This is a genomic window from Martinezella rhizogenes (assembly GCF_027460065.1).
Classification (GTDB): domain Bacteria; phylum Pseudomonadota; class Alphaproteobacteria; order Rhizobiales; family Rhizobiaceae; genus Agrobacterium; species Agrobacterium rhizogenes_C.
The window spans coordinates 816,116-873,786 of record NZ_JAPYZZ010000001.1 but is presented as its reverse complement, the minus strand read 5'-3'; the positions used below and the strand labels follow the sequence as shown (position 1 = coordinate 873,786).

The following is a 57,671-nucleotide window of genomic DNA, read 5'->3' as shown; positions in this document are numbered from 1 at the left end:
ACCAGGCGATAGGCGTCAGCGAGCGACGAAGATTGTCGACCATCTTCCAGCGGCCGATGGCGGTAACACCACGGGCACGGTCAAGGATGAAGGGAAGCAGCTGCCAGTCGCCACGCGCCCAGCGGTGCTGGCGCGAGACTTCCACCTCGTAGCGGGTCGGGAAATCCTCGACCAGTTCCACATCGGTCACCAGCGCGCAGCGCGCGAAGGAGCCTTCGAGCAGATCGTGGCTGAGGATGGAGTTTTCTTCGATCCGACCCTTCAGCGCCGCTTCGAAGGCGTCCACGTCATAAAGCCCCTTGCCGGTGAAGGTGCCTTCGGAGGTCAGGTCTTGATAGACATCGGAGACGGTGAAGACATAAGGATCGATGCCGCGATTGATCGAGAAGACGCGCTGGAAGACGGAGGCGTCCTTACCGGTCGTCAGCGAAGGCGTAACACGCGGCTGCAACAGGCCGTAACCTTCCACGACACGACCGGAAACCGGATCGATCTTGGGGCGGTTGATCGGGTGGTGCATCTTGCCGACAAGCTTGGTCACCGCGTCGCGCATCAGGCGTGTATCGGCATCGAGCGTCATGACATATTTGACATCGGCCGGCACGATATTCGCGCCGCCGAGGAAAGTCGTGTCCTTGTCGCCGCGCAGCAGCATGTTCAACTCATGCAGCTTGCCGCGCTTACGCTCCCAGCCCATCCAGCAGCCTTCGGCCGAATTATAGATGCGGCGGCGATGCAGCAGGTAGAAACGTGTCTTGCCGTCAAACGCATAACGGCTGTTCAGCGCCGCAAGCTCGCGCTTGGCATAGTCGAGAATCTCGATGTCGTCATCGGATTGCTCATATTGCGCATCACGCCAGTCGCTCACCAGCGAGAAATAAATCTCGCCATGCGGGTTAGCGAGATAATGCACCTCGATATTGCGCATCATCTCATCGACGCTGTCGCGGCTGGTCAGCATGCAGGGCACGGCGACCAGGGTGCGGGCATCCTCAGGAATGCCGTTCTTGAATTCGTATCCGACGAGCCGGAACGGCTTCACGAAGAAGGTTACGAGCGTGTTGAAAAGCCCGGTCGCGCCCTCGGAGGCCGGCAATGCAAACATCAGCAGGAACGCGGTCACGACATACCAGGGCATGCCCGCTTTTGCCAGGAACCAGCCGACCGCGAGCATGGCGACCGCCGTAATAAGGAGCACCGGCGCCGCGATTGCGAGCCAGTTGAACTTGCGCATCGAGCGGACGATATGCTGCGATACGAGCGGCCGATAGCCAAGCATCTTTTCAAGCTCGAAGCGGCGCTGACCGACGAGCACCGAGCCGACATTGACGCGATGGTTTTCGTCAGCGCCCGCAGGCAGATCGGACCGCGCCATTTCGACGGCGGCACGCGCCACCTCCACTTCGGTCTTGGGCGAGCGGCGCGCCAGAAGCTCGATCGTATTGCGATAGGTGTTGCGCGAACCGAAATCGAGAATCTCGTAGTCGGTCTCCTCGCGCAGGACCTTGTCGATATGGCTGACTTCCTCGAACCACACCGACCATTCGGTATCGTCAATTTCACGCAGGCTCTTGACGATGTTGCCCATCGTCACATTGCCGGATGCCAGGCGGTTATGTTCCGCCATCATGACGTTTTCGGCGTCGGTGCCCGCGGCATGCAGACGCTCTTCGAGCCAGGCAACGGCAAAACCCGATGTCTGCGAGCCATTGCGCAGACGATAGAGGAACTGCGTCGCAAAGGTCGGATCATCGACTAGCGAATCGACCTGTTTCAGAAGTGCCGCCGACGCTTCGGCATCGTTCAACCGGATGATCTCGTCAACGACCTCGTTCGCCTTCTGGCGCATGCGGCGCGAACGCTCGACGCGAATGGAGATGCGGCGGAGATTTTCGATGAGGACAAAACGGATGATCGACGGCAGCGCCCACAATTCGCCGATCTGCAGTGTCTTCGAGGTCTGGTAGCCATCCACCAGCGCCGTCATGTTTTCGCGCGAAACCGTGCTGTGGGTATGGGCGACATAAAGCCAGCCGAGCGCCATGACGCGCGGAATGGTCACCCCGCCCACCGTCATCGTTGGCAGCTGGCGATAGAATTTGCGCGGAAAATCGCGCCGCACTTCCTGGATCGCCTCTTCGATGACGTAGTGGTTGTCGAGCAGCCATTCCGCCGCCGGCGTGATCGTTGCACCGTTTTCGGCGTCGACGGCCGTCGTGCGGTAAACCCGCAGGATTTCCTTTTCGTTCTCGCGGTGACGCTCGAAGAAATCGAATTCCATGAAGCCGGGAAGACTGTCGGCACCGTCGCGGGAAAGCGCGGCACCGGCATCATGCAGTTCCTCGATCGTCATATAGGACGCACGGATCGAATCGTTGTGATCGATCTGCTTCGTCTCGGAATCACGGGCGGCGGCGGTCGGGGTGATATGAAATGACATCGGGCTCGTATTCTGAACTGTATGGAAACTTGTTCGACTTGACCGGCATTTCGTTCACGGCGGGAACGCGCACGAAATCGGGCCACGCTATATTTATGACTTATCCTGAACCTTCGGTGAACCGGCAGAGCCGCCGCAGGAAGCGGATCGTCAAACGGTGAATATCCTCCGGCATGGCATTTGGCGGCGCAGTCCGTCGCATATCCCTGCAAAGCCGGGGATTGGTGCGAACAACGGGGTTTCGACGACAGGAAAATTTTGTCCTTCGGCCCGGCAAAGCCGTTCCCACCGGATTTCTCACCTTCCCCCACGGCGAAAATTGTTGGCGCAACGTCCGATAGTCCCCCTTTGACACCTGAAGGGCAACGCGAGGCCGATAGAGCCTGCGCTACATCCGAAAGGAGCTAATGCCCCAGGACATCAATAGTTCCATGCCACCTGTGGCGATGCGATGCAAGCGCTGAATTTCAAGGGCTTCCGGCTCCGGCAACACCTCTTACATGCACGCCCTTATGCTGCTATGCCATTTGCAAAAGACGCTGGAAAAAAGCGGCGTAACCAGGGACTTCGAAAATGACCAGACAGACCGCAAACATTGCCTCCTTTGCCAACCATATGCCTGACGTGGTGGCGATCCGCCGCCATCTGCACCGTCACCCCGAGATCGGTCTTTCGGAATTCAAGACGTCGGATTTCATTGCCGAACAGCTCGTGAAAATGGGCTACGAGGTGACGCGCGGGCTCGCCGGAACCGGCATCGTCGCAACGCTCCGAAATGGTGACAGCACACGCACGCTCGGCATTCGAGCCGACATCGACGCACTGCCGATCCACGAGGAAACCGGGGCTGACTATGCCAGCACCCATCAGGGCGTCATGCACGCGTGTGGTCATGATGGCCACACGGCCATGTTGTTGGGAGCGGCGACGATCATCGCAGAGCGCAGGAATTTCGACGGCACCCTGCATCTGATCTTCCAGCCGGCCGAGGAAAATTTCGGCGGCGCCCGCATCATGATCGAGGACGGCCTGTTCGAGCGTTTTCCCTGCGATGCGGTCTTTGCCCTGCATAATGATCCCGGCCTGCCTTTCGGACAATTCGTGCTGCGCGACGGGCCGATCCTTGCCGCCGTCGACGAATGCAGGATCACCGTCAAGGGTTATGGCGGCCACGGCGCCGAACCGCAGGATGCGGCCGATCCCATCGTTGCCGGCGCGAGCATCATAATGGCGTTGCAGACGGTGGTATCCCGCAACATCCATCCGCAACTGTCAGCCGTCGTCACCGTGGGTGCATTCCATGCCGGCGTAGCCAGCAACGTCATTCCAGAAACGGCCGAGATGCTGCTGACCATCCGCTCCTTCGATCCGGGCGTGCGCGACGAGCTGGAAAAGCGTATCCGGGCCATCGCCGAAGGCCAGGCCGCAAGCTACGGCATGAGCGTCACCATCGATTATGAGCGCGGTTATAACGCAACCGTCAATCACAAGGCGGAAACGGATTATGTCACCGATCTCGCCCGCCGTTTTGCCGGGCCGGAAAAGGTGGCCGAGATGCAGCGCCCGTCGATGGGCGCGGAAGACTTCGCCTATATGCTGGAGAAGCGGCCGGGTTGCTATTTCTTCCTCGGTACTGCGCGCACCGATAACGATCCGCCGCTGCACCATCCGAAATTCGATTTCAACGACGAGATTCTGCCGATCGGAACCACCTTCTGGGTGGATCTGGCAGAGGATTATCTGAAGGCGCGATAAATATGAAAAGGCCGGTCGGAGGAGCGACCGGCCTTTATTCTCAAGTTACCTGAAAATTCGGGAGGATCAGGGAACGAGACCGAATATGACGGCGGCGACAAAAGCCACGCACACGCCGACAAGAGCCGCATGAAGCGAATCTCTCCAGTTGCGCGGCGACTGGGGCTGCGAAACAAAGTCTTTTACTTTTCCTGCCTTGGAATAAGACATTGTACACTCCCTTCCTGCTCGGCCCTTCAAACGGGCATTGCTCATCTAGGCTAGAGAATAGCTTTATTCCCCACTGTTTCAGTAGAGATAAAATTCCATAAGAAGTGCCAATTGGGAAAAATAGGGGTCGCCACTTGCCTCCCAACAAGCATCAATCTACCCATCGCGGACGATTAACGCGGCGGGAGGGAGTTGGTTCAAACGGCTCTTCCGTGGACAGGAAGATATGACTGACATCGACGCCATCATCATCGGAGCGGGCGTGATCGGGCTTGCGACAGCCCGCGAATTGTCGATGCGCGGCTTCTCCGTCATCATTCTGGAAAGTGAGAAGGAATTCGGTTCGGCCACCTCGTCCCGCAATAGCGAGGTCATCCATGCGGGCCTCTATTACCCAGCCGGCAGCCTCAAGGCGAGGCTCTGTGTCGAGGGTAAGGAGCGGCTCTATGCCTTTTGCGAGAGCCACGGCGTTGCGCACCGCCGTTGCGGCAAACTCATCGTCGCCACCAGCGAGGATGAAACGCCCCTGCTCGCTGCCCTCAGCGCAAAGGGCGAAGCCAATGGCTGCGACGATCTGGAGCTGATCGACCAACGATACGCGCTTTCACTCGAGCCTGCCCTTGCCTGCAGCTCAGCCCTGCTCTCACCCTCGACGGGCATTATCGACAGCCACGGATACATGCTGTCGCTGCTTGGCGAAGCGCAAGACCATGGCGCGGCACTTGCCCTCAACGCGCCGTTCGAACGGGCGGAAGCGATCGGCGACGGTTTCCGGGTTCATGTCGGCGGAAAAGAACCTGTCAGCCTTACATGCCGGCTGCTCGTCAATTCCGCCGGGCTCGTCGCGCCGATGGTGGCGGCCATGATAGAGGGACTGCCGTCAGAGGCGATCCCGCAGGCGCGTTTCGCCAAAGGCAGCTATTTCTCGCTGACAGGTAAATCGCCTTTTTCGCGGTTGATCTATCCTGCACCGCACACCCACGGCCTCGGTGTGCACCTGACGCTGGATCTCGCCGGTCAGGCCCGGTTCGGGCCGGATGTGGAATGGGTTGATACCATCGACTATGCCGTTGATCCCCGCCGCATGGAGGGTTTCGGCGACGCCATAAGGCGTTATTGGCCGGGCCTGCCGGAACACGCGCTGACCCCGGCCTATTCCGGTATCCGCCCGAAGATTTCCGGACCGGACGAACCGGCCATGGATTTTCGCATCGATGGACCGGAAACCCATGGTCTTCCCGGCCTCGTCAATCTGTTCGGCATCGAAAGCCCCGGTTTGACCGCCTCGCTGGCGATTGCCGGCGACATCGCCGCACAGTTAGAGGCCTGATGTCAGCCGAAGCGTGACAGAGCGTCGGCCATGATCCCGGGATCGACATTGCCGCCGGAGGCAACCGCAATCACGGTTTCGCTTTCCAGTTCCTTGCCATGAAACAGCGCTGCGGCAAGCGCAACAGCACCACCCGGCTCGATAACGACCTTCAGCCTGTTGAAGGCGAGAACCATCGCCCGCAGCGCTTCCTCGTCGCTGACGGCGATACCTTTCCCACAAAGCCCTGCCATGATGGGAAAGGTGATATTGCCAGGCTGCGGCGTGACGATTGCATCACAGATCGAACCCGATGTCGTCGCATTCCGCTCGATCTTGCCCGCCGCAAGGGAGCGCGCCACATCATCGAAACGCTCCGGTTCTGACGTCCTGACCCTATAATTTTGCGCCTTCGCATCGAGTGCAAGAGAGATGCCGGAGGTAAGCCCGCCACCGCCGCAAGGCACCAGAACCTCGGCAGTACCGATACCGAGTTCGGCGCCCTGCTCAGCGATTTCCAGCCCGACAGTCCCCTGCCCCGCAATCACCAGCGGTTCATCGTAAGGCCTGATCAGGGTCAGACCGCGGTCGCTCGACAACCGGTTGCCAATGGCGTCACGGTCTTCATTCGCCCGGTCATAAAGCACCACCTCGGCGCCATAGGAGCGGGTATTGTCGATTTTGATCTTCGGCGCATCCGAAGGCATGATGATGACGGCGGGAATACCGTGCAGGCGGGCGGCGAGCGCCACGCCCTGTGCATGGTTGCCGGAGGAAAAGGCGATCACACCCTTGGCACGCACATCCGCCGGCAGGCCGGATACCGCCGACCAGCCGCCACGAAACTTGAAGGATCCCGTCCTTTGCAGGCATTCCGCCTTCACGAACAGCTTTCGCCCGGCAATCTCGTCCAGAAAAGGCGATGCGAGCAGCGGTGTTCGCACCGCATGGTTGCCGATGCGCACACGCGCCGCCTCGATCATCGAAATATCTGTCATGCCCTGCCCCCCGGTAAGCGGATATAATGCGGAATCTTGCGTTACATTAGGAGGTCGTGATCAAATGCGAAACTGCCTCCAAAAGAAAAATCCCCGGCCTTGGCCGGGGATTTTGTCCTCTTCGGTCAATGATTGTGCCGGGGCATTTTTTCGGCAATCCGGCGGAAATCTGCAGCCCCTTCCAACACGGCGCCATCGGAAAGCTGGGTCACCGATTGACGATAGATGCGTTGCCAGGGCGTTGCATCCGCGGGCACGGCGGGAATGCCGTCGGCCTTGCGGGCATCAAGCTCCGCTTGCGGCACCAGCGCGTTGCACTCACCATTGTTGAAGTCGATGCGGATCACATCGCCGGTGCGCAGCCATGCCAGCCCGCCACCCGCCGCACTTTCCGGGGAAGCATTGAGGATCGACGGGCTATCCGCCGTTCCCGACTGCCGACCGTCGCCGATCGTCGGCAGGCTGGTAATGCCTTTTTTCAGAAGCGCATCCGGCGGCTGCATGTTGACGACCTCTGCCGAACCCGGCCAGCCAAGCGGCCCTGCGCCACGAATGACGAGGATGGTGCGCTCGTCAATATCAAGTAAGGGATCGTTGATACGGGCGTGATAATCCTCCGAACCATCGAATACGACGCACTTGCCCTCAAATATCCCCTCGCGACCCGACTCGCTCAGATAACGCTGGCGAAACTCCGCAGAGATCACGCTTGTCTTCATGATGGCGAAATCGAAAAGATTACCCTTGAGAACAAGGAAACCTGCCCGCTCCTTGAGCGGACTGTCATAGGGCAGGATCACGTCGCGGTCGGTCGATTCACGCCCGTCCAGATTTTCCGCCATGGTCTTGCCGGTCACGGTCGGACAGCTTCCGTCGAGTTTCCCGGCCTTCAGAAGTTCCCACATGATGGCAGGCGTGCCGCCGGCGCGGTGATATTTTTCGCCCAGCCATTTTCCCGCCGGCTGCACATTGGCCAGCAGCGGAATGTCATAGCCGTGGACCTGCCAATCCTCTTCGCGAAGCTCGACACCGGCATGTTTCGCCATCGCCGCCAGATGCGGCTGCGCGTTGGTGGAACCGCCAATCGCCGAGTTGACGCGGATCGCGTTCAAAAACGCCTCGCGTGTCATGATGTCGGAAGGCTTGATATTCTCGACAACCAGTTCGACGGCACGACGGCCGGTGCGATAGGCCATCTGGCCGCGCTCGCGATAGGCGGCGGGGATCGCTCCGCAACCGGTCAGCGACATGCCGAGCGCTTCCGCCATGGCATTCATGGTAGAGGCCGTACCCATGGTGTTGCAATGGCCGACCGACGGAGCCGATTCCAGCGCCGCCTGCAAAAACTCCTCGCGGGTGATTTCGCCTGCACCATATTTGCGGCGCATGCGCCAGATGACGGTGCCGGAACCGACCAGATCACCGTCATGATACCCGTCGAGCATTGGCCCGCCGGAAAGCACGATAGCGGGAATATCGACCGTACTCGCCGCCATCAGCGCCGAAGGCGTGGTCTTGTCGCAGCCGGTTGTCAGAACGACACCATCGAGCGGATAGCCGTAAAGCACTTCCACGAGGCTGAGATAAGCGAGATTACGGTCCAGCGCCGCAGTCGGGCGCTTGCAGTTTTCGAACATAGGATGGGTCGGAAACTCGATCGGTATGCCGCCCGCATCGCGGATGCCGTCCCGCACCCGCTTGACCAGTTCCACATGGACCCGGTTGCAGGGCGTGAGATCGCTGCCGCTCTGCGCAATGCCGATCACCGGCTTGCCGGAACGCAGCTCTTCCGGCGTCACGCCGTAATTCATGAAGCGCTCCAGATAGAGCGCCGTCATGTCGAGATGATCGGGGTTATCGAACCAGTCCTGCGATCGCAGGCGGCGCATGGGTGTCTTGTCGTCGCTCATCGGCCCGCCTCAGCCCTGTTCACGATTGTTGAGTTTTTCGAGGTAAAGCAGGATGCCGCTATGATCGATATCGGCCCCGCCATCACCGACGAAATCATCAAATTCCCGCGTGACCTGCTGGGTGAGCGGCAGGGTGAGAGCAAGATCCCTGGCCGTCGCCAATACACCATTCAAATCCTTGAGCTGGAACTTGGACGGACCGCCCGGCACGAAATTGCGCTTCACCATGCGCTCGCCATGCAGTTCCAGGATCCGGCTTTCGGCAAAACCGCCGCGTATGGCATTGCGGAACCCTTCACGGGAGGCGCCGCCCGCTTCCACCAGCATCATTGCCTCGGCAACCGCACCGATGGTGATGGCGACGATCTGCTGGTTGGCGAGCTTGCAGAGCTGGCCCGCGCCCGAAGGGCCAACGTAGGTCAGCCTGCCCATCGGCGCGAAGACATCTGCGAGACCCGCAATCAGTGCCTCGTCCCCACCCGCCATGATGGCGAGCGTGCCGGCCGTTGCGCCGGGCACACCGCCGGAAACCGGCGCATCAACATGATGAATGCCGAGCGCTTCAAGCCGCGAGGAATGGTCGCGCGCAATCGGCGGTGCAATCGAGCTGCTGTCGATCACGACAGCACCCTTTGCCAGCGCTTCGGCCACGCCCGCCTCAAACAGCACTTCGCCCACGGCATTGCCGTCGCTCAGCATGGTGATGACGATATCGGCACCCTTGGCGGCTTCCACCGGAGAGGTCGCCAGAACAGCACCATCGGCAACCAGCGCCTGCGCCTTATCGACGCTGCGGTTCCAGACCTTTACCGAAAAGCCGGCACCCAGCAGACGCCGGGCCATCGGCCCACCCATCAGGCCCGTGCCGATAAAGGCGACAGACCGCTTCTTCTCCTCCCCGCCAACACTCATTTCAGTGAACCTCCCAGCTCGTCCTCGATATGAACCTGAATGATTTCTTCAAACGAACTCTCGGCCGTAAAGCCCAGTTCCCGGGCGCGCTTGGCTTCGAAACCGGGCGCCCAGCCTTCGCACATGCGCATGATCATCTCGTTCGGCTCGCAGCGGATGAGGGCAACGGCCTTTTCACCGGCCACCTTGCGCAGCGCCTCGATCTGTTCGCCAACGGTGGCGCTGAGGCCGGGCATCGACAGGTTGCGGCGCGGGCCGACCTTTTCCACGTCGATCGTTGCACCATGGAGAAGAAAACCGACGGCGGAACGCGGCGAGGCGTGCCAGTGGCGAATGCTTTCCGGCACCGGCAGAACCGCTTCCTGGCCAACCAGCGGCTCACGCAGGATATTGGAGAAGAAGCCGGAAGCAGCCGCGTTCGGCTTGCCGGGACGAATGCAGATGGTGGGAAGGCGGATGCCGATACCGTCGAAGAACCCGCGGCGGCTGTAATCGGAGAGCAGCAACTCGCAGATCGCCTTCTGCGTGCCGTAGCTGGTCAGCGGCGTGGTGTGGAATTCATCCGGGATCGGATAGGGAAGCGGCGCACCGAAAACGGCGATCGACGAGGTGAACACCACGCGCGGCTTGTAGCCATCCTTGCCATTGGCAAGGCGGATGGCGTCGAAGAGATAACGCGTGCCATCAAGATTGATGCGGTAACCCTTGTCGAAATCCAGCTCAGCTTCGCCGGAAACGATGGCGGCAAGGTGGAAGATGACATCGGGACGGGCTTCGACCAGCTTTTCGGCTTCGCCGGGCGCCGAGAGATCGGCCGCGCGCGCATCGACCGCGCCGGAAAAACCGGCGGGAGCTTCAGGCTGGAACACGTCGATGAGCGTGAACTTCTCGACCGGCTTGCCGCCGAGCGATCCATCCTTGACGAGACGCTGCGTCAGCTTGCGGCCAACCATGCCTGCGGCGCCGATGATTGCGATATGCATGTCTTCCTCCTCTATGTCCCGGCCATTCTCCCGGGACCGAAAATCACCATCGGCCTGGCGACCGATAAATTAACTTGTAAGGTTGTCTGATAACCTTATATGATCCGATTGAAAATAGTATTTTTCACAAACCGGTAAAAGCAAGGGCGAAAGACTCTTGCCCGGATATTTTAGGGCGGATTGGACGGAGAGGGTGGAATTGAGCGAACACAATATCGAGGAATTGCGTTTCTCGCTGAAGAACAGGCTGGGGGAGGCCCTGCTGCTGACGTCTCAGGAAGACATGCTGCGTTATTGCCGTGACTGGCACGGCGACGTCACCAGTTCGGCCGTGGCCGTCATCCGCCCTCGCTCGACCAAGGAAGTGTCCGATACCGTGCTCGCCTGCGCCGAACTCGGCCTCGCCATCATCCCCCAGGGCGGCAATACCGGACTGGTGCTCGGCGGCATTCCCGATGCACCCAAACATCAGGTGGTGATGAGCCTAGAGCGCATGAACGCCATTCGCACCATAGACAGCGACGATTTTTCGGCCGTGGTCGAAGCCGGCTGCATCCTCTCGGAATTCAAGGATGCGGTGCAGGACAAGAGCATGTTCTTCCCGCTGTCGCTCGGCGCGCAGGGCAGCTGCCGCATCGGCGGCAACGTCTCCACCAATGCCGGCGGCATCAATGTCCTGCGTTATGGCATGACCCGCGAACTGGTTTTGGGTCTTGAAGTGGTATTGCCGGATGGCACCATCTGGAACGGCCTGTCGACCCTGCGCAAGGACAATCGCGGCATCGACCTGAAGCAGCTTTTCATCGGCGCGGAAGGAACACTCGGCATCATCACCGCCGTTGCCGTCAAACTTTACCCCAACCCCGAACATGTCGAGACGGCGCTGCTCGGCCTCAATTCACTTGACGACGCCATCAAGCTTTACCGCCGCGCTCGCCGCGAATGCTGTGATCTGATGTCCGCATTCGAATTCATGCCGCCCGTCGCCTTCACGCTCGCGATCGAGGCTATCCCCGATCTGAAGATGCCGATCGCCGGCGACTACCCGGCCTATGTGCTGATGGAGATTTCCGGATCGGGCCTGGTGGATACAGCCGATCTGATGGGGCGTTTCCTCGAGGGCGTGATGGAAGATGGCCTGGTGCTGGACGGCGTCATCGCCTCCTCCCGCGCACAGGCGCAGTCGCTCTGGCTGTTCCGCGAGGGCATGAACGAAGGTCAGGCTCTGCGCGGCAGTCATATGCGCACCGATATCTCGGTGCCACTCTCCAAACTCGCGGCTTTCGTAGCCGAGGCGGAAGCGGAACTGGCGGAAAAACTGCCGGAATGCCTTGCGGTTTCCTACGGCCATGTGGGAGACGGCAACGTCCACCTCAACGTGCTGCCGCCCAACGGCGCAACGCCGGAAGAGCGAGAGGCCTTTATCTACAAGTCCAAGACACTCGTGAACGAAGTCCTCGACCGTTACGTCGGCAGCATCAGTGCCGAACACGGCATTGGCCGACTGAAACGCTCCGATTTCGAAAGCCGGCTATCGGATGTGCAGCGTCGGATGATCACGGGTTTGAAAAATGCCTTCGATCCCGATTTGCGGATGAATCCCGGTTGCCAGATAACCCTGCAACCGGATAGCTAATCGAGAAGCAGAGGGCGGCCGAACACGCCGCCTCTGAAAACCCCGCTGACGGCGAAGGAGGAAGTCGCTGCCATGGGGAAAACGAACCAATCGTTTCTGTGGAACGGGAGCAATCATGACGCTGGAGTTCAATCAGATACATCGCAACGATCATCTGCCCGGCCGTATCGCCACGGAGATCGCTCGCGAGATCAATGATTCGCAGCTCGGGCCGGGTGACAGGCTGCCGACGGAACATGTGCTTGCAAAAACCTTCGGCGTCAGCCGTTCGGTCATTCGCGAGGCGATCGCGCAATTGCGCAACGAAGGTTTCGTTGAAACCCGGCAAGGGGTAGGCGCTTTTGTAACAGATCCGCGGCAACGATTGTCGATCCGGATCGAGCAATCCACCCTGAACGATCCCGAAAACTTCCGAGACCTGATGCAACTTCGGATGTCGCTGGAGATCGATGCCGCAGGCCTTGCGGCATTGCATCACAAACCCGAACATCTGGAAAAGTTCGACAAGGCCATTTACGGCATGCGCAATGCTATCGAATGGTCCAAGGACGGGGTCGAAGCTGATCTCGATTTCCATCGCACCATGGCGCAAGCCACCGGTAATGAATATTTCCTGATTTTTCTTGGCTTCATTGCCCAACGCATCAGCTCGGCAATCAATACCGCTTTTTCGCGGGCCGTTTACGGCGAAATCCTGGAAATCACCATAAACGAGCATGTCGTGCTGCGGGAAGCAATTGCATCGCGAAATGTTGCGCTGGCGCGAGATGCCATGCGCCAGCACATTTTAGGCGCTGCCCGACGACTGAACATCGATCTCGACATCTTCTGATCTTTGGACGCCGTTGGTATTGAAGCTATAAGACAGCTTCACCGCATTTGTTGGATGGCGATGGCGAATATGGCGAATTTTTGTCGGATGCACCGCTAGACTCGCCGCAAAAGTCATACTAAGAAGAGTGAGATTTGGTTGTCAGACATCCAGACAATAAGACCGCAGGAGGCGGCCTGTCGGGTGTTGAAGGGGAGGACTACATGACCGGCAAGAGGTCCATCGACGCTACCGCAATTTTGCCTGAAGACTTCGAAAACGCGCTGCTCGTCGGCCGCGTCTGGTCGAAAAGTGAAGGCGGTCCCTGCCCCGTGCTACTCAAGGGTGGCGTACTTTATGACCTAACCTCTATCTCCCCTACCATGTCGGAACTTCTGGAAAAGACCGATCTGGTGGAGCGGCTTGCCGACACCCGGACGTTCGTGGCGCTCGGCGCGTTCGAAGCCTTTCTGGACGGCTCCGCTGGCGAACTTCTTGCGCCCAACGACATTCAGGCCGTCAAGGCCGCCGGCGTCACCTTCGCCGACAGCATGCTGGAACGCGTGATCGAAGAGCAGGCCAAGGGTGATCCGCTTCGCGCGCAGGAAATCCGCGGACGGCTGGCGCCGGTTCTCGGCGACAATCTGCGGGGACTTGAGGCCGGCTCCGAAAAGGCCGCGGAAGTCAAGAAACTGCTCCAGGAAATGGGCCTCTGGTCGCAATATCTGGAAGTGGGCATCGGCCCGGATGCGGAAATATTCTCCAAGGCGCAGGCCATGGCCTCGGTCGGCTGCGGCGCGCTGATCGGTGTTCACCCGAAATCGCAATGGAACAACCCTGAGCCGGAAGTGGTGCTCGCCATCGCCTCCGACGGCCGCATTGTCGGCGCAACCCTCGGCAACGACGTCAACCTGCGCGATTTCGAAGGCCGCTCCGCCCTGCTCCTCAGCAAGGCGAAGGACAACAACGCTTCCTGCGCGATTGGGCCTTTCATCCGCCTGTTCGACGGCAACTTCACAATTGAAGACGTGAAGCAGTCGCAGATCTCGCTTCTGGTCGAAGGCGAGGACGGTTTCACCATGACGGGCGTCAGTGCGATGCAGGCAATCAGCCGCACGCCGGAAAACCTCGCGTCCCAGCTCTTGAACCGTAACCATCAATATCCAGATGGCGCCGTCTTTTTCCTTGGGACGATGTTCGCGCCGGTCAAGGACCGCCATGGCCCGGGTCTCGGCTTCACCCACGCCAAGGGCGACCGCGTCGAAATCTCCACGCCCAAGCTCGGCAAGTTGATCAACTGGGTCACGACGACGGATGAATGCCCTGAATGGACATTCGGCACCGTGGCCCTGATGCGCAACCTCGCGAAACGAGGATTGCTCTAAACATTTCTTCGGGAGGGGAAAATGCAAAAGACCATCAATCTCTTTTACCGGATTCTCGAAATCATCCTCGTCGCGCTGCTCGCCGGCATGTCGATCATGGTCTTCGTCAACGTCGTCATGCGTTATACGATGAATTCCGGCATCAACGTCTCGGAAGAACTGTCGCGTTATTTCTTCGTATGGCTGACCTTCCTCGGCGCCGTGCTGACCTTTCGCGAAAACAGCCACATGGGCATTGAAACGCTCGTGATGTTCCTATCGCGGCGCGCCCGCGTCTTTTGCATGATCGCGTCGAACATCATCATCCTGGCCTGTTCCGCCATCTTCTTCTGGGGAACCTGGAAGCAGTCCGGCATCAATGCCAGCATGCATGCGCCCGTCACCAAGCTGTCGATGATCTGGGTCTACGGCATCGGCATGTTCACCGGCGGACTGATGTTCGTCATCGCGCTGGAACGCCTGTACCGTCTTTTGACGGGCCGCGTCACGGAAGATGAAATCGCCCAGTTCGCGGGCGAGAACCTGACGATCGAACAGCTTTCGGAGCGCTGATACCATGACACTTCTCGTTTTTGTCGGCTCTCTCTTGGGAGCCATGGCGATTGGCGTTCCCGTCGCTTTCTCGCTGATGTTCTGCGGCGTAGTGCTCATGTGGTACATGGGCATGTTCAACACCGCCATCATTGCCCAGAACATGATTTCGGGCGCGGACACCTTCACGCTGCTCGCCATTCCCTTCTTCATTCTGGCCGGCGAACTGATGAATTCCGGTGGCCTGTCCCGCCGCATCATCGACTTTGCGATCGCTCTCGTCGGCCACATCCGCGGCGGCCTCGGCATCGTGGCCATCGTCGCGGCCATCATCATGGCCAGCATCTCCGGTTCGGCTGCAGCCGACACCGCGGCCCTTGCCGCAATCCTCATCCCGATGATGGCGAAGGCCGGTTACAATATTCCCCGCTCCGGCGGCCTCATCGCCGCAGGCGGCATCATCGCCCCCGTTATTCCGCCGTCCATGGCTTTCATCGTCTTCGGTGTCGCGGCCAACGTCTCGATCACGCAGCTTTTCCTTGCCGGCATCGTACCCGGCATCCTGATGGGCATTTCGCTGATCGTCGCCTGGCTGATCGTGGTGCGCAAGGACAACGTCAAGCCGCTGCCGAGAACCACGGCCAGGGAACGCCTGACGGCGACTGCCCGCGCCGGCTGGGCGCTCGGCATGCCGGTCATCATCCTGGGCGGCATCAAGGCCGGCATCATGACGCCGACGGAAGCTGCCGTCGTCGCCGCCGCCTACGCGCTTTTCGTCGGCATGGTGATCTACCGCGAACTGAAGCCGGCGGACCTGTTCCACGTCCTTCTGCGCGCTGCCAAGAGCACCTCGATCATCATGTTCCTGGTCTGCGCCGCGCTCGTCTCCGCATGGCTCATAACGGCTGCAAACATTCCGAACGAAGTCGCCGGTTATATCGAGCCGCTGATCGACCGTCCGATGCTCTTGATGGCCGTCATCATGGTGCTGGTCTTCATCGTCGGCACCGCGCTCGACCTGACGCCGACCATCCTGATCCTGACGCCTGTCCTGATGCCGATCATCAAGCAGGCGGGCATCGACCCGGTCTATTTCGGCGTTCTCTTCATCATCAACAACGCCATCGGCCTGATTACGCCTCCGGTTGGCGTCGTGCTGAACGTCGTCAGCGGTGTCGGACGCATTCCGCTCGGCAAGGTCACGATCGGTGTCTGGCCGTTCCTCGTTGCCGAAACCATCGTTCTGGCACTGCTGGTGATTTTCCCGGACATCGTCCTCGTACCGCTGCAGTATCTCCGTTAATCCGCAACCTGTTTCTCAAACACAATCCAAGGGAGGATATTATGAGAAAGCTTCTTCTGACCACCACGGCCATCGCTTTCGCCGTTGGCGCCGCTGCACCCGCAATGGCCGAATTCAACAGCCGCAATATCCGCGTTTCGAACGGCATCAACCAGGATCACCCGGTCGGCAACGGCATCAAGGCCATGCAGGCCTGCCTCGACGACAAGTCGGGCGGCAAGCTTAAGCTGACGGCATTCTGGGGCGGCGCTCTCGGCGGTGACCTTCAGGCAACGCAGGCCCTGCGCTCCGGCGTTCAGGAAGCCGTCGTGACCTCCTCGTCGCCGCTCGTCGGCCTCATCCCGTCACTCGGCGTCTTTGACCTGCCGTTCCTCTTTGCGAACGACAAGGAAGCTGACGCGGTCATGGACGGCGCTTTCGGCGACATGATGAACAAGAAGCTGGAAGAACAGGGCCTCGTAAACCTGGCCTACTGGGAAAACGGCTTCCGCAACCTGTCGAACTCCAAGCATGCCGTGAACAAGTGGGAAGATTTCTCGGGCCTCAAGGTCCGCGTGATGCAGAACAACATCTTCCTCGACACCTTCCAGAACCTCGGCGCCAACGCGACGCCGATGGCTTTCGGCGAAGTCTTCTCGGCGCTTGAAACCAACGCGATCGACGCGCAGGAAAACCCCTATGTGACGATCGACACCTCCAAGTTCTACGAGGTGCAGAAGTACATCACCGAGACGAACCACGCCTACACGCCGTTCCTCTTCCTCTTCTCCAAGCCGATCTTCGACAGCTACACGCCCGAAGAACAGACGGCCCTGCGTGAATGCGCAGTCGTCGGCCGCGACGAAGAGCGCAAGGTCATCCGCGAACTGAACCAGAAGTCGCTGGAAAAGATCAAGGCTGCCGGCCTCGAAGTGAACACGCTGTCTCCGGAAGAGCAGACCCGTATCCGCGAAAAATCGATGGTCGTTTACGAAAAGCACAAGGCTGAAATCGGCGCTGATGTCGTTGACGCCGTTCTGGCCGACCTGAAGAAGATCCGCGGCCAGTAAGCCTGTCTGTATTGAATAAAAAACACCCGGAAGTTCGCTTCCGGGTGTTTTCGTTTGCGGAAAGAAAAAGGCTGCCGAAGCAGCCTTTCCAGAAAGTCAGGACGCCGTGCGGTTCTGGCGGTTGGCGATGAGGTCTTCCACCACCGCCGGATCGGCAAGCGTCGATGTATCCCCGAGCGCACCAAAATCGTCCTCGGCGATCTTGCGCAGAATACGACGCATGATCTTGCCGGAGCGGGTCTTGGGCAGGCCCGGCGCGAACTGGATCTTGTCCGGCGTTGCAACCGGCCCGATCTCGTTGCGCACATGCTTTACCAGCTCCTCGCGCAGCGCATAATCGCCATTCTGCCCCGCCATCAGCGTGACATAGCAATAAATGCCCTGTCCCTTGATGGGGTGCGGATAACCGACCACGGCCGCTTCCGAAACGAGATGATGCGACACCAGCGCAGATTCGACTTCGGCCGTTCCGAGACGGTGACCAGAGACGTTCAGCACGTCATCGACACGACCGGTGATCCAGTAATAACCGTCCTCGTCACGCCGGCAGCCGTCACCGGTGAAATACTTGCCCTTATAGGTGGAGAAGTATGTATCGACGAAACGCTGGTGATCGCCATAGACCGAGCGTGACTGGCCCGGCCAGCTGTCGGTGATGCAGAGATTGCCGTCGGCCGGCCCTTCCAGCACATTGCCTTCAGCATCGACAAGCTGCGGCTGCACGCCGAAGAATGGCCGCGTCGCCGAACCCGGTTTCAGATCGGTCGCGCCCGGCAACGGGGATATCAGAATGCCGCCTGTTTCCGTCTGCCACCAGGTGTCGACGATCGGGCTCTTGTCCTCACCGACCACATGGTAATACCACTCCCATGCCTCCGGATTGATGGGCTCGCCGACCGTTCCAAGCAGCCGCAGGCTGTCGCGCGACGACCGTGTGACGAACTGGTCGCCCGCCCCCATCAGCGACCGGAGCGCCGTCGGTGCGGTATAGAAGATATTGACCTTGTGCTTGTCGATGACTTCCCAGAAACGGCCCTGATCCGGGAAGTTGGGAACGCCTTCGAACATCAGCGTCGTCGCGCAATTCGCAAGCGGCCCGTAGACGATGTAGGAATGGCCGGTAACCCAGCCGACATCGGCCGTACACCAGAAGACCTCGCCATCCTTGTAGTCGAACACATATTCATGCGTCATCGACGTATAGACGAGGTAACCGCCCGTCGTGTGCAGCACGCCCTTCGGCTTGCCGGTGGAACCTGACGTATAGAGGATAAACAGCGGATCTTCCGCCCGCATCTTCGCCGGCGGGCAATCCGGTTTCACCGTGGCGATTTCCTGATGATACCAGATGTCGCGGCCGGGCGCCCAGCCGGTCTTGCCGCCGGTGCGGCGCACGACCAGAACCTTGTTGACGATGACATATTGCTTGGCGGCAATATCGATCGCCTTGTCGGTGTTTTCTTTAAGCGGGATCGGCTTGCCGCCGCGCACGCCTTCATCGCAGGTGATGACAAAGGTCGATTCGCAGTCGACGATACGGCCGGCCAGCGCTTCGGGCGAGAAGCCGCCAAAGACGACGGAATGCACGGCGCCGATGCGGGCGCAGGCGAGCATCGCATAAGCCGCCTCGGGGATCATCGGCATGTAGATGGTGACGCGGTCGCCCTTCTTGACGCCGTGCTTCTTCAGCACATTCGCCAGGCGGCAGACATAGTCATAGAGCTGGTTATAGGTGATCTTCTTGTCGATATAGGGATTATCGCCTTCCCAGATGATCGCCGTGCGCTCGCCATGCGTCTTCAGATGCCTGTCGATACAGTTGTAGGAGACGTTCGTCAGGCCATCCTCGAACCACTTGATCGGCACACGCCCCTTGAATGAGGTGTTCTTGACCTTGGTATAGGGCTTGAACCAGTCGATCCGCCGGCCGTGCTTGTCCCAGAATTTTTCCGGATCCTCGACGCTCTCCTGATACCATTTCTGGTAACGCTCATTGTCGATGAGCGTGCGGGCTTTCGCCGATTTGAGCACCGGGTAGATTTTGGCAGACATGAACTCCTCCTGAACCAAATATGTCTTGTTGCTCGCCTTGAGACTCCCACCTCAGGCATGTGGTGAATTCATAGCAGGTCAATGACTGACGGCAATTAGACAAAGGCATTTGTTTCGCAAAGAATTGCAATTATGATGCAATCCGGTTATAGAGCGCCAATATCCCGGAAATCAGTGGTTGATACCACGCCCGCGACCCCGGCGCGGACGGACAGAAGGACTGTATCTATGGCTCAACAATTGCTCATGCCAAAGGCAACTGCTGTATGGCTGGTTGACAACACCGCGCTGTCGTTCGACCAGATAGCCACGTTCTGCAAATTGCATCCGCTGGAAGTCAAGGCGATTGCCGACGGCGAAGCCGCGCAGGGCATCAAGGGCCTCGACCCGATCGCGACTGGACAGCTTTCCCGCGACGAGATCGCCCGTGCCGAAGGCAATCCCAACCACAAGCTCAAGCTTTCCGAGCCGAAGGTGCGCGTGCCGGAATCCAAGCGCCGCGGCCCGCGTTATACGCCGGTTTCCAAGCGCCAGGACCGCCCGAACGCCATTCTCTGGCTGGTGCGCAACCATCCGGAACTGAAGGACGCGCAGATTTCGCGCCTCGTCGGCACCACCAAATCCACCATCGAGCAGATTCGCGACCGCACCCATTGGAACTCGGCCAATCTGACGCCGATGGACCCGGTAACGCTTGGCCTCTGCAGCCAGATCGATCTTGACCTTGAAGTCGAACGCGCTTCGCGCGGCCGCCCGCTGCCAACAGCTGAAGAGCTTGGCAACACGCTGCAGCCGGCAACGGTGACGGAAGGTCTGGATTACAACTTCCAGCGCGAGGAAGAAGAGCAGATCGACGCCGATGCCGTGTTCAAGAAGCTCTCCTCGCTGAAGTCTGCACCGAAGGACGAAGACGAGGACGATCAATACTGATCGAAAGTCTTACATCGTTTGAAAACCCGGCCGCAGTGCCGGGTTTTTTGTTGGATGATTTATCGCGCGCCGAAGATCGCCGAACCGACCCGCACGCTGGTGGCACCGAATTCGACTGCGGTTTCGAAATCGCCGGACATGCCCATGGAAAGCTTCTCGAGGCCGCATTCCTTGGCAAGCTTCGCTAGAAGAGCGAAATGCGGTCCGGGATTTTCCTCCGCCGGCGGAATGCACATCAGTCCCTCGACCGGCAGCTTAAGCTCATCCCGGCACAAAGCCACGAAGGCGACCGTCTCGCGCGGATCGATGCCGGCCTTCTGCGGCTCGAGCCCAGTATTGACCTGCACATAAAAACGGAGGCTGCGACCCTGCTTGCCGCATTCCTCGGAAAGCGCGCGGGCGATCTTTTCCCGATCGATACTCTGCACGACGTCAAACAGCGCGACGGCATCCGCCGCCTTGTTGGATTGCAGCGGGCCGATCAGATGCAGTTCGATATCAGGTGTCTTTTCTTTAAGAGCGGGCCACTTGCCCTGCGCCTCCTGAACGCGGTTCTCGCCGAACACGCGCTGACCACTGTCGATGACCGGCTGGATCGCTTCGGCGTCGAATGTCTTCGAAACGGCGACGAGCGTGACCTCGCCTGCCTTGCGGCCGGATTTTTCCGCAACATCCGCAATGCGCTGCCTGACATCTTCAAGACGTGCTTCGATTTCCATCACAAGACCTTTTTTAAACCGTTCGAACCGCTAACTAGACGCCGATTGCCTTGATGCCAAGCGGGTTTAGCACCATTTGAGGCACGCTGGCCAAGATTGAACGCCCGAATGCCCCGCCAAACTTGACGCCCCGGTCGTTTCATGGTGAAGGTCAGCGCAAATTTTTCCCCTCGATACCCGGAATTTTAGACAATGGCCATCGAACGTTACAATCCTCGCGACGCCGAGCCGCGCTGGCAGCAGAAATGGAACGAAGACAAGGTTTTCGTCACCGACAACAGCGATCCGCGCGAGAAATATTACGTTCTGGAGATGTTTCCCTATCCCTCGGGACGCATCCATATGGGCCATGTCCGCAACTACGCGATGGGTGATGTGGTTGCGCGTTACAAGCGCGCGCGTGGCTTCAACGTTCTGCACCCGATGGGCTGGGATGCCTTCGGCATGCCTGCGGAAAACGCAGCCATGCAGAACAAGGTTCACCCCAAGGACTGGACCTACCAGAACATCGCCACCATGCGCGGCCAGCTGAAATCCATGGGCCTGTCGCTGGACTGGACCCGCGAATTCGCTACCTGCGATGTGGAATATTACCATCGTCAGCAGGCGCTGTTCGTCGACTTCATGGAAAAGGGTCTGGTCTACCGCAAGCAGTCCAAGGTCAACTGGGATCCGGTCGACCACACGGTTCTGGCCAATGAACAGGTGATCGACGGCCGCGGCTGGCGCTCCGGCGCGCTGGTGGAACAGCGTGAACTGACGCAATGGTTCTTCCGCATCACCGATTTCAGCCAGGACCTGCTGGACGAACTGGATGAACTGGATCAGTGGCCGGAAAAAGTGCGCCTGATGCAGAAGAACTGGATCGGCCGCTCCGAAGGCCTGTCGCTGCGCTGGCAGACCGTTGCTGACACGGCGCCGCAAGGTTTCTCCGACATCACCGTCTATACGACGCGTCCCGACACGCTGTTCGGTGCCTCCTTCCTGGCAATCGCCGCCGATCATCCGCTGGCAAAGGAACTGTCGGCGACCAACCCTGATATTGCCGAATTCTGCGACGAATGCCGCCGCCATGGCACCTCCCTGGCAGCGCTGGAAACTGCCGAAAAGAAGGGCATCGATACCGGCGTCAAGGTCGTGCACCCGCTGGACCCCAGCTGGGAACTGCCCGTCTATGTCGCCAATTTCGTCTTGATGGACTACGGCACCGGCGCAATCTTCGGCTGCCCGTCAGGTGACCAGCGCGATCTGGATTTCGCCCGCAAATACGGCCTGCCGGTCGTGGCCGTCGTCGCACCCGAAGGTCCCGACGCCGCAAGCTTCACCGTTGAAGACACCGCCTTCACCGATGATGGCGTGATGATCAATTCCGGCTTCCTGAACGGCATGAAGACGGCTGACGCCTTCGAAGCCGTTGTGCAGAAGCTGTCCGCCGAGATGCTGGGCAACGCACCGCAGGCCGAACGCAAGGTCAATTTCCGCCTGCGCGACTGGGGCATTTCCCGTCAACGCTACTGGGGCTGCCCGATCCCGGTCATTCACTGCGAAGTGTGCGGCGTTGTACCGGTTCCGAAAAAGGACCTGCCGGTCAAGCTGCCCGACGACGTGACTTTCGACGTGCCCGGTAATCCGTTGGATCGCCACCCCACATGGCGCCATGTTTCCTGCCCGCAATGCGGCCATGACGCGCGGCGCGAAACCGACACGATGGACACCTTCGTCGATTCCAGCTGGTATTACACGCGCTTCACCGCGCCGTGGGAAGACGCACCGACCGACCCGAAGGTCGCCAATCACTGGCTGCCGGTGGATCAATATATCGGCGGCATCGAGCATGCCATCCTGCACCTGCTCTATTCGCGCTTCTTCACCCGCGCGATGCGCGAGACCGGCCATGTGGGTGTCAAGGAACCCTTCAAGGGCCTGTTCACACAGGGCATGGTGGTTCACGAGACCTATAGCCGCGGTGAAGGCCTGACGCGCGAATGGGTGCCGCCTGCGGAACTGAGGATCGAGGAAAACGACGGCGCGCGCCGGGCGTTCCTGCTCTCTTCCGGCGAAGAGGTTAAGATCGGCTCCATCGAAAAAATGTCGAAGTCGAAAAAGAACGTGGTCGACCCTGACGATATCATCGCATCCTATGGCGCCGATACCGCACGCTTCTTCGTCCTTTCGGATTCTCCACCCGATCGCGACGTCATCTGGTCCGAAGCCGGGGTGGAAGGTGCAAACCGATTCGTCCAGCGTGTCTGGCGCATCATCGGTGAAGCCGCCGAACAGTTGAAGGGCGTGAAACCGAAGCCGGCGACCGAAGGCGAAGGGCTGGCAGCCTCCAAGGCGGCCCACAAGACACTGAAGGCTGTTCAGGAAGATCTGGACAAGCTCGCCTTCAACAAGGCCATCGCCCGCATCTATGAACTGGTCAATGCCCTCGCCGGTCCGCTTGCGGATGTCGCTGCAGGCGGCAAGCCTGATGACGTCAAGGCGGCCGCGCGTGATGCCGTCGAAATCCTGATCCGCATCATCGCACCCATGACACCGCATCTCGCGGAAGAATGCTGGTCGGCGCTGGGCAATGAAGGCTTGGTGGCTGAGACGCCATGGCCGACCTTCGTGGCTTCGCTGGTCGAAGAAAACGATGTGGTCATGCCAGTACAGGTGAATGGCAAGAAGCGCGGTGAATTGACAATCGCGCGCGATGCGGATCAAGATGCGGTCCGCACGGCTGCCCTTGCGCTGGATGCCGTCAAATCGATTCTTGCCGGTGGCGAGCCCAAAAAAGTCATCGTGGTTCCGCAGAGGATTGTGAACATTGTTGTCTGACGTTTTTTCGAGATGGAGCCGCGTTGCGGCAGCAATTTCCGTCGTGATGGTGGCTGGTCTTCTGGCGGGCTGCCAGGTGCGCCCGCTTTATGGCGAAGCTTCCGGAACCAAGGAAAGGCTGGCGGCCGTCAGCGTCTCCCAGATCGGCGGCAGAGCTGGGCTGGAAGTGCGCAACCAGCTGATCTTCCTCCTTTCCGGCGGTGCCGGCGAACCGGCTACGGCGCAATATAACGTCAAGATTGCCGTAAGCTCGAGCGCCACGACCACAGAGGTGCAGAACTACGATCTGACGACCCGCGCGAACAATAATTACGACGGCCCCTATCCCGGCCGTGTCGTGATGAGCGGTCAATATGTCCTGACGCGCGTTTCCGACGGTCAGATCCTGCGCTCCGCACGCCGCAGCGTGACGGCGCAGGTGGATCTGCCGCAGCAGGAATTCGCCAAGATCCGGGCGACCCGCGACGCCGAGAACCGTGCGGCCCGCGAGCTGGCTGAAATCATTCGCACCGATATCGCCGCCACCCTCGGCCGCTGAGAGCGGCGGCCGTGACGGAGATAAAGTCCCATGAGTTCGAGCGCTTCGCCGAAAATCCGGCGGAGCGTTTTCGCATTTTTGTGCTCTATGGACCGGATCGTGGTCTGGTATCGGAGCGGGCAGGCGTCATCGCGAAGAAGACCGGCATCGACCCCGATGACGCTTTCGCATCGCTGAAACTGACCGCATCCGACCTACAGGGCGACCCTGGCCGCCTGCTTGATGAAGTCAACGCCATCGGCCTTTTCGGCGGCGAAAAACTCGTCTGGGTCAAAGGCGCCGCCGCTGAAAAGCCGTTGGTGGATGCGCTTCAGATTCTGGCGGACGCACCACCGGAAGCAAGCTTCCTGATCATCGAAGCGGGCGATGTCAAAAAGGGCACGGGGCTGCGCAAAATCGCGGAGCCAGCGCGCTCCATCGCCGCAATCCCCTGTTATGCGGACGATGCGCGCTCCCTGAATGCGTTGATCGATCAGGAGCTCTCCGCGAATAATCTGCGCATTGCACCGGCTGCACGGCAAAGGCTGATCGAGCAGCTCGGCGGCGACCGTATCGCCTCGCGTAACGAAATCCGCAAGCTCGCACTCTATTGCCTCGGCTCCGACGTGATCGAGGAAGATGACATTCTGGCCATCATCGGCGATGCCAGTACGGTGTCCGCCGACGATACCGTCGACGCCATCCTGAAAGGCGACAGGAACGCCTTTTTCCACGCCACCCAGAAGATCATTTCATCGAAAACCCCGATCTTCCTCGTCCTCCAGGGATGCCTCAAGCAATTCCAGCTGCTCGACCAAATGCGGGCCGAAATGGATGAGAAAAAGCAGCAGGCCGGCCAGGTCATGCAGACGCTCGGACGCCATATTCATTTTCGACGGAAACCGATCATCGAAAGAGCGCTGCGGACATGGCAACCAGCGGCGATTGCCCGCGAGATGAACCGTTTGCAGACAGCCATCCTGCAAAGCCGCCAGCGGCAAAGCCTGGAGGAAAGCGTGGCTCTTCTGACATTGCTGTCGACAACGCTTCAGTCCGGCCGCGGTGGATAAACAAAAGCCCTCATGCTGGTGCAACGAGGGCTTTTCAAATGTTGATCCAGAAACGTCTGGTTCAGTCGCCCTTGCCGGGCTCAGCGGAGAAATAAAGCTCCAGCTTGCCTTCGACCCCGTCCATTTCCTTGGCTTCCGGCATCGGATCACGCTTGATCGTGATGTTCGGCCAGATCGCCGCATATTCCGTATTGAGCTTCAACCACTTGTCGAGACCCGGCTCCGTATCGGGCTTGATGGCCTCAGCGGGACATTCCGGTTCGCACACACCGCAATCGATGCACTCATCGGGATTGATGGCGAGGAAATTTTCGCCCTCGTAAAAGCAGTCGACGGGGCAGACCTCAACGCAATCGGTATATTTGCAGCGGATGCAATTGTCGGTCACGACATATGTCATGATGAACTCCAGAATATGCAGGCCGGGTCTTTGGGCTTCGGAACACAAGCCGTCGCCCGGAATTCAGACAGGGCAATTTCGCAAGTGACGTAATGCCTTTGCCTGCAGATAGCAAGGATAACAATTCTGAAAAACGGGGCCGACCTGGAGGTTTATTCTAATCTTTGCTTCCGTCACTGTCAGACAGAAACCTGTCGAGCGCCCTGCGCTCTTTTTTCGTCGGACGCCCGCTGCCGGGCTCACGCATCGCCTGCTCCAGAGGGGTCAGCCTGTCGGACGGCTCCCGCGGCGGCGTCTGGTCGTCGTAAAGAAGCCTGGCTTCCTCATAAGGCCCGCGTCGCACCCCGCCGGATTTGACGATGAGCACCTTGTCCATTCGCTCAAAGCCGATTTCCAGCCTGTCCCCCACCTTCATCATGTGGCTGGGCTGGCGGACGGCAGCGCCGTTGACCTTTACATGGCCCGACTGGATGTAACTCTGGGCCAGCGATCGGGACTTGGCCATGCGAGCAAAGAACAGCCACTTGTCCAGACGCTGACGCGTGCTTTCCAGTGGCTGTTCGTTGTTTCCCATAGGCTTACTTCTTCAGCTGCTCCTTGAGCGCAGCGAGCTTTGCAAAGGGCGAATCCGGATCCATCGGCTTCTCCTTGCGTGGTGGCTTGGCTTCGAAGCGCTGCTGACCCTGTGGCTTTCCGCCACGGTCGTTGCGCTCCGGCCGGTCCTTGCGCTCCCCGCGATCATTATTGCGGTTGTTGCCGCGATCGGGGCGACCGCCGTCACGCTTGCGCTCGCCATCTCCATTGCGATTGGCTGCTTCGCGATTTGCGCCGTCGCGATTTGGATTGTCACGATTGTCGCGACGGCCTTCGCCGCGACGCTCACCCTGCTCACGTGCGCCGTCACGACCCTGACCGCGATGGCCGGGACGACGGTTTTCGCCGCGCTGATTTTCATTGCGACCACCCGGACGCCACAGAAGAACGGGCTTCGGCTCGGAAGGCTCCGCACCTTCGACAGACACCGCCTCAACTGCGGCAACCTCTTCACCGACGGCTTCCGCGACCGGCGCCTCGGAAGCGTCGCCTTCAGCAACAGCCGCCGTTTCGGTTTCCTGTTCTTCGGAGGCCGGCTCGTCCTGCTCGATCTCAGCGCTTTCCTCTACGCCCGTCACCGTTTCTGCGGCAACAGGAACGGCGGCGCCAACATGGCTGGCGAGGAAGGCCTGCGCCTCTTCTGCCGTAACCTGATCGGCACGGTAACCGAGGCCCTTGAGGATTTCTTCCATGTCATCGAGCGTTGCGCCGAGAATGGAAAGCATGGCGGTCGTCGTTGTAAAACGGCGGCCGTCATAAGCGCCTTCCGGGCGCGGGTGCTGGCCGGGTTTCCACTGCAGCAGCGGACGGATGAGATCGGCCAGGCGCTCGAGAATGTCGATACGCACGGCGCGCTTTCCGAGGAAACGGAAACCGGCGAGCTTGTAGAACATCCGCTCGAAGCTCGCATCTGTCACGACCGAGGTGCGGCCGGCGGCCAGCACCGGAATGAGATCGCCATAACCCGGCTTGCCGAGGCCATCATTCTTAAGCGCCCAGAGCAGCGTGACAAGCTCGGCCGGGGCCGGCTTCAGAAGCGCGGGCAGGAAGACGTGATAAGCGCCAAAACGCACGCCGTAGCGGCGCATGGAGGCGCGCGCATCCTGATCCAGCGACTTCACGTCTTCGGTGACGTCGCGGCGGAACAAAACGCCCAGATTTTCGACCAGCTGGAATGCCAGACCCTTAGCCAGACCCTGAAGATCCTCGGCGCGCGAAATATCGTCCAGCGGCTTCAACACGGTCGCAATCTGATGATTGACGAAACGTTCGACGCGCGCCAGCGCATGATCGCGAGCATTGCCGCTCAACTGCTCGTCGGCCAGCAGGATCACCCGCGGCTTCATGATGTTATCGCCTGCCGCGAGGCGGGCAACCGGCTCGCCAAGCCAGCGAACCAGACCATCGGAACTCAAAGCGAGATCGCCGTTGCCGCTGGCATGCAGACGCGCAGCGCGCGCCTCATACTCGAGCGCCAGCGCCTTCTGCGACGCAGCCTGCACGGCCTTCTGATCCGGCCCTTCCATTCCCGACACCGGCGTGAACCGGAATCCGGCCAATTGGCCGACGTGATGTCCTTCTACGAAGACATCACCATTTACACTGATTTCAGCTTCAAGCATCGCATTCTCTCTCAGGCGCCTCATGAGCACAGATGTCCTGCGATCAACAAAGCGTTTCGTCAACCTTTCATGTAGCGCATCGGACAATCGATCCTCGATTTCCCGCGTCTTTTCTTGCCAGTGTGTCGGATCGGCAAGCCATCCTGGGCGGTTCGATACATAAGTCCATGTTCTGATCTGCGCAATCCTCGCAGACAATGTATCGATCTCTCCATCCGTCCGGTCGGCACGGCGCACCTGCTCGGCCATGAAATCCTCATTCACCGCGCCGCGCTTGACCAGGTCGAAATAGAGCGTGGAGATCAGGTCGGCATGCTGTGCAGGGGCGATACGGCGATAATCGGGCAGCGCGCAGGCCTCCCAGAGTTTTTCCACCCGCGCATCCGTCGTGGTCACGTCGATAATCTCAGGATAACGCGACAGATATTCCAGCGCCTGTTGGTCGATGGCCGGCAGAGCACGCGAAAGCCCCTGGATCGCCGGCGCGGCATCAAGGCTCGTGCGCAGATTGGCAATGGAGGAAAAATCGAAATTTTTCGTCCGCCATTGCAGCACCTTCACCGCATCGAACTGATGGGTCTCGATCCGCTTCACCAGCTCGTCGTCGAATGGATCGACACGCCCCGTCACACCGAATGTGCCGTCGCGAAGATGACGGCCGGCGCGGCCGGCAATCTGGCCGATTTCACCCGGATTGAGGTTGCGGAACTGGTAACCGTCGAATTTGCGGTCCTGCGCGAAGGCGACGTGATCGACGTCGAGGTTGAGACCCATGCCGATCGCATCCGTCGCGACAAGATATTCCACATCGCCCGACTGGTAGAGCCCCACCTGCGCATTGCGGGTGCGCGGCGAAAGCGCGCCCATCACCACGGCAGCGCCACCGCGCTGGCGACGCACCAGCTCGGCAATGGCGTAGACCTCTTCCGCCGAAAAGGCGACGATCGCGGTGCGCTGCGGCAGGCGGGTGATCTTCTTCTGGCCGGCATAAAAAAGCTGCGACAGGCGCGGCCGCTCGACCACGGTTATTCCCGGCAGCAGCTTTTCAAGGATCGGGCGCATCGTGCCGGCACCCAGAAGCAGCGTCTCTTCCCGCCCGCGCAGATGCAGCACCCTGTCGGTGAAGATATGGCCACGTTCAAGATCGCCAGCCAGCTGCACCTCGTCGACGGCGACGAAGGCGGCGGTCGTCTCGCGCGGCATGGCTTCCACGGTGCAGACGGAATATTTGGCTTTTGGTGGCGCTATTTTTTCTTCGCCGGTTATCAGCGCCACATTCGGCGCCCCCACCTTTTCAACCAGACGGGTATAGACCTCCCGCGCCAGAAGGCGCAGCGGCAGGCCAATGACACCGCTGCCATGCGCGACCATACGCTCGATCGCGTAATGGGTCTTGCCGGTATTGGTGGGGCCGAGAACGGCCGTGACACCGCGGCCGCTCAGGATCATGGGGCGAAAATTCAACGTAGTATCCGCGAATCGACTTCATCTGCTTGCCGTGCCGCCCGCTATCACCGGATGCAGGCCGCACGCACCACACATGGCAATGCGCGCCGACAAAGGCAATAGCCCTCATCCGTAAAGTGGCGGAGGAGGGCCTATCAGGTAAATTTTCCATTCAGATTCAGCGGCTTGATGGTTCAAAAAGAATCCGGCGAAAATGGAATCGATTCGGCTGCGGAACAGTCTGCGAACGAATCGAATACGAATCGCTGACTCGCCCTGATTCCGTTTTTGTTCTCCGCAATATCTGGTTGGAAAATTCCTGCCCCATACCAGATTGTGAATCCGGGTAAGTCCTTGCCCGGATTCAGCTTTCCATTCCCGGAAAATACCGTAATGGCCTGTCAAGCGACAATTGCGGAGAGCGCTGTTAACCCCTTGGCGAAGGGTCCCGATCAAAGCGCCTCGCCGGCAAGAAGGCGCGGCGCATTCGCATCCGTCGTACCGGCGGCCTGACCGATGAAATAGGACTTGAGACCCGGCAAACGATCGACAACACCCAGACCGAAATCGCGCATGATGCGGATGGGACCGACATCGTTGGAGAAAAGCCGGTTCAGCACATCCGTCGTCACACCCATGCGCAACGTGTCGAAACGCCGCCAGGATTGATACCGCTCGAGAACGTTGAGAGAGCCGATATCAAGACCGAGGCGATCGGCCTCTACCACGGTTTCGGCAAGGGCTGCCACATCCTTGAAACCTAGATTGAGGCCCTGTCCGGAAATCGGGTGAATGCCGTGCGCCGCGTCACCCGCAAGAGCAAACCGTGACGCGACGAAGGAGCGCGCCAGTGTGAGGCCCAGCGGAAAGGCACGTCGTGGACCGACTGGACGGACGGGCCCGAGTTTGTGGCCGAACCGGCGCTCCAGCTCTTCCTCGAAGACAAGATCGTCAGAGGCGACCAGCCTGTCGGCATCGGCCGTGCGCTCGGTCCAGACAAGCGAGGAACGGTTTCCTTTCAACGGCAGGACGGCAAAGGGGCCGGAAGGCAGGAAATGCTCCTCCGCGCAGCCCTCATGCGGCCGTTCGTGCTCTACGGTCGTGACGATACCAGACTGGTCATAGGCCCAATGCACTGTCTTGATGCCGGCCATATCCCGCAAAGCCGAGCGAACACCGTCGCAGGCAATGAGCAATCGCGCTTCCAGCGATGAACCGTCGGAAAGGGTGATGGCTGTCGATTGCGGTCCCGCAGTAAAACCGGAAACACTGAAACCGTGGCGGATTTCAATGCCTAGACGCTCGCAAAGGCCACGCAGCGCTCCCACCATGGCGACATTCGGAACCATATGGGCAAAAGGCCTGCCCTCCTCCACGGCGCCGTCAAAGGTCAGAAAGACCGGGCGGACGGGATCGGCGGTCTTCGAATCGGTGACGATCATCCTGTGGATCGGCTGCGCCTCAGGCTCGATCTCGTTCCATATGCCGAAAACATCGAGCATGCGCGTGGCCGCCGAAATGACGGCGGAGGCGCGGACATCCTTCTTCCAGACATCATCAGGGGCGGCTTCAATCACCTGTACATCGAGGTGCGGTGCAGCCTGCTTGATGGCGACAGCAGCGGAAAGACCGACATATCCGCCACCTGCAACTACCACGTCCAGCATCGCGCTTCTCCTCAAATCTTGTGCACGCATCATCGGCGCACTATAGACCATGTGACGTCTTCCTACAGCCGGAGCAGGCCGAAAAAATGTCGCATCCCTCGCAAACGTCAGACCCGATGGTCAATCTCATCGCCACGCTCGATCTCGAGAAGCTGGAAGAGAACCTTTATCGGGGCGAAAGCCCGCAGATCGGCTGGCAGCGGGTTTTTGGCGGCCAGGTCATCGCGCAGGCCCTGATCGCCGCGCAAAGAACCGTGGATGACGACCGCCTCGTGCATTCGCTGCATGCCTATTTCATGCGTCCCGGCGACCCGCTGGTGCCTATCGTCTACCAGGTGGAGCGCATCCGTGACGGCGCAAGCTTCTGCACCCGCCGCGTGGTCGCCATCCAGCACGGAAAGGCAATTTTTTCCATGTCGGCATCGTTTCAGATCTTCGAGGACGGCTTCGACCATCAGATCAAGATGCCTGATGTGATGCCGCCTGAAAAACTGATGAGCGAAGAGCAGATGCAGGCGGCCTTCCTTGCCAACGCGCCCGCCTCGATCCGCAAATACTGGAGCAATAAGCGGCCGATCGAGATAAGGCCGGTTTCGCTGACCCATTATATCTCGAAGGAAAAGCTGGAGCCGCAGCAGGATATCTGGGTCCGCGCCGTCGGCGACGTGCCCGCTGATCCGCGCCTGCAATCGGCCATTCTCGCCTATCTCTCGGACATGACGCTGCTCGACACCTCGCTCTACGCCCATGGAACAACCATCTTCGATCCGTCCATTCAGGTGGCGAGTCTCGACCATGCCATGTGGTTCCACCGTCCCTGCCGGCTGGATGACTGGCTGCTCTACACTCAGGACAGCCCCAGCGCGTCCGGTGCTCGGGGGCTGACCCGTGGCAATATTTTCACCAGGCAGGGTGAACTCGTCGCCTCCGTCGCGCAGGAGGGTTTGATCCGCAAAAGGGCAAATGATTAAATAATGCGCTTTTTTAAAAAATCGCACATTTTATAGACGCTTTTTTGGGCGACAAATGCCCCTTTTTCAGACGTCCGTCATATAATCTTTATATTTCAATAAATTACGCCCCTGTATCAAAACTGGCACGCCCTTTGAATGTATGTCCGCAGTCGCTGTTACTGATCTGCCAGCGGCAAGGAGAGTCGGCTCCATGCCGAGGACAAACAAAGGATGGGAAACCAGATGAAAATTGTGATGGCCATTATCAAGCCGTTCAAGCTGGATGAGGTGCGCGAAGCTCTCACCGGCGTCGGCATCCAGGGCCTGACCGTGACCGAAGTGAAGGGTTACGGACGCCAGAAGGGGCATACCGAGATTTATCGCGGCACGGAATACGCGGTGAGCTTCCTTCCCAAGCTGAAGATCGAGATCGCAGTTCCATCCGACGTCGTCGACAAGGCCGTCGAGGCGATCGCGTCTGCGGCAAAGACCGGGCAGATCGGTGACGGCAAGATCTTTGTCTACTCTATCGAACAGGCCGTGCGCATCCGTACCGGCGAAACCAACACAGAAGCGCTTTAAAGCACGGCTGACAGGGGAGTTTTCCAACTATGCAACTCAACAAGTTTTTGACGCTCGGCACGCTGGGCGCCGCAGCGACGGCCCTGATGGCCCCGGCCATTGCCTTTGCCCAGGATGCAGCGCCGGCAGTAGCGGCAGCGGCTCCTGTTCCGGAAAAAGCCGATACCGCCTTCATGTATGTCGCAACGATCCTCGTGCTGTTCATGATCATTCCCGGTCTGGCGCTGTTTTACGGCGGCCTGGTCCGTACCAAGAACATGCTCTCCGTTCTCATGCAGTGCACAGTCATCGGCGCAGTCATGATGCTGGTCTGGGTCATCTACGGTTACTCCTTCGCCTTCGGCGGCGGCACCGGCCCTTATTTCGGCGGTTTCGGCAAGCTGTTCCTGTCGGGCGTTTCGCTTGACAGCACCTCTGCCACCTTCTCGCAGGGTGTCGTGATCTACGAATATACCTTCATCGCCTTCCAGATGACCTTTGCGGCCATCACACCGGCGCTGATTATCGGTGCTTTTGCGGAACGCGTGAAGTTCTCCGCTGTCATCCTGTTCACCATCCTCTGGGCCACCTTCGTCTACTTCCCGATCGCGCACATGGTCTGGGATGCGAACGGCCTGATCTTCGGCATGGGCGCTCTCGACTTCGCCGGCGGCACCGTCGTTCACATCAATGCCGGTATCGCTGGCCTGATCGGCGCGATCATGGTTGGCAAGCGCACCGGCTTCGGCAAGGACATGATGGCTCCCCACTCCATGACGCTGACGCTGGTTGGCGCAGCCATGCTGTGGTTCGGCTGGTTCGGCTTCAACGCCGGTTCCAACCTCGAAGCATCGGGCGGTGCGGTTCTCGCAACCATGAACACCTTCCTCGCCACTGCTGCTGCCATCGTTTCCTGGTCGCTGGTTGAAAGCTTCACCCGCGGCAAGGCCTCCATGCTGGGTGCCGCTTCGGGCATGATCGCCGGCCTCGTTGCCGTCACGCCTGCTGCCGGCTCCGTCGGCCCGATGGGTGCGATTGTTCTCGGCCTCATCGTTTCGCCGATCTGCTACTTCTTCGTCTCCGTGGTGAAGAACAAGTTCGGTTATGACGACACTGCCGACGTCTTCGGCGTCCACGGCATCGGTGGCATCATCGGCGCGCTCGGCACCGGCATCTTCACTTCGCCGCTGCTTGGCGGCACCGGCAAGGCCGATTTCTCCATCGCCTCGCAGGTCTGGACCCAGTTCGTTGCCGTTGCCATCACCATCGTCTGGTGCGCCGTCGTCTCGGTTATCCTCTACAAGATCGTTGACGTGATCGTTGGTCTTCGGGTTCCGGTTGAAGCCGAACGCGAAGGTCTCGACCTCGCGACCCACGGCGAAGCCGCTTACCACTCCTGATATCAGGGAAAAGGGGTTCTCCATCCCCTCTCCCACAAGAAGGCCCGCTCCGGCGGGCCTTTTCTTTGCCGCAAATCCGCGCTCGGCCTCAAAAAGCCGCATGGTTAACACGACATTAACCAGCGAGCGGTTAGTTTTCCCTGTCAATCCGGGATCAGGTCACCCTGCCGGATCTTGCCGAAACCACAAAACAACGGGTTCAGGGACATGGGCAGAATGCATTCTCCGACATTCGATGGTCGTCACACGCGCTTCGTGTTGACGGCGTTTTTCGTGCGTCAGATCATGGCTCTCGCCGGTTTTGCTCTTTTGGCGACGATTGCGCTCGGCATTGCCGCACTCGCCACATGGAATGTGGCTGATCCGAGCCTCTCCTATGCCACGGGAAACCAGCCCACCAATCTTCTGGGTTACAGCGGCGCGATCTTTGCCGATATCGTGATGCAGTTCCTCGGGCTTTCCGCAATCATTGCATTCCTGCCCATCATCGCCTGGGCGATCACGCTCATCGCCGGCCGCAAGTTCAATCGCATACCCGCTCGCCTCGTCGCATGGGTTGCGGGCGCCATCGTCTGCGCCGCCTCGCTCGGCTGTTTTCCGGCACCCGTCACGTGGCCCCTGCCGAACGGCATTGGCGGCGTCATTGGTGACATGATCCTGCGCTTCCCCGCGCTTTTCATCGGCGCTTACCCGACCGGCACCATCGCCACGGTGCTCGGCGTCATATTCGCAGCGCCCGCCGCCTGGCTGATGCTGTTTGCCGCCGGTATCGTCGGCGGTCTGGACGATGAGCTGGAGCGGGAGGAAGCTGTCCCGGTCGCCACCAGCAAGGCCCGCGCTGCCCGTGAAGCCGAAGAGGATGATGAGGACGACGGCGAAGGCTTCTTCGCCAACATGCTCGCCTTTGGCGCTATTGCGCATTACTGGTACATCACCCAGGCGCGTTTCCGCCGCCTGTTCGGCCTGAAGTCGAAATCCCTGCACGCCGAATTCGAACATCCCTACGATTTCAACGAATATGAATTCGGTACGCTGAACGAACCCTCTCGCCTGAAGACCGCGATCAATCGCATCGACCAGCGCGCAGAACCGTCTTTCGAAGAACGTGCCGCATCGCGCCGGCAAATGTCGCCTCCCTCCATCGCGCTCGATCATGACGACGACATGGATGACGAGCCGCCTTTCGACGCGGACGGACGACGCCTGCCGAACGGCATTCTTTCCGATGACGAATCCGACGGGAAATTCACTGCCCGACAAGCGCCGGGACGTGGGCAGCCCAGAATAACCGCACCTTCCGCACGTCCCAAGCCAAGCGAGCGTGTGGCAAGAGAGGCGCAGTCGTCTTTCATCGCCGCCGACGGTTTCCAGCTGCCCTCCGTCCATCTTCTGGCCGAACCGAAGAATGTCGTGCGCGACGCCATGCTGAGCGAGGAAGTACTTGAGCAGAATGCCCGCCTTCTGGAAGGCGTTCTCGAGGATTTCGGCGTCAAGGGCGAAATCATTCATGTCCGCCCCGGCCCGGTGGTGACACTTTACGAACTGGAGCCAGCGCCCGGCATCAAATCTTCACGCGTCATCGGCCTTGCGGATGACATCGCCCGCTCCATGAGCGCGATCGCCGCCCGCGTCGCCGTCGTTCCCGGCCGCAATGCCATCGGCATCGAACTGCCGAACCAGACGCGTGAGACCGTGTTCCTGCGAGAGCTGGTCGGCAGCCGTGATTTCGAAAACAGCAAGGCCAAGCTCGCCATGGCGCTCGGCAAGACGATCGGCGGCGAACCCGTTATCGCCGATCTCGCCAAGATGCCGCATCTTCTCGTTGCCGGTACCACCGGTTCGGGCAAGTCCGTCGCCATCAACACCATGATCCTGTCGCTTATTTACCGCATGTCGCCGGAACAGTGCCGTCTGATCATGATTGACCCGAAAATGCTGGAACTGTCGATCTATGACGGTATTCCGCATCTGCTTTCCCCCGTTGTCACCGATCCGAAAAAGGCCGTTGTGGCCCTGAAATGGACGGTGCGGGAGATGGAAGAGCGCTACAAGAAGATGTCAAAGATCGGCGTGCGCAACATTGACGGCTTTAACAGCCGCGTGCAACAGGCACTCGACAAGGGTGAAATCCTCACCCGCACGGTGCAGACCGGCTTCGACCGCCAGACCGGCGAGGCGATGTACGAGACGGAAGAATTCGATCTGAAGCCCCTGCCCTATATCGTCGTGATCATCGACGAAATGGCCGACCTGATGATGGTGGCCGGCAAGGACATCGAGGGCGCGGTGCAGCGCCTGGCGCAGATGGCGCGTGCCGCCGGCATCCACGTCATCATGGCCACCCAGCGCCCGTCCGTCGACGTCATCACCGGCACGATCAAGGCCAACTTCCCGACCCGTATCTCATTCCAGGTCACCTCGAAGATCGACAGCCGCACGATCCTTGGCGAGCAGGGCGCCGAACAGCTGCTCGGCATGGGCGATATGCTCTATATGGCAGGCGGTGGACGCATCCAGCGCGTACACGGTCCCTTCGTCTCCGACAATGAAGTCGAAGAAATCGTCGCCTATCTGAAGACGCAAGGGTCGCCGGAGTACCTGGAAGCGATCACCGAAGAAGAAGATGAAGACGGCGCCGGCGCGAGCCCGGCTGGTGGCGGCAGCTTCTCCGATTCCGAAGACCCCTATGACCAGGCTGTCGCCGTCGTTCTTCGGGATGGAAAAGCCTCCACTTCCTATGTGCAGCGCCGTCTCGGCATCGGTTACAACCGTGCCGCCTCGCTGATCGAACGCATGGAGCAGGAAGGCATTATCGGCCCCGCAAACCACGCCGGAAAACGCGAAATCCTCGTACCGACGGAAGCAGACATCATCGAGCGATAAATCCGCAACCAAGCGGGGCCACGAAGCGTTATTACACGCTTTCACGTCATGAAGCCGCCGCGTTTTATGCGGACAATCGCTGCGATGAAGGAGAACAGAATGAACGACCTTACCACCGGCGAAACGGCCAATGCAAGTACCGCGCAAAATGGCGTGACGCGGCGTGGGGTGCTGACGGCATTTTCCATGGCTGCAGCCATCGCCGGCCTGTCGCCGTTCAACGCATTTGCCCAGGCAGCCGGCAATAGCGGGACGGCGCAGAAAATCGCCAATCACTTCTCTTCGGTCAAAACCATGATGGGCGAATTCGTGCAGTTCGGCCCGCGCGGCGAACAGACCGGCGGCAAGTTCTACATCGAACGGCCCGGCAAGCTTCGCTTCAATTATGAAGACCCCTCGCCCATGCGCGTCATCTCCGATGGCAAGAATGTCGTCATCGGCAACATGAAGCTGAAGACATGGGATCTTTATCCGCTGTCGAAAACCCCGCTCAGCCTGCTTCTCTCTGACAAGATCGATCTCGGCAACCAGAAGGTCCGGGATGTGAAGGAAGAATCCGACCTGACCACAATTGTGCTGGGCGACAAGAGCGTGTTCGGCGATTCGACCATCACCCTGATGTTCGATCCGAAAACCTTCGATCTGAGGCAATGGACGACGACCGACGCCCAGAACAAGGACACGACAGTCATGATCTTCAACGTCCAGACCGGCGTGAACCTCGATGAGCGGGTCTTTAACATCAATTATGAGGAAGTGCGCAAGCGCGGCTGACGCTGTTTGCCAATACAAGCTCTTCGAAAGGCGGCCCTCAGGTCGCCTTTTTTATTTTGCCGCTAAAATACATTCCCGTTTTCGTCGCGATGTTATAAGCCTGCGCCCCGGAACCATACCTCGCAGCTCTGCTTCGAGGCGATAGAAGCGGAGCCCATGCATGTCGTTTTCGATAACCACCTGGAACATCAACTCGGTCAGGCTCAGAATGCCGATCGTCGAGCAGTTTCTGGTGCGTTACAAACCCGACATTCTCTGCCTGCAGGAAACGAAATGCCCGAATGGCGAGTTTCCGATGAAACCGCTAAAAGCGCTCGGTTACGAGCACGTCATCATCCATGGCCAGAAAGGCTATCATGGTGTGGCGATCGCTTCGAAAATCCCGCTGACCGAAGACCACAGGCAGGATTATTGCGGCATCGGCGATGCGCGGCATATTTCCGCGATTTTCCAGGTCGGATCGCGCCGCGTGCGGCTGCATAATTTCTATGTTCCAGCCGGCGGCGACGAGCCGGATCGGTCGATCAATCCGAAATTCGGCCATAAGCTCGATTTCATCGAGGAAATGAAGGCACTACGCGCCGATGGCATGCCCGGCACCTCATCCATTCTCGTTGGCGATCTCAACATCGCACCGCTCGAAAATGACGTCTGGTCGCACAAGCAGCTTTTGAAGATCGTCAGCCATACGCCCGTCGAAACCGAAGGCATGCTTGATATTATGAAGAAGGGCAACTGGCTCGATCTGATGCGCCTGAACGTGCCGGAGACGGAAAAGATCTATACGTGGTGGAGCTATCGCGCCAAAGATTGGGAAGCGGCTAATCGCGGCCGCCGTCTTGACCATATCTGGTCCTCACAGGATCTCGGTTCCTCGCTTGAAAAGATCGAGATATTGCGTGAAGCCCGCGGCTGGAACCGGCCATCGGACCACGTCCCCGTCACGGCTCATTTCCGCTTCTGAATAACGGAACTGACGTCAGACGAAGCGATTCTGCAAACGGGCCGCACCCGCCGCCAGCGCCGCAATATTGTCGCGAATACGCGCCGACACGATATCGGCAACCTCCGGAAACTCCTCCACCAGCCGGTGAAAGAGGATGCGCGTGATCCGGATGACTTCGGAATCTTCCACTGCAATGGCGGTGAACTTCCTTTCGCAGAGGGTAAAAAGCGCGAGCTCCGAAAGCAGCGCACCCTTGCCGGGCGTCGCCTGCAACAGGGGTTTTCCATCCCGCCCGGCGGTGAACAGTTCGAAATGCCCCGATGTCACGGCAAAGGCGCATTCAGCCGGCGAATGTTCCCGGAACAATGTCTGCCCGGCCGATACACGGCGGCGTTCCGCACCGAAGGCGATAAGCCGCAACTGATCGTCGCTGAATCCCGCAAATAACGGCACTTGCCCCAGCAGAATAATATCGTCCGTCAAGGCCATGTCGATCACTACTCCGGAAAGCCGCCTGCATCACTATAGCGGTTTTCCAATATCGGCCCTCAAAATACAAGATGTTAGAACGCCGCGCATCTTTGTCGACGCGCGGCGTGAGCTATCAAATATGACATAATCAAAAACGTGGCTCAGGGAACGATCTTGTAACCACCGTTCTCGGTCACCAGGATTTCGGCGTTGGAGGGATCCCGTTCGATCTTCTGGCGCAGACGATAGACATGCGTTTCGAGCGTGTGCGTGGTGACGCCGGAATTGTAACCCCAGACCTCTTCCAGCAGAACATCGCGCGTCACCACCGCGCTGCCTGCGCGGTAGAGATAACGGATGATCGCCGCTTCCTTTTCCGTCAGACGGATTTTCTTGCCGTCTTCGGTGGTCAGCAGCTTCTGGCTGGGCTTAAACTGGTAGGGACCGACGGTGAAAACCGCGTCCTCGCTCTGTTCATACTGGCGCAGTTGCGCCCGGATGCGCGCAAGAAGCACGGCAAAGCGGAACGGCTTCGTCACGTAGTCGTTTGCGCCGGCCTCCAGCCCGAGGATCGTATCGGAATCGGTGTCGTGCCCGGTGAGCATGATGATCGGTGCCTTGAAGCCGCCCTTGCGCAACAGCTTCACCGCTTCGCGGCCGTCCATATCAGGAAGGCCTACATCCATGATCAGAAGATCGACCTGGGCGGTTTTGGCAGTCTGCATCGCCTGCGCGGCGTTTGCGCCGCTCAACAGCGAGAATTCCTCATAAGGAGACAATTGCTCGGTCAGCGTCTCCCGAAGATCGTCGTCATCGTCCACCAGAAGGATAGTGCGAGCCGTCATTCGGATTCTCAGCCTTTCTTACTTTAATCGTCAGCCAATTCAGCGATTTGCCGGTAAAAGGTCAACCCATTGCCATCATATGATGAAGTGCTATGACTTCACGTTAAATAACCTGCAAAGCAAAATCTCGTGAAAAACATGAGCAAACGTCCCCCAGAACAACGTAAACGCGTATCGACGCTCATGGTTCGGCCGGCTCCCATGAAAATCAGCCGGGCGATCGTGCAACTTGGGCATCTCACCTTTCCCGCCGCCATCGGGCGTAACGGTCGCACCGTGCTGAAACGGGAGGGAGACGGAAAATCACCGATTTCCGTTACCCGCCTGCTGCATGGATTTTATCGCGGTGATCGCATTTCCGCGACAGCAACGGCGTTGCCAATGCAACGGACGTTAAAGTCCATGCTGTGGTGCGACGAGCCTCGCAATCCCAATTACAACAGGCTGGTCAAAGCACCCTTCACACCAAGCCATGAAGAAATGATGCGTAAGGACAGCCTCTACGATGTCTGTCTCGTGCTGAACTGGAACATCACCTCAAGAAGCCGCAACCGCGGCTCGGCGATCTTCATGCACATGATCCGGCCGGGATACGAGCCGACCGCAGGCTGCGTTGCCCTCCACCCTCGCGACATCAGGCGCATCCTGCCCCATATGCGCAAGGGTACGAAAATCCGTATCCTGTGATGGACATACAGCCAGGCAAACAACAAAAAACCCGCCATCAAGGCGGGTTTTTTTAGAAGGAAAAAGCCGTGATTAAGCGGCTTCGTCCTGAGAATCGTCCTCTTCAACAGTCTTGCCACGCTTGGGGCCCTTGGCAAGGTTGACTTCCACCAGGCGGACAGCCTCGGTTTCGGACATCTTGTTGACGGCGGCGATTTCGCGCGCCATGCGGTCGAGAGCAGCTTCGTAAAGCTGACGCTCGGAATAGGACTGCTCCGGCTGGTTTTCCGCACGATAGAGATCGCGTACGACTTCCGCAATCGCGATGAGATCGCCGGAATTGATCTTCGCATCATATTCCTGCGCGCGGCGCGACCACATGGTCCGCTTCACACGCGCCTTGCCCTGCACCACTTTCAGCGCCCGCTCGACAAAATCGCCTTCGGAAAGCTTGCGCATGCCGATGCTGACGGCTTTGGCGACGGGAACTTTAAGACGCATCTTGTCTTTTTCGAAATCAATGACAAAAAGCTCAAGCTTCATGCCGGCGACTTCTTGTTCCTCGATGGCAGAAATGGTACCGACACCATGAGCGGGATACACAATCGCTTCACCGGTTTTAAAGCCGTGATGTGCTGGAGATTTCTTCTGCTGGGTCGTCATTCGTTCTAAAAACTCCCTGTTACATACCCGGGGATGCCGGGGTTGGGTCGGTCAGGCCCTGATGAGACGGGGGAACCGTCAGGTGACTCCGCACTGGTCCAGCCGTGCACGCAAAAACACACCTACCCGTCTTACGGGGTTCGATAACGTAAACGCTCGATATGTCACGGAAACCGCGTGCAAAAGAGGTGTTGCTTTCGTGGTGTTTTTGGGCACACAAATGCCACGCTGTGGATCAGTGTCGTTGGTGTACCACAAAAATAGGCGCAAATCAATAATTTGCTTCGACCGTGGCCGCAACATCACATGGCAGCTCTAGAACCGCCTAAAATTTAGCCGCTAAAATACTGTCAAATGCTTCGCGACAGACCCTCATGGCAAAAGAAGCAAAAAAATTTCACTTACCGACTGAAGAAACACGAAAGCCTCTTAAACTCTTCGTAATTCCACGCCAATATCCGATTCGACTGAAAAGGCAAAATCCGTAAATTGGCGGTGCTTTTTTATATTAAAGTGTGATTTTTGGAGGAATCCACGTCAAATGGGCTACAGAAACAATCCAAAACGCGAAAAACAGATCGAAAAAGCGCGTCAGCAGGCAATTGCCGAAAATGTCCAATTTCTTGATCCCGGTATTCTTTATGGAAGGGCAAGTGCCGACGATATAGAATATTATTCCGCAGAGATGCTGGCAGCCAGCGCAGCGCACAGCTTCGAGGCCCTTTCGCACTGGACCGGAGAGACACCCCACATCAGCATCACCACAGTGGAAGGCGTTTCGCCGCGGGATATTCCGGTCACGGTTCTGACGATTATCGGCCGCAACATGCCCTTCCTTTACGATTCCGTGATGGGCGAAGTCACCAGCAGCTATCGCGGCCTTTACCTCGCCGTGCACCCCATCCTCGTTCGCGATGACGATGCGCAGGCCGGTTACCGCCTTGCTGAGCCGGAGGACGATCCAGCCGAAAATATCAGCCTTATCCAGTTGCATATCGCGCCGCTGACACAGCAGGCAGCCTCAGTGCTGGAAGAACGGCTGCGCTTCGTGCTGACGCAGGTGCAATCCGCCTATCGCGACTGGCGGCCGATGCTGACAAAGCTCGATGAAGCGCTGGATGAATTGTCGAAGCGCGGCTCGTCGCGGCGCAAGACCGAACGCACGGAAGCCGTCGAATTCCTCAACTGGCTTCGCAACGACAATTTCACCTTCCTCGGCATGCGTGACTACACCTATTCCGGCAAGGGAAAGAACGCCAAGATCGAACGCGGCGACGGCGTTGGCCTCGGCAGCCTCAGCGATCCGGATGTGCGCGTGCTGCGTCTCGGCAAGAATGCGGTGACGACGACGCCAGAAATCCTTGCCTTCCTCGACGGCCCGGATTTCCTCATCGTCACCAAGGCGAATGTGAAATCCATCGTGCACCGCCGCGCCTATATGGACTATATCGGCATCAAGCGTTTTGACGAGGACGGCAACGTCGTCGGCGAATTGCGCATCGTCGGCCTTTTCACCGCCACTGCCTATACGCACTCGGTCAAGCAGATACCGCTGCTGCGCGCCAAGGTCGCGGATGTCGAGCGCCATTTCGGCTTCGATCCCAACAGCCATTCCGGCCGCATCCTGCAAAACACGCTGGAAGCCTATCCGCGTGACGATCTCTTCCAGATCGAGACCGACCTTCTGATCCGCTTCATCGAACAGATCATGGAACTGAGCGACCGTCCGCGCGTGCGGGTGCTCGCGCGTATCGACCGTTTCGACCGCTTCGTCTCCGCCATCATCTTCGTGCCGCGCGAGGAATATAACTCCTATGTGCGTGAGAAGATCGGCGATTATCTGAGCCGGGTCTATGACGGGCATATTTCCGCTTATTATCCCGCCTTCCCCGAAGGGGCGGTCGCCCGCGTGCACTTCATCGTCGGCCGCACGGAAGGCAAGACGCCGCGCATCGCCCAGGACAAGCTTGAAGATGCTGTCAGTGATATTGCGGCGCGCTGGATAGACCACTTCGTCACCCTGTCGGAGCCCGGTGCACCCGTGCTGGACGTCGATCAGGCCTATCAGGAAGCCTTTACACCCGAAGAAGCGATCGGCGACATGCCGGACATTCTGGCGGCCGCCAATGGTGATCCGGTCCGCATTGAGTTTTATCAGCAGGAAGGCCAGTCGGCCGACACGCTGTCGCTGAAGATTTTCCACCGCGACGGCCACCTGCCGCTTTCACGCCGTGTGCCTCTGCTCGAAAATCTGGGCTTCAACGTCATCAGCGAACGGACCTTCGATATCGGTGTCGTTTCGGAAGGCGAAAAGCGCGACATCGTGCTGCATGACATGGAACTCTCAGTCGCAGCCGGCACGACGCTCGATCTGCCGCATTACGGACCGAAACTCGAGGAGGCCTTCCTTGCCGCCTTCTCCGGCAAGGTGGACAATGACAACTTCAACCGCCTGATCCTCGCCTGCGGCCTGAATGTGCGCGAAGTCTCCGTGCTGCGTGCCTATGCCCGTTATCTGCGCCAGACCGGCATTGTCTATTCGCAGGAGCATATTTCCGAAACGCTCTATAAATATCCTGATATTTCCAGGAATATTTTCGCACTGTTCAAGGCTGGTTTCGATCCGTCCGTCGAAGAAAAGAAGCGGGTGAAGAAACTCGCGGAGATTCACAAGGCGATCGAAGCGGCGCTGAGCGGCGTTCCCAATCTCGATGAGGACCGGACGCTCCGACGTTATGTCAACGCCATCGATGCGACGCTTCGCACCAACTACTTCCAGAAGAATGCCGACGGCACCCCGCGTGATCTCCTGGCATTCAAGTTCGATCCGAAACACTTGGATGGCCTGCCCGACCCCCGCCCCTTCCGCGAAATCTTCGTTTACGGCACCGAGGTCGAAGGCGTGCATCTGCGCTTCGGTAAGGTGGCGCGCGGCGGTCTGCGCTGGTCGGATCGCGGCCAGGATTACCGCACCGAAGTGCTCGGCCTTGTCAAGGCGCAGCAGGTCAAGAACGCGGTCATCGTGCCTGTCGGTGCCAAGGGCGGTTTCTTCCCGAAGAGCCTGCCCGTCGGTGGCTCCCGCGACGAGGTCTTTAATGCGGGCCGGGAAGCCTACAAGACCTATATCCGCACCCTGCTCTCGATCACAGACAATATCGTCGACGACGCCATAGTGCCGCCGGCCGATACGTTGCGGCTGGATGGCGACGACCCCTATTTCGTCGTTGCCGCCGACAAGGGAACGGCCACCTTCTCCGATACGGCGAACGGTCTTGCCCATGAAGCCGGTTTCTGGCTGGACGATGCCTTCGCATCGGGTGGTTCCGCCGGTTATGACCACAAGAAGATGGGCATCACCGCCCGCGGCGCATGGGAAACGGTAAAACGCCATTTCCGTGAAATGGATACCGATATCCAGACCACGCCATTCACCGTGGCCGGCGTGGGCGACATGTCCGGTGACGTTTTCGGCAACGGCATGCTGCTGTCGGAAAAGATCAGGCTGATCGCGGCCTTCGATCACCGCGATATCTTCATCGATCCGGACCCGGATACCGACAGATCCTTTACTGAGCGCAAGCGGCTTTTCGAACTGCCGCGCTCCAGCTGGCAGGACTATGACCGCTCGACCCTTTCGGCCGGCGCGATGATCATATCGCGTTCCGAAAAATCGGTGACGCTGACGCCGGAAGCCGTGGCTGCCATCGGCCTCGACAAGTCTGTCGCCACACCCTTCGAGATCATGACCGCCATTCTAAAGGCGCCGACCGATCTCCTCTGGTTCGGCGGCATCGGCACCTACATCAAGGCGGCGGTGGAAACCAATGCCGAGGTGGGTGACAGGGCAAACGACCCGATCCGCGTCAATGCCACGGAGCTATGCGCCAAGGTAATTGGCGAAGGCGCCAATCTCGGCATCACCCAGAAGGGCCGCATCGCCTATGCGCTTGCGGGCGGGCGTTGCAACTCCGACGCCATCGACAATTCGGCAGGCGTCAACTCCTCCGACGTCGAGGTCAATATCAAGATCGCGCTTGCTTCCGCCGTCAACAGCGGCCGCCTGACGATGCCGAAACGCAATCAGCTTCTCGCTTCCATGACGCCTGATGTGGCGCAGCTGGTGCTGCGCAACAACTACCTGCAATCGCTGGCGATCTCGCTGACGGAGCGGCTGGGGCTTGCGAACCGCGAGGAGCTCGGCCGCCTGATGGGGGCGCTGGAGGCAACAGGACAGTTGAATCGCAAGGTGGAAACCCTGCCAAACAATGCCGAGTTCAGTGAAAGATACGCCTCTGGTAAGCCTTTAACCCGGCCGGAAATCGGTGTGCTTCTCTCCTATGCCAAGCTCACCCTGTTCGATGCGCTGGTGGCGAGCCCGCTTCCGGATGAACCCTATCTCCAGCATCTGCTGCTCGACTATTTCCCGGCCAAGATGCAGAAGAACTATGCTGACGATATCAAGGCGCATCGCCTGCACCGCGAAATCGTCGCGACCGCGCTTGCCAATGCGGTGGTCAATCGCGGCGGTCCCGGCTTCGTGCAGAAACTTGGCGATGCAAGTGGTCTGCTTGCCGCCGATGTCGTCAAGGCGGCGGTGATCGTTGAAGATGGTTTCGGCCTCAAACGTCTGTGGAGCGAGATCGATGCGCTTGACGGCAAGATCGGTGGTGAGGTCCAGAATGGACTTTATGCCACCATCACCCGCATCTTTTCCGATGCGAGCAGGCTTTACCTGCAAACCGGCAGCGCAGGTGCGTCGGCAGGCGACATGGCGACCGAGATCGAGCGTCTGAAGACCGCGATCAAGACGCTATCGCCGGCAGCGGCGAAATATAGCCGCGAGCTCGGCGTGACCGAAATCGATGGCGTTCCCTCCGGCCTTCTGGAAGAGCTGGATACGCTTTCCTTGCTGGTCTACGTGCCTGAAATCATGCGCATTGCAGAAAGTGCCGGCACAACGCTTGCCCGCGCCGCGGAAAGTTACGCCACCGTGTCCTCGACCTTCCGTGTTGCGCGTCTGCTGGATGCCAGCCAGCGCATCACGCCGGCGGATCACTATGAGAGTCTGGCTCTACTGCGCAGTCAGGACCAGATTTCCTCATCGAGACGCCGCATCGTCATCTCGGCGCTGACCGACTATGCGAAGGAAAAAGACCCGGTTCAGGCCTGGTATGCGGCCGACCGCGTGCGCGTCAACCGTATCGTCTCCGAACTGGGCGCTCTCAGCGAAAGCGGCGACACCAACCTCGCCCGCCTGACCGTGGCAGCCGGGCTGCTTTCCGATATCGTTCAGGCACGCTGAGCGACCATCCGAAAAATGCCATCCGGGTCACCGGCCCGGGTGGCGACAAACGAAGCGGATGGCCGGCATCCCGCACTCTATCCTTCCCGATAATCCGATAGGACGATGAATGACTGTCCCCTCCCAGAACGCGGAAACAGTGGTTGCCAAACGCGGCATCTGGGGTTGGGTCATGTTCGACTGGGCGGCGCAGCCCTTCTTCACTGTTGTCACCACCTTCATTTTTGGCCCCTATTTCGTCGCCCGCCTCACCGAGGATCCGATTTCGGCGCAGGCGACATGGAGCAACATGGCGACGGTCTCCTCGATCATCATCGCCCTCTTCTCCCCCATCCTCGGCTCCATCGCCGATCAATCCGGCGCCCGCAAACCGTGGATCGCCTTTTTTGCCGTCATCAAGATCGTCAGCCTGTTTTTCCTCTGGTTTGCGGCGCCCGGCTCGCCGATCATCCTGCCGATCATCTGCATGATCCTCGCTTCCATCGCGGCGGAATTTTCGATTGTCTTCAACGATTCCATGATGCCGCGGCTGACCAATCCGCAAAACGTCGGACGCATCTCCAATCTCGCCTGGGGGCTCGGTTATCTCGGTGGCATGGTGGTGCTGATTGCGGTGGTGACGCTTCTCGCCGCCAACCCTCAGACGGGGCTGACGATTGCCGGTATCAAACCGCTGTTCGGCCTCGACCCGGCCACTGGCGAGGACGCCAGAATAACCGGACCGCTTGCTGCCGCCTGGTATCTCGTCTTCATTCTGCCGATGTTCCTGTTGACCCCGGATGCCGAAAAGGGTCTGCCCTTTGCAGCAGCAATCCGCGCTGGACTTGGTGAACTGAAGATTACGCTCCGCGAACTTCGCTACCGCCCCGTGCTGTTGCGGTTTCTGATTGCGCGCATGCTCTATCAGGATGGCGTCAATGGCGTTCTCATTCTGGGCGGTGCCTTCGCCGCCGGCATGTTCGGCTGGGCGACGATGGAAATCGGTCTCTTCGGCATCCTCCTCAATGTCGTCGCCATCGCAGGCTGCTTTGCTGCCGGACGGCTCGATCAGAAACTCGGCTCGCGCATCACTATCCTCATCAGTCTGGCGCTGCTGCTGCTGGCCACAATCGGCATCGTCTCGACGGAAAAGGGCTCCACCCTGTTCGGCTGGGTGCAATTATCGACCACGGATAATGGCGGCATCTTCGCGACAGGCGCGGAAAAGGCCTATCTGCTCTATGGTGTGCTGATCGGCCTCGCTTTCGGGCCGGTTCAAGCCTCGTCGCGCTCTTATCTCGCCCGCAATATCACCGTGGCGGAAGCGGGCCGTTATTTCGGCATCTATGCACTTTCCGGACGCGCCACGAGTTTCATGGCGACGCTGTCATTTTCCATAGCAACCTACATAAGCGGTTCCGCCCATATCGGCATGGCCACGCTCATCGTATTCCTGGGGGCGGGTTTCCTGCTGCTGTTGCGCGTTCCGGAAAGAGCGGCAGGCTGAAAGTTCGACGCAGCAGCCGATGCGGTTGATCAAACCCGGCATCGGCCCGCACATAACAGGATCAGAGCTGATCGAGTTTTTGCTGCAATGCGCGCAGCTGCGCCTTCAGCTCATCGATTTCAGACGCATTCGGCTTGCGGGTTTCCTTCGGCGCCTGCGGCATTGCGAAAGGCGTGAAACCCTGCATCGCCTGCCGGAAGAGTTCCGTGTTGCGGCGAATCTGCTCTTCCATCATCTGCAGCGGCGCCTGAAAATTGCGGGCAAGCGAACCGTCGCCAAAAGCTTTGGCCATATGCTCCTGCATCTGGCTCTGCTGATCGGAGAAGGTCTTCATCGAATGTTCGAGAAATGTCGGCACGACCATCTGCATCTGGTCGCCGTAATAGGAGATCAATTGCCGCAGAAACGCCGTCGGCAGCAGCGTATTGCCGGTTTTTGCCTCCTGTTCGACGATGATCTGCGTCAGCACCGCGTGGGTGATATCCTCAGACGACTTGGCGTCCTGAACCTTGAAGTCCTCGCCGCGCTTGACCATCTGCGCGAGGTCATCGAGCGTCACATAGGTGCTCGTGCCGGTATTGTAGAGCCGCCGGTTGGCATATTTTTTAATGATTGTTTCGCCGTCGTGTTTCGCCATGCCCGCCTCCTCGCGATGATGGTATTTTCTTGTTTTTTGCTTTTCTTGCTCTTCCCGGCGCGAAGTGTATGCGCAAAATGAGCCGTCTGACAAATGTTTTGTGCATCGCAACAGTTTGTTTTTTGCGCAGCAATTTTCCGCAAGATTCCGGCATGATTTAGCAACATCTTTTAAAGCAACTTTCGCCATTTGACTTGTATTAAAAGCTTTGCCAGTCTCCGCCCGCATGTGAGGAGATGAGAAATGACCCTGCCTTCAATCGTGATTGCCAGCGCCGCGCGCACCGCCGTCGGCTCTTTCAACGGCCACTTCGCCAACACGCCCGCCCACGAACTTGGTGCCACCGTCATTAGTGCGGTGCTGGAACGTGCCGGCGTCGCGGCCAATGAAGTGGATGAGGTCATTCTCGGCCAGGTGCTCACGGCAGGCGAGGGGCAGAACCCGGCGCGGCAGGCAGCGATGAAGGCCGGCATTCCGCAGGAGGCAACCGCCTTCGGCATCAATCAGCTCTGCGGTTCGGGCCTGCGCGCCGTGGCGCTGGGCATGCAGCAGATCGTGACGGGGGATGCGGCCATCATCATTGCCGGCGGCCAGGAATCCATGTCCATGGCGCCCCATTGCGCCCATCTGCGCGGCGGCGTGAAGATGGGCGACTTAAAGATGATCGATACCATGATGAAGGACGGTCTGACCGACGCCTTTTACGGATACCCGATGGGCATCACTGCCGAAAACATCGCTCGCCAATGGCAGCTTTCCCGCGATGAGCAGGACCAGTTCGCAGTAGCATCGCAGAACAAGGCCGAAGCCGCGCAGAACGCCGGTCGCTTCACTGACGAGATCGTGGCTTTCACGGTAAAGGGCCGCAAGGCCGATATCGTCATCGATGCGGACGAACATATCCGTCATGGCGCATCGATCGAAACCATGGCCAAGCTGCGTCCCGCCTTCGACAAGGAAGGCACGGTCACGGCCGGTAACGCCTCCGGCCTGAATGACGGCGCAGCCGCCACGCTTCTGATGTCGGAACAGCAAGCGGCAAAGCGCGGCATCAAGCCGCTGGCGCGTATCGCCTCCTGGGCAACGGCCGGTGTTGATCCGCAGATCATGGGCACCGGTCCCATCCCCGCCTCCCGCAAGGCGCTGGCCAAGGCCGGCTGGTCGATAAACGATATTGGCCTTGTCGAGGCCAACGAGGCTTTTGCCGCCCAGTCCTGTGCGGTCGTGCGCGAACTGGGCCTCGATCCTGCTATCGTCAACGTCAATGGCGGGGCGATTGCCATCGGCCATCCGATCGGCGCTTCCGGCGCACGCGTCCTGAATACGCTGATTTTCGAAATGCGTCGCCGCAACGTGTCGAAGGGTCTCGCAACGCTCTGCATCGGCGGCGGCATGGGTGTCGCCATGTGCATCGAGGCGCTCTGAAAACCCGCTTACGGCTTACCAAAAAGCAATTCCGGTTCGGCAGACAATAGGGTAGAAGCGGCCTCCCATTGGCCGCATTTCTATGGCCGTTGAGCACGACGAACAAGTTCCGCAATAGTTAGGAGCACTCGCATATCGAGGCGCTTCATTGACAGGTCATGGAGGCCGATATGAGCCGGGTTGCTTTGATTTCCGGCGGGACGAGCGGCATAGGTGCTGCAATCGCCCGCGCCCTGCAGTCAGCCGGCTACCGCGTGGCCGTCAACTACGCCTTCACGACCGACAGGGCGGAAGCATTCCAGAACGAAACCGGCATTCCCGCATTTCAGTGGGATGTTCGCGATTACGACGCCTGCGTCAATGGCATAACGAAGGTGGAAGAAACCCTCGGACCGGTCGAAGTGCTCGTCAACAATGCGGGCATCACCCGCGACGCCATGTTCCACAAAATGTCGCCGCAGCAATGGCGAGAGGTGATCGACACCAACCTCACCGGCGTCTTTAACATGACGCACCCCGTCTGGCCGGGCATGCGCGAGCGCGGCTTCGGCCGGATCGTCAACATCTCTTCCATCAACGGCCAGAAGGGACAGGCGGGACAGGTCAATTATTCCGCCTCGAAAGCGGGTGATATCGGCTTCACCAAGGCGCTTGCCCAGGAAGGCGCCAGCCGCAACATCACCGTCAATGCCATCTGCCCCGGCTATATCGGCACGGAGATGGTGCGGGCGATACCGGAAAAGGTTCTGGCGGAACGGATCGTGCCGCAAATTCCCGTCGGACGGCTGGGCGAGCCGGAGGAAATCGCGCGCTGTGTCCTGTTTCTGGTGTCGGACGAGGCGGGTTTCATCACCGGCTCCACGATGACGGCCAATGGCGGGCAATATTTCGCCTGAGACAGGCCATCCTCACTTTCGGCCGACGGATGCAGTAAACTTTTCGTGATAATTGCACTGGATAATTTGCCGCGCACAAAAACTTGAATGCAAAATACCGCAATACACCAACTGCTAAACCAATGAAAATACGACAGTTTTCGTATAGTTTAGAATGAATCTAGAAAACCGATCCCCATGCTATCAGAGGTTTTTCTTGACATTTGCTGTCCTGTTTTGGTTTAAGAATGAAAACAACGTGTTGCGTCATACAGGCAGTCCATCATGCTGGTTTGCAGCTGCAATTACATTACCGATCACGATATCCGGGACGTCATCAACGAACTCCTCGATGAGGACTGTTGGCAGCTTATCGTTCCTGCAAAAGTGTATCACGCCATGGAAAAACGCGGTCGCTGCTGCGGCTGTTTTCCGACCGTTGTCGACCTGATCATCAAGACCACGGAAGAATATCACGCCCGTCGCCACTCGACGGAGGCCGATGTTTTTGATTTTATGTCCCGCCTGAAGCGATTCCATGAAGAGAACAGGAGAGCGGACATTGAAAGGCGACAAAAAAGTCATCGAGCGGCTTAACGAAGCCCTTTTTCTAGAACTCGGTGCAGTAAACCAGTATTGGCTTCACTACCGGCTTCTGAACGATTGGGGTTTCACCAAGCTCGCAAAGAAGGAGCGTGCAGAATCCATCGAAGAGATGCAGCACGCCGACAAGATCATCGATCGTATCATCTTCCTGGAAGGTCATCCCAACCTCCAGACTCTGGCCCCGCTGCGCATCGGCCAGAACGTCAAGGAAGTGCTGGAAGCCGACCTCGCTGGTGAATACGACGCACGGACTTCCTACAAGAAATCGCGTGATATCTGTTCCGAGGCTGGAGACTACGTCTCCATGAAGCTGTTCGAAGCCCTGCTGATCGACGAGGAAGGCCATATCGACTTCCTCGAAACCCAGCTCGAACTTCTCGGCAAGATCGGCGCGGAAAAATACGGCCAGCTCAACGCCGATTCCGCCAACGAAGCGGAATAAGCACTGGTTGACAGAACGGAAAAGGCGGCCTTGGCCGCCTTTTTTATTTGCCGGAAAGGTGCTGGAACTCCGCCACGACCTGTTCATAGACCGCGCGCTTGAAGGGCACGATCAGTTCCGGAAGACTTTCCATCGGCTTCCAGTCCCAGGCGTCGAATTCGGCCGAATGCCCGGTAGGCGGCGGATCGATCTGGATCTCGCGCTCGTCCCCCTCGAAGCGGAACGCGAACCAGCGTTGCGCCTGGCCGCGATATTTGCCCTTGAGGCCTATACCAATCAGTTCGTGCGGCAGATCATAGTGAATCCAGTCGCTCGCCTCCGCAAGCAGGGTCACTGTCTTCATACCCGTCTCTTCGTAGAGTTCACGAATGGCAGCCGTCAGAGGCCGTTCGCCATCATCGATGCCGCCCTGCGGCATCTGCCACAATTGCGGTGAGCCATCATATTCGGAGTTGCCCTCCTTGATGCGCCGGCCGGCCCAGACGAGGCCCTGAGCGTTCAGAACCATTATTCCCGCACAGGGACGGTAAGGCAAATCTTCTGCTTTGATTGTCATGGGAAACCCGCATTGTCTAAGCGCCGGAAATGGGCGTAGGCAAGGTTTACTGCCCCGCCTGCCCGGAAACAAGCGCAGAAACGCCGACAATCTCGATGCCGCGCCCGCCGGCCTCGCGTGACCATTTCGAGATCGCCGCAATGCTTTCATCGAATGCCGAGGCCACGCCGATCGCCTGGCCGTTGCGGCGCGCAATACGCTCCAGATCGTCCAGCTTGCGCAGAATGGAATCTTCGGTCACCTCTCCGTCGAGCAGAACATCCGCGAAACCCTGCGGTGCGGAAATGGCTTTCGCAATCCCACCGCTCAGCGACTGCGCCGAGGAGCCATCATCCAGAAACAGCAGTCCACGTTTGCCGATATCGCGCATGACCGGCTCCAGCGCGGACTGCTCGGCCAGGAAACGCCCACCGAGATAATTCATGATACCGGTATAATTGGTGATTTTCGCCATGGAGCGATGCAGCCGGTCAATATTGACCTTGGCGGGGTCGCCCGCCAGTAGCGTGTCTGGACCGGGATTGGTGCCGGGATAACCGAAAGGTTCCAGCGGTATCTGCAGAAGAATCTCATGCCCTTGCCGGCGCGCGTCCTGCATCCAGCGCTGCAGGCTGTTGCCGCTGGCGGCAAAACCGAGTGTTACCTCCGGCGGCAGCTCCCGGATCGCCTTTTGTGAACCCGCCTGGCTGAGACCTAGGCCGCCGACCACAATTGCTACACGGGTGCCGCGTGCGCCGGACCATGGCCGCGCATATTGCTCCATCGGCCGCAGGCCATCCGTGCCGACAACGGGCAATTGACCGAAGGCGGTTTCCTCCAGCAACTCCTCATTGGGCCGCGTCGCCATGCGCGGATCCTGACCGTAGGTCTGGCCACTCATCAGCACCGGGCCGTCATTGTCACGGGGTCGGGGAGAATAAACCGACACGACATTGCCATCAGGCAGGGTCGCCCGATTGATATTGGCGCCGGAGCGACCGCTTTGCGGCTGCAGCCCGGCGGTGTCACCCGCAGCAGGCACATCGGCCGGTGCCTTTTCAGCCGTCTTTTCGGCAAGCTTCGGCTGTCCATCCTGTCCCGCCGCTGTTTTCTGCAGATTACCGGGCGACAGCGCCGTATAGATGGACAAGCCACCGATCGACAGAACGGCAAGCACCGACAGAAGCATAATGACGGAAAAGCGCCGGTTGATGCCGACGCTTTTTTTCTGACGACCCAGAAGCGGTTTTCGCAGGTCCGAAGACAATGAACGATCCGTCCAAATGGTTAGGCAATAGAGACAATGCGCCGGCGAACCGGCGCATCATCTTACTGCTTGTTGACCACAGCCTTGTCCGGGTTCGGCGGGAAAGACGGATCCGTCTTGACGCCGCGCAACAGGTCCAGCGCGTAGTTAAGCTGGATGTCGTCCTTTGCTTCCGGCGGCACGTAGGCGGAGGAACCCGAACCTTCGTCCGTTTCGCTCTGGCCCTTGATATGGCCGGTCAGGCTGGATTCGCCTTCGGTGGTGACGCGACCTTGCAATTCCGGCGGCAAAGGCTGTTCAACCTTGATGTCAGGCGTAATGCCCGTGCCCTGGATCGATTTGCCCGACGGCGTGTAATAAAGCGCCGTGGTCAGGCGCAGCGCGCCCGCTTCACCGAGCGGAATGATCGTCTGGACCGAACCCTTGCCGAAGGAGCGCGTGCCGACCACGGTCGCACGACGCAGATCCTGCAACGCGCCCGCGACGATTTCCGAAGCCGAAGCCGAACCACCGTTGACGAGCACGATCACCGGCTTGCCATCGGTCAGATCGCCAGCCGTCGCATTGAAGCGACGCGTCTCATCGGGATTACGGCCACGGGTCGAAACGACTTCGCCGCGCTCAAGGAACGCATCGGAGACATTGATCGCTTGATCGAGCAGGCCGCCCGGGTTGAGGCGCAGGTCGAGAACATAGCCCTTCAGCTTGTCGGCCGGCACGTCCGCCTTGATCTTCTTGATCGCCTTTTCGAGATCGTCATAGGTCTTCTCGGTGAAGGAGATGACGCGCAGATAACCGACATTGTCGCCTTCGACGCGGGACTTGACGGCCCGCACGGCAATCACGTCACGCACGACGGTGAATTCGAGCGGCTTGTCGGCACCCTTGCGGATCACCGTCAGCTTGATCGGCGTCTTGACCGCGCCACGCATCTTTTCGACGGCCTGTTCCAGCTTCAGGCCACGAACCGGCGTGCCGTCGATTTCCGAAATATAATCACCGGCGAGAATGCCTGCACGCGAAGCCGGTGTGTCGTCCATCGGCGAGATGACCTTGACCAGCTCGTTCTCCATGGTCACTTCGATGCCGAGACCACCGAACTCACCCTTGGTCTGGGTGCGCATATCGTTGGCATCTTTGGCATTCATGAAGCTGGAATGCGGATCGAGCGAGCTGAGCATGCCGTTGATGGCATTTTCAACCAGCTTCTCGTCATCGGGCGGCGTCACATATTGTGCGCGCACGCGTTCGAACACGTCGCCAAAAATCGACAGTTCTTTATAGGTCGAAGGCCCGGCCGCCTGTGCCGGCATGCTCGCCGAATAAATCACACTCATCGCCGTGGCGCCCATAAGCCCACCGATAAGGAGAAGCGAAACCTTACGAATCATTGTGCGCCCTTCCGGTATTTTTTGCGGTCCACCATGGTTGGGAATCAACCGGCACACCATCTTTCCTGAACTCAATGTAGAGCGTTGGCCGGTCGGTTTCCAGCGCCAATGCTGCTGCACTCGCTACTCTTTTTGCACCCATGGAGGCGATGGGCTCTCCGGAGAACACAAACATGCCCTGTCGTGTCCTCACATTGTCCATGCCCGTCATCACCACATGATATCCATTACCCGTATTGAGGATGATCATCCGGCCGTAACTGCGAAAATCTCCGGCAAACACCACGAAGCCATCCGCAGGCGCTGTCACGATGGCTTCCGGTCCGCTCGCCACAACAATTCCCTTGGAAAAGTGACCCGTACCATCCGCATCGCCGAAGCGCCGCAACACCTCGCCGGCAACCGGCAGCTCCAGCTTTCCCTTCAAACTCGCGAAGGGATATGCGGGCGCAATGCGGTTTTTATCGGGCATTCCGGCCTCGGCCGCGGCGCGCTCCTTCTCGCGTTCCGCTTCCGAAAGACGGGCCAGGCGCTGCTCTTCCGCCCGCGCCTTTTCCATCGCCTCACGCACCGAGGTAATCTCGCCTTCAAGCGAGCTGACCAGCCCCTCAAGGCTCGTCGCCTTGCTCGCAAGCTCTTCAGATCGCTTGCGTTCCACCTCCAGCTCCGCCGCCGTCTGGGTGTTCTTGCGGTCGTTTTCGGCAATCAGCAGGTCGAGGCGTTTTTCCTCCTCCAGACTTGCCGTCATCATACCCGTAAGATCATCCTTTTCGCGAGCGATTGCCTGCCTGACATCGGTCAATTCTTTGAGAGCGGCGACCAGCTTGTCGGTTTCACCGCGAATGCCGGGCACGACTGCGCCGAGAAGGATGGCGCTGCGCACCGAAGCCAACGCATCTTCCGGCGAAACAAGAAGGGCAGGGGGCGGGTTTCGGCCCATACGCTGCAGCGCGGCCAGAACCTCCGCCAGCACGCCGCGTCTTTCCCGTAGCGATGCCTTGACGTCGTCTTCACGCACCGAGAGCTTGGCCAGACGATCTTCGCCGTCACTGATCTTGGTTTCCAGCGCCTTGCGCCGGGCAGCCGATGCGATCAGTTCTTCGCGGATGCGCGCGCTGTCCTGATTGAGGGAAGCGATGCTTTCCTCGAGCGTCCTTGTCTTGTCTTCCGACAGGCCGATGCTGTCGACCAGTTCCTCGAGATCCTGCCGGTTCTGGTCACGGCGCTTCTCCAGCGTCTGCAGCGCAGCCGGCGATGAATCATCGCCTGTCACAGGGAGAGCGCCCGCATCATCCCGCGAATAGGTCGGACCAACGCCCATGACGAAAGCAGCAATAACCGCGCCCGCAAGGGCAGCGTGCCGTTTTCGTTGAGGCCTGGTGTCCATTTGAACTTTCTTTGCTGCCGAAGCGGAAGCGCCGATATTAGGGATTTTGCCGCCATCTTCCAAGAGGCCTGAAAGAGGTCGGCCTCAAAGCCGTTCGACATCCATCGATGTCGCGGAGTTTCATGTTGAAATTGAGACGATTACTGGAACCGAAACCCGTTCAAACACGGTGATAGGGATGGCCGGAAAGGATTGTAACGGCACGGTAAAGCTGTTCGGCAATCAGGATACGAACGATCTGATGCGGCCATGTCAGCTTGCCGAGATTGAGAACGGCCGTCGCCTTGTCGTAAAGCGCGGGATCGAGCCCATCTGCACCGCCTATGGCGATCACGAGGTCACGCTTGCCGCTATCGCGCAGATCGCCAAAAAACGAAGCGAAGGCAGGACTATCAAGGGCTTTTCCGCGCTCGTCCAGCAAGACGAGGACTGCGCTGTCAGCCAGATGTTTTTCCAGCATCGCCGCTTCTTCGCGCTTGCGGGTCTCGGCATTGGAAGCACGGCTTTCGCCCACCTCGATCACCCGGGAAAACTCCAGCCCGATCGCCGGGCCGGTCTTGGCCAGACGCTCGATATAACGGGCCGCAAGATCCTTTTCAGGGCCGGATTTCAGCCGTCCCACCGCAAAAATTGAAATCCGCATCGCAAACCTGCATTCGTCGTGACCCAACAAGGTCCCGCTTTAACAGCATAACCTGCGGATTCCTATGCGGCAGGTCTGATTTCCGGCCAGAGACACCGTTTCCGAAGTCAGTCACGATCTTCGGCAAACACGATGCACTCGCTCAAAGGCTCACCGCATCAATGCAGCGTTTCTTCCGGCATTTCCGGCGTCGCCCACATTTTTTCAATGTTGTAGAAGACGCGGATTTCCGGACGGAACACATGAACGATGATATCGCCGGCATCGATAACCACCCAGTCTCCGGCCTCTAGGCCTTCGATGCGGGCGTTTCCGAACCCTTCATCCTTCATATCTTTCAGGAGATGCTCGCAGATCGCCGAGACATGCCTGTTCGACCGCCCGGAGACCACAACCATGTAGTCCGCAAGCGCCGATTTTCCGGCAATGTCGAGAGATACG

47 protein-coding genes (2 of these 47 running past the window's edge) are annotated in these 57,671 nt (G+C 59.1%); 25 read left to right on the top strand and 22 right to left on the bottom strand.

All coding sequences use genetic code 11. The features are described from left to right. Positions 1–2,440, bottom strand: the start of a protein-coding gene (locus O8B93_RS04190; protein WP_269708513.1) for a glycoside hydrolase family 94 protein. Its footprint begins 6,056 nt before the window's first position; 2,440 of the gene's 8,496 nt are visible here — the first part of the coding sequence; its start codon is at positions 2,438–2,440; the stop codon falls past the left edge of the window. 573 nt (positions 2,441–3,013) lie between these two features. Here O8B93_RS04190 and O8B93_RS04185 point away from each other — a divergent pair. Then, positions 3,014–4,195 carry a M20 aminoacylase family protein gene (locus O8B93_RS04185; protein ID WP_269708512.1) on the top strand — a complete coding sequence of 394 codons (1,182 nt, stop codon included), beginning with the start codon at positions 3,014–3,016 and terminating at the stop codon, positions 4,193–4,195. 66 nt (positions 4,196–4,261) lie between these two features. Here O8B93_RS04185 and O8B93_RS04180 read toward each other — a convergent pair whose 3' ends face one another. Continuing rightward, positions 4,262–4,405 carry a hypothetical protein gene (locus O8B93_RS04180; RefSeq protein WP_269708511.1) on the bottom strand — a complete coding sequence of 48 codons (144 nt, stop codon included), beginning with the start codon at positions 4,403–4,405 and terminating at the stop codon, positions 4,262–4,264. 226 nt (positions 4,406–4,631) lie between these two features. On the opposite strand from O8B93_RS04180, the gene O8B93_RS04175 reads away from it, so the two are divergent. Next, a complete protein-coding gene (locus tag O8B93_RS04175) occupies positions 4,632–5,735 on the top strand; it encodes an NAD(P)/FAD-dependent oxidoreductase (RefSeq protein ID WP_269708510.1) in 1,104 nt (367 codons plus the stop codon). Between the two features lie 2 nt (positions 5,736–5,737). Here the strand turns inward: O8B93_RS04175 and O8B93_RS04170 are convergent, their stop codons facing one another. The 4 genes from O8B93_RS04170 to denD form a co-directional block, all read right to left on the bottom strand. Next, the gene (locus O8B93_RS04170; RefSeq protein ID WP_269708509.1) at positions 5,738–6,712 is read right to left on the bottom strand and encodes a threonine ammonia-lyase; all 975 of its coding nucleotides are present in this window, start codon (positions 6,710–6,712) and stop codon (positions 5,738–5,740) included. A 125-nt stretch (positions 6,713–6,837) separates the two neighbouring features. Then, positions 6,838–8,622 (bottom strand): IlvD/Edd family dehydratase, encoded by a 1,785-nt coding sequence (locus O8B93_RS04165; RefSeq protein WP_269708508.1) that lies wholly within the window; start codon positions 8,620–8,622, stop codon positions 6,838–6,840. Positions 8,623–8,631: 9 nt separating this feature from the next. Then, positions 8,632–9,534 (bottom strand): NAD(P)-dependent oxidoreductase, encoded by a 903-nt coding sequence (locus O8B93_RS04160; protein ID WP_269708507.1) that lies wholly within the window; start codon positions 9,532–9,534, stop codon positions 8,632–8,634. Beyond that, positions 9,531–10,517, bottom strand: coding sequence for a D-erythronate dehydrogenase (gene denD / locus O8B93_RS04155; protein WP_269708506.1), 987 nt, complete (start codon positions 10,515–10,517; stop codon positions 9,531–9,533). Before denD ends, O8B93_RS04160 begins: the two co-directional genes overlap by 4 nt. Before the next feature lie 193 nt (positions 10,518–10,710). Between denD and O8B93_RS04150 the strand changes: the two genes are divergently transcribed. The 6 genes from O8B93_RS04150 (at position 10,711) to O8B93_RS04125 (ending at position 17,232) form a co-directional block, all read left to right on the top strand. Further along, entirely contained in the window at positions 10,711–12,153 is a 1,443-nt protein-coding gene (locus O8B93_RS04150; protein WP_405049011.1) for an FAD-binding oxidoreductase, read from the top strand. 115 nt (positions 12,154–12,268) lie between these two features. Further along, on the top strand, positions 12,269–12,985 hold the full coding sequence (locus O8B93_RS04145) for a FadR/GntR family transcriptional regulator (RefSeq protein ID WP_269708504.1): 717 nt from the start codon (positions 12,269–12,271) through the stop codon (positions 12,983–12,985). Between the two features lie 203 nt (positions 12,986–13,188). After that, entirely contained in the window at positions 13,189–14,349 is a 1,161-nt protein-coding gene (locus tag O8B93_RS04140) for a fumarylacetoacetate hydrolase family protein (protein WP_269708502.1), read from the top strand. A gap of 21 nt (positions 14,350–14,370) precedes the next feature. Continuing rightward, the gene (locus tag O8B93_RS04135; RefSeq protein WP_269708501.1) at positions 14,371–14,901 is read left to right on the top strand and encodes a TRAP transporter small permease; all 531 of its coding nucleotides are present in this window, start codon (positions 14,371–14,373) and stop codon (positions 14,899–14,901) included. 4 nt (positions 14,902–14,905) lie between these two features. Continuing rightward, positions 14,906–16,183, top strand: a complete 1,278-nt coding sequence (locus tag O8B93_RS04130; RefSeq protein WP_269708499.1) for a TRAP transporter large permease — start codon at positions 14,906–14,908, stop codon at positions 16,181–16,183. Between the two features lie 41 nt (positions 16,184–16,224). After that, positions 16,225–17,232, top strand: coding sequence for a TRAP transporter substrate-binding protein (locus O8B93_RS04125; RefSeq protein WP_060727351.1), 1,008 nt, complete (start codon positions 16,225–16,227; stop codon positions 17,230–17,232). Positions 17,233–17,328: 96 nt separating this feature from the next. On the opposite strand, the gene acs is transcribed toward O8B93_RS04125, so the two are convergent. Further along, on the bottom strand, positions 17,329–19,284 hold the full coding sequence (acs, locus tag O8B93_RS04120; RefSeq protein WP_269700996.1) for an acetate--CoA ligase: 1,956 nt from the start codon (positions 19,282–19,284) through the stop codon (positions 17,329–17,331). A 228-nt stretch (positions 19,285–19,512) separates the two neighbouring features. On the opposite strand from acs, the gene O8B93_RS04115 reads away from it, so the two are divergent. After that, positions 19,513–20,214 (top strand): DUF1013 domain-containing protein, encoded by a 702-nt coding sequence (locus tag O8B93_RS04115; RefSeq protein WP_269708498.1) that lies wholly within the window; start codon positions 19,513–19,515, stop codon positions 20,212–20,214. Between the two features lie 59 nt (positions 20,215–20,273). On the opposite strand, the gene O8B93_RS04110 is transcribed toward O8B93_RS04115, so the two are convergent. Further along, on the bottom strand, positions 20,274–20,933 hold the full coding sequence (locus O8B93_RS04110; RefSeq protein ID WP_269708497.1) for a YggS family pyridoxal phosphate-dependent enzyme: 660 nt from the start codon (positions 20,931–20,933) through the stop codon (positions 20,274–20,276). Between the two features lie 192 nt (positions 20,934–21,125). Between O8B93_RS04110 and leuS the strand changes: the two genes are divergently transcribed. Genes leuS through holA form a run of 3 tightly spaced genes read left to right on the top strand, consistent with a single transcriptional unit; the run spans position 21,126 to position 25,343 of the window. Further along, positions 21,126–23,756, top strand: coding sequence for a leucine--tRNA ligase (leuS, locus tag O8B93_RS04105; protein WP_269708496.1), 2,631 nt, complete (start codon positions 21,126–21,128; stop codon positions 23,754–23,756). After that, positions 23,749–24,294 (top strand): LPS assembly lipoprotein LptE, encoded by a 546-nt coding sequence (locus tag O8B93_RS04100; protein ID WP_269708495.1) that lies wholly within the window; start codon positions 23,749–23,751, stop codon positions 24,292–24,294. The genes leuS and O8B93_RS04100 overlap by 8 nt, the downstream gene beginning before the upstream one ends. 11 nt (positions 24,295–24,305) lie before the next feature. After that, entirely contained in the window at positions 24,306–25,343 is a 1,038-nt protein-coding gene (gene holA / locus O8B93_RS04095; RefSeq protein ID WP_269708494.1) for a DNA polymerase III subunit delta, read from the top strand. 61 nt (positions 25,344–25,404) lie between these two features. On the opposite strand, the gene fdxA is transcribed toward holA, so the two are convergent. The 4 genes from fdxA to O8B93_RS04075 all read right to left on the bottom strand — a co-directional run bounded on the left by fdxA (position 25,405) and on the right by O8B93_RS04075 (position 31,183). Continuing rightward, positions 25,405–25,743 carry a ferredoxin FdxA gene (gene fdxA / locus O8B93_RS04090; protein ID WP_080827558.1) on the bottom strand — a complete coding sequence of 113 codons (339 nt, stop codon included), beginning with the start codon at positions 25,741–25,743 and terminating at the stop codon, positions 25,405–25,407. 157 nt (positions 25,744–25,900) lie between these two features. Continuing rightward, the gene (locus O8B93_RS04085; protein WP_269708493.1) at positions 25,901–26,317 is read right to left on the bottom strand and encodes an RNA-binding S4 domain-containing protein; all 417 of its coding nucleotides are present in this window, start codon (positions 26,315–26,317) and stop codon (positions 25,901–25,903) included. A gap of 4 nt (positions 26,318–26,321) precedes the next feature. Continuing rightward, a complete protein-coding gene (locus O8B93_RS04080) occupies positions 26,322–29,408 on the bottom strand; it encodes a helicase-related protein (protein ID WP_269708655.1) in 3,087 nt (1,028 codons plus the stop codon). A 449-nt stretch (positions 29,409–29,857) separates the two neighbouring features. After that, on the bottom strand, positions 29,858–31,183 hold the full coding sequence (locus O8B93_RS04075) for a ubiquinone biosynthesis hydroxylase (protein WP_405049017.1): 1,326 nt from the start codon (positions 31,181–31,183) through the stop codon (positions 29,858–29,860). Here O8B93_RS04075 and tesB point away from each other — a divergent pair. From tesB to O8B93_RS04045, 6 genes are all read left to right on the top strand, one after another. Next, positions 31,159–32,043 carry an acyl-CoA thioesterase II gene (gene tesB / locus O8B93_RS04070; protein ID WP_269708492.1) on the top strand — a complete coding sequence of 295 codons (885 nt, stop codon included), beginning with the start codon at positions 31,159–31,161 and terminating at the stop codon, positions 32,041–32,043. The two genes, O8B93_RS04075 and tesB, sit on opposite strands and share 25 nt — an antisense overlap. Positions 32,044–32,256: 213 nt before the next feature. Further along, positions 32,257–32,607: a P-II family nitrogen regulator gene (locus tag O8B93_RS04065; protein WP_004444057.1), complete on the top strand. Its 351-nt coding sequence runs from the start codon at positions 32,257–32,259 to the stop codon at positions 32,605–32,607. Positions 32,608–32,636: 29 nt separating this feature from the next. Then, positions 32,637–33,986, top strand: a complete 1,350-nt coding sequence (locus tag O8B93_RS04060; protein WP_269708491.1) for an ammonium transporter — start codon at positions 32,637–32,639, stop codon at positions 33,984–33,986. A 216-nt stretch (positions 33,987–34,202) separates the two neighbouring features. Beyond that, entirely contained in the window at positions 34,203–36,869 is a 2,667-nt protein-coding gene (locus O8B93_RS04055; RefSeq protein WP_269708490.1) for a DNA translocase FtsK, read from the top strand. A 48-nt stretch (positions 36,870–36,917) separates the two neighbouring features. Next, positions 36,918–37,643 carry an outer membrane lipoprotein carrier protein LolA gene (locus O8B93_RS04050; RefSeq protein WP_269708489.1) on the top strand — a complete coding sequence of 242 codons (726 nt, stop codon included), beginning with the start codon at positions 36,918–36,920 and terminating at the stop codon, positions 37,641–37,643. Between the two features lie 160 nt (positions 37,644–37,803). Continuing rightward, positions 37,804–38,607 carry an exodeoxyribonuclease III gene (locus O8B93_RS04045; protein WP_269708488.1) on the top strand — a complete coding sequence of 268 codons (804 nt, stop codon included), beginning with the start codon at positions 37,804–37,806 and terminating at the stop codon, positions 38,605–38,607. A 15-nt stretch (positions 38,608–38,622) separates the two neighbouring features. Here the strand turns inward: O8B93_RS04045 and O8B93_RS04040 are convergent, their stop codons facing one another. Both O8B93_RS04040 and O8B93_RS04035 read right to left on the bottom strand, forming a co-directional pair. After that, complete coding sequence (locus tag O8B93_RS04040) at positions 38,623–39,078, bottom strand: cyclic nucleotide-binding domain-containing protein (protein WP_006310945.1); 456 nt, start codon at positions 39,076–39,078, stop codon at positions 38,623–38,625. A gap of 143 nt (positions 39,079–39,221) precedes the next feature. Continuing rightward, the gene (locus tag O8B93_RS04035) at positions 39,222–39,905 is read right to left on the bottom strand and encodes a response regulator transcription factor (RefSeq protein ID WP_003492637.1); all 684 of its coding nucleotides are present in this window, start codon (positions 39,903–39,905) and stop codon (positions 39,222–39,224) included. Between the two features lie 183 nt (positions 39,906–40,088). On the opposite strand from O8B93_RS04035, the gene O8B93_RS04030 reads away from it, so the two are divergent. Further along, positions 40,089–40,592 carry a L,D-transpeptidase family protein gene (locus tag O8B93_RS04030; protein WP_269708653.1) on the top strand — a complete coding sequence of 168 codons (504 nt, stop codon included), beginning with the start codon at positions 40,089–40,091 and terminating at the stop codon, positions 40,590–40,592. A gap of 72 nt (positions 40,593–40,664) precedes the next feature. Here the strand turns inward: O8B93_RS04030 and O8B93_RS04025 are convergent, their stop codons facing one another. Further along, positions 40,665–41,234, bottom strand: a complete 570-nt coding sequence (locus O8B93_RS04025; protein WP_003505223.1) for a CarD family transcriptional regulator — start codon at positions 41,232–41,234, stop codon at positions 40,665–40,667. 541 nt (positions 41,235–41,775) lie between these two features. Here O8B93_RS04025 and O8B93_RS04020 point away from each other — a divergent pair. After that, on the top strand, positions 41,776–46,536 hold the full coding sequence (locus O8B93_RS04020; RefSeq protein WP_269708487.1) for an NAD-glutamate dehydrogenase: 4,761 nt from the start codon (positions 41,776–41,778) through the stop codon (positions 46,534–46,536). 109 nt (positions 46,537–46,645) lie between these two features. Next, a complete protein-coding gene (locus O8B93_RS04015) occupies positions 46,646–48,022 on the top strand; it encodes an MFS transporter (protein WP_269708486.1) in 1,377 nt (458 codons plus the stop codon). A 61-nt stretch (positions 48,023–48,083) separates the two neighbouring features. Here the strand turns inward: O8B93_RS04015 and phaR are convergent, their stop codons facing one another. Next, the gene (gene phaR, locus O8B93_RS04010) at positions 48,084–48,659 is read right to left on the bottom strand and encodes a polyhydroxyalkanoate synthesis repressor PhaR (RefSeq protein WP_003520279.1); all 576 of its coding nucleotides are present in this window, start codon (positions 48,657–48,659) and stop codon (positions 48,084–48,086) included. Positions 48,660–48,902: 243 nt separating this feature from the next. On the opposite strand from phaR, the gene O8B93_RS04005 reads away from it, so the two are divergent. The 4 genes from O8B93_RS04005 to bfr all read left to right on the top strand — a co-directional run bounded on the left by O8B93_RS04005 (position 48,903) and on the right by bfr (position 52,007). Then, positions 48,903–50,084 (top strand): acetyl-CoA C-acetyltransferase, encoded by a 1,182-nt coding sequence (locus O8B93_RS04005; protein WP_269708484.1) that lies wholly within the window; start codon positions 48,903–48,905, stop codon positions 50,082–50,084. Positions 50,085–50,254: 170 nt separating this feature from the next. Then, entirely contained in the window at positions 50,255–50,980 is a 726-nt protein-coding gene (phbB, locus tag O8B93_RS04000; RefSeq protein WP_269708483.1) for an acetoacetyl-CoA reductase, read from the top strand. Between the two features lie 264 nt (positions 50,981–51,244). Next, the gene (locus O8B93_RS03995) at positions 51,245–51,556 is read left to right on the top strand and encodes a (2Fe-2S)-binding protein (protein ID WP_080600126.1); all 312 of its coding nucleotides are present in this window, start codon (positions 51,245–51,247) and stop codon (positions 51,554–51,556) included. Continuing rightward, on the top strand, positions 51,522–52,007 hold the full coding sequence (bfr, locus tag O8B93_RS03990) for a bacterioferritin (RefSeq protein WP_143242109.1): 486 nt from the start codon (positions 51,522–51,524) through the stop codon (positions 52,005–52,007). Before O8B93_RS03995 ends, bfr begins: the two co-directional genes overlap by 35 nt. A gap of 43 nt (positions 52,008–52,050) precedes the next feature. Here the strand turns inward: bfr and O8B93_RS03985 are convergent, their stop codons facing one another. From O8B93_RS03985 to rsfS, 6 genes are all read right to left on the bottom strand, one after another. Then, positions 52,051–52,563, bottom strand: a complete 513-nt coding sequence (locus tag O8B93_RS03985; RefSeq protein WP_269708482.1) for an RNA pyrophosphohydrolase — start codon at positions 52,561–52,563, stop codon at positions 52,051–52,053. A gap of 46 nt (positions 52,564–52,609) precedes the next feature. Then, positions 52,610–53,809 carry a divergent polysaccharide deacetylase family protein gene (locus O8B93_RS03980; RefSeq protein WP_269708481.1) on the bottom strand — a complete coding sequence of 400 codons (1,200 nt, stop codon included), beginning with the start codon at positions 53,807–53,809 and terminating at the stop codon, positions 52,610–52,612. Positions 53,810–53,871: 62 nt separating this feature from the next. Next, on the bottom strand, positions 53,872–55,200 hold the full coding sequence (locus tag O8B93_RS03975) for a S41 family peptidase (protein WP_269708480.1): 1,329 nt from the start codon (positions 55,198–55,200) through the stop codon (positions 53,872–53,874). Next, a complete protein-coding gene (locus O8B93_RS03970) occupies positions 55,190–56,587 on the bottom strand; it encodes a murein hydrolase activator EnvC family protein (RefSeq protein WP_269708479.1) in 1,398 nt (465 codons plus the stop codon). Before O8B93_RS03970 ends, O8B93_RS03975 begins: the two co-directional genes overlap by 11 nt. A 160-nt stretch (positions 56,588–56,747) precedes the next feature. Next, positions 56,748–57,230: a 23S rRNA (pseudouridine(1915)-N(3))-methyltransferase RlmH gene (rlmH, locus tag O8B93_RS03965; protein ID WP_269708478.1), complete on the bottom strand. Its 483-nt coding sequence runs from the start codon at positions 57,228–57,230 to the stop codon at positions 56,748–56,750. A 158-nt stretch (positions 57,231–57,388) separates the two neighbouring features. After that, a protein-coding gene (gene rsfS / locus O8B93_RS03960; protein ID WP_169539101.1) for a ribosome silencing factor crosses the window boundary here: on the bottom strand, positions 57,389–57,671 show its 3' portion. 164 nt of this gene lie beyond the right edge of the window; only the last 283 of its 447 coding nucleotides appear in the window; its start codon lies beyond the right edge, outside the window; it ends in the stop codon at positions 57,389–57,391.

Coding starts and splice junctions, on each gene's coding strand:
- O8B93_RS04185 (WP_269708512.1), top strand. CDS start 3,014: ATGACCAGACAGACCGCAAACATTGCCTCCTTTGCCAACCATATGCCT.
- O8B93_RS04180 (WP_269708511.1), bottom strand. CDS start 4,405: ATGTCTTATTCCAAGGCAGGAAAAGTAAAAGACTTTGTTTCGCAGCCC.
- O8B93_RS04175 (WP_269708510.1), top strand. CDS start 4,632: ATGACTGACATCGACGCCATCATCATCGGAGCGGGCGTGATCGGGCTT.
- O8B93_RS04170 (WP_269708509.1), bottom strand. CDS start 6,712: ATGACAGATATTTCGATGATCGAGGCGGCGCGTGTGCGCATCGGCAAC.
- O8B93_RS04165 (WP_269708508.1), bottom strand. CDS start 8,622: ATGAGCGACGACAAGACACCCATGCGCCGCCTGCGATCGCAGGACTGG.
- O8B93_RS04160 (WP_269708507.1), bottom strand. CDS start 9,534: ATGAGTGTTGGCGGGGAGGAGAAGAAGCGGTCTGTCGCCTTTATCGGC.
- denD (WP_269708506.1), bottom strand. CDS start 10,517: ATGCATATCGCAATCATCGGCGCCGCAGGCATGGTTGGCCGCAAGCTG.
- O8B93_RS04145 (WP_269708504.1), top strand. CDS start 12,269: ATGACGCTGGAGTTCAATCAGATACATCGCAACGATCATCTGCCCGGC.
- O8B93_RS04140 (WP_269708502.1), top strand. CDS start 13,189: ATGACCGGCAAGAGGTCCATCGACGCTACCGCAATTTTGCCTGAAGAC.
- O8B93_RS04135 (WP_269708501.1), top strand. CDS start 14,371: ATGCAAAAGACCATCAATCTCTTTTACCGGATTCTCGAAATCATCCTC.
- O8B93_RS04130 (WP_269708499.1), top strand. CDS start 14,906: ATGACACTTCTCGTTTTTGTCGGCTCTCTCTTGGGAGCCATGGCGATT.
- O8B93_RS04125 (WP_060727351.1), top strand. CDS start 16,225: ATGAGAAAGCTTCTTCTGACCACCACGGCCATCGCTTTCGCCGTTGGC.
- acs (WP_269700996.1), bottom strand. CDS start 19,284: ATGTCTGCCAAAATCTACCCGGTGCTCAAATCGGCGAAAGCCCGCACG.
- O8B93_RS04115 (WP_269708498.1), top strand. CDS start 19,513: ATGGCTCAACAATTGCTCATGCCAAAGGCAACTGCTGTATGGCTGGTT.
- O8B93_RS04110 (WP_269708497.1), bottom strand. CDS start 20,933: ATGGAAATCGAAGCACGTCTTGAAGATGTCAGGCAGCGCATTGCGGAT.
- leuS (WP_269708496.1), top strand. CDS start 21,126: ATGGCCATCGAACGTTACAATCCTCGCGACGCCGAGCCGCGCTGGCAG.
- fdxA (WP_080827558.1), bottom strand. CDS start 25,743: ATGACATATGTCGTGACCGACAATTGCATCCGCTGCAAATATACCGAT.
- O8B93_RS04085 (WP_269708493.1), bottom strand. CDS start 26,317: ATGGGAAACAACGAACAGCCACTGGAAAGCACGCGTCAGCGTCTGGAC.
- O8B93_RS04080 (WP_269708655.1), bottom strand. CDS start 29,408: ATGATCCTGAGCGGCCGCGGTGTCACGGCCGTTCTCGGCCCCACCAAT.
- tesB (WP_269708492.1), top strand. CDS start 31,159: ATGTCGCATCCCTCGCAAACGTCAGACCCGATGGTCAATCTCATCGCC.
- O8B93_RS04065 (WP_004444057.1), top strand. CDS start 32,257: ATGGGAAACCAGATGAAAATTGTGATGGCCATTATCAAGCCGTTCAAG.
- O8B93_RS04060 (WP_269708491.1), top strand. CDS start 32,637: ATGCAACTCAACAAGTTTTTGACGCTCGGCACGCTGGGCGCCGCAGCG.
- O8B93_RS04055 (WP_269708490.1), top strand. CDS start 34,203: ATGCATTCTCCGACATTCGATGGTCGTCACACGCGCTTCGTGTTGACG.
- O8B93_RS04050 (WP_269708489.1), top strand. CDS start 36,918: ATGAAGCCGCCGCGTTTTATGCGGACAATCGCTGCGATGAAGGAGAAC.
- O8B93_RS04045 (WP_269708488.1), top strand. CDS start 37,804: ATGTCGTTTTCGATAACCACCTGGAACATCAACTCGGTCAGGCTCAGA.
- O8B93_RS04040 (WP_006310945.1), bottom strand. CDS start 39,078: ATGGCCTTGACGGACGATATTATTCTGCTGGGGCAAGTGCCGTTATTT.
- O8B93_RS04035 (WP_003492637.1), bottom strand. CDS start 39,905: ATGACGGCTCGCACTATCCTTCTGGTGGACGATGACGACGATCTTCGG.
- O8B93_RS04030 (WP_269708653.1), top strand. CDS start 40,089: ATGGTTCGGCCGGCTCCCATGAAAATCAGCCGGGCGATCGTGCAACTT.
- O8B93_RS04025 (WP_003505223.1), bottom strand. CDS start 41,234: ATGACGACCCAGCAGAAGAAATCTCCAGCACATCACGGCTTTAAAACC.
- O8B93_RS04020 (WP_269708487.1), top strand. CDS start 41,776: ATGGGCTACAGAAACAATCCAAAACGCGAAAAACAGATCGAAAAAGCG.
- O8B93_RS04015 (WP_269708486.1), top strand. CDS start 46,646: ATGACTGTCCCCTCCCAGAACGCGGAAACAGTGGTTGCCAAACGCGGC.
- phaR (WP_003520279.1), bottom strand. CDS start 48,659: ATGGCGAAACACGACGGCGAAACAATCATTAAAAAATATGCCAACCGG.
- O8B93_RS04005 (WP_269708484.1), top strand. CDS start 48,903: ATGACCCTGCCTTCAATCGTGATTGCCAGCGCCGCGCGCACCGCCGTC.
- phbB (WP_269708483.1), top strand. CDS start 50,255: ATGAGCCGGGTTGCTTTGATTTCCGGCGGGACGAGCGGCATAGGTGCT.
- O8B93_RS03995 (WP_080600126.1), top strand. CDS start 51,245: ATGCTGGTTTGCAGCTGCAATTACATTACCGATCACGATATCCGGGAC.
- O8B93_RS03985 (WP_269708482.1), bottom strand. CDS start 52,563: ATGACAATCAAAGCAGAAGATTTGCCTTACCGTCCCTGTGCGGGAATA.
- O8B93_RS03975 (WP_269708480.1), bottom strand. CDS start 55,200: ATGATTCGTAAGGTTTCGCTTCTCCTTATCGGTGGGCTTATGGGCGCC.
- O8B93_RS03970 (WP_269708479.1), bottom strand. CDS start 56,587: ATGGACACCAGGCCTCAACGAAAACGGCACGCTGCCCTTGCGGGCGCG.
- rlmH (WP_269708478.1), bottom strand. CDS start 57,230: ATGCGGATTTCAATTTTTGCGGTGGGACGGCTGAAATCCGGCCCTGAA.